Here is a 56,687-nt window from a genome sequence, read left to right as displayed (position 1 = left end):
AGCTCGGCCTCGGCGAGCAGGATCTCGCCGACCTGTTCGCGATCGTCGAGCTCTCGCAGGAACGCGCACCGGCGCGCTTCGAACGCGAAACCGCGGGCGGCGAGGGCGTCTCGCGGGTTGCCTTCGCCCGCTCGCGCGCGTTCGAGGAGCGCCTGGCCGCCGCGCATGGCGCGCGCGGTGCTGCGCTCTCGGCCCAAGTCCTGCTCTTCGCCGCGCGCTCGAATCGCGCGCAGGAGTTCTGGCCGAACTTCACCTTCGTGCAGGAGCACATCACGTATCAGCCCGACGCGACGAGCGACCGCCAGCTCGGCGTGCTGCAAGGGCGTCTCGGGCAGCTGAGCGAGGGCGAAGTGGTGCTCGGCTATGTCGTGCTGCCTCCCACCATCGATCTCGATGCGCGCGAGGTCGAGATCTATTGGGACGACCGCCACACGCGCGCGCGGTTCTGAGCGCGTGCCGCTCGCGGAGGCGATCATCGCGCTGTTCGCGTTCGCGCTGTTCCTGGGCGGCGGCGCGCTGCTCGTGCGGGCGCCGGCGATTCAGCAGCAGCGGGCCCGAGCCGTGCAGGGATTCTCCGGCTGGGCGAAGGGCCACGAGCGCGTGTATCGCATCGAGCTGCGGGCGCTGGGGATCGTGTGTGCGGCGACCGGGGCGTTCCTGCTCTGGGTCTTGGTGTAGTCGCGCATCTAGCGGCGGGGCAGGAACAGAGCGTCGAGTCGCGGCTCAGCGCGGGAACGTCACGTAGAGCTGCGTGTAGAAGAGCCGGCCGTCGGGGGCGCGGGCGACGCCGATGCCGGTCGAGTTGAAGGGCCGGGCGAGGAGGTTTTCGCGGTGGGCGGGGCTGTTCTGCCAGCCCGTGAGGACGGCGTTGTTAGGGTCGGCCTCGTCGGTTTGCGCGACGTTCTCGCCGGCGAGCGTGAAGTCGCGCACGCCGGCGCGGTCGAGCCGGTTCCACCACTGATCGCCGTCGGGGTTCTCGTGCGCGAAGAAGCCGCGCTTCACCATGTCTTCGCTGTGGGCGCGCGCGACGGCGTCGAGGTCTGGGCGCCGTTCCAAGCGGATCAGGCGGTGCTCGGCGCGGAAGTCGTTGACCGAGGCGTGCAGCTGCTGCCCCAGGCGTGCGAGCTGCGGGTCTGCGGCGAACGCCCAGCGCGCGCCGATCGGGCCGACGAGCGCGAGCCAGGCGTAGAGGCCGAGCAGCATCCAGAACGCGTGGCGCGGCGTGCGCGGCATCAGCTCGGTCTCCGCTGCGCCATCACCACTCCGTCTGCGAGAGGTCGTCGCCGTCGTCGAGCGCTTCCGTCACGACTTCGCGCCTCACGAGTTTGCCCTTCTCGTAGATGGAGCGCGCGTCGATCTTGCCGTCGCCGTCGCGATCCTCGTCGCGGCGCGCGATGCGCTCCTCGGCATCGTAGGTCGTGACGAGGTCGAAGCGCCCGTCGCCGTCTCGGTCGTCGCGCTGCTTCGCGAGCTTGCCCTCGCGATAGAGCGTCTCGCGGTTGCGGTAGCCGTCGCCGTCGAGGTCCTGCTCCTGGCGCGCGAGCTTGCCCGTGCGGTCGTAATAACTCCACTGGTCCGCGCTGCCGTCGTGATTCGTGTCGCGCCGTTGGCGCGCGGGCGCGCCGTCCACGTACTCGACCCAGGTGTCGACGCGGCCGTCGAGGTTCGCGTCTTCCTCGACGCGCGTCTCGCGGCCCGTCACGGCGTCGAGCCACGCCGTGCGATCCTGCCGTGCGTCGCCGTTCTCGTCGTACTGCTCGCGCTCGGGCCGACCCTGCGCATCGCGATAGATCCAGTGATCCGGCGCGCCGTCCCCATCGCGATCGGCGACGCGGTCCGCGATCGGCGGCGCCGAGACCGCAGCGGCGCTCCTCAGGGGCTCGGCCGGCGCACCGTCGCGCGCTGGAGTCGTTACGGATGCGCGCGCCCCGCGCAGCGCCGCGAGCTCGTCCGCGATGCTCGCACCGCCCGCGCGCGGCGCTCGCGCCGCGACCTGCTGCGGCGCAGGGTTCGGGGCGGGTCCAGCGGCGTGAGCAGGCGGCGCCTGGCCGCGGCCCATGCGCTCGCGCTCGAGGATCTCGCGACGCATCCGCTCGACTTGATCCTGCGTGCTCTGCGCCGGATCGATGCCGCCCGAGCGGCTCGAGCTGGACTGCGAGGCGCCGCGCGCAGACTTCGCAGCCGCAGCCCCGGCGGCGACGGGCGCACCGAGCACGGCGGCGGGCACGCGCGCCACGCGCTTCAGCGCGCGCTTGCCCGAGCCCGGTTGCTGGTAGTCCTTCTCGTCGTAGACCGTGGCGCCGCCGAGCGAGGAGTAGCCATTCGGGCAGTTCGGCTCGCTGCCGAGCGGCGCCTGCTCGCCGGGCATGATCACCGTCGCGCACGCGCCGCGTTCGATCACGGGCGTCTCGCGGTAGTCCTTCCAGGGTGTGCTCTGCGCACAGCCGAATCCGACCAGCGCGACGGAGATCAGCACGCTCGTAGTTCGCATGAATGCCCCCGCATCCGGCGTGCGAGACGCACGCCCCCGGGCACGTTCGTGCAAGAAGCGTGCGCCCGGAGGCGGCGCGCCGCCGGAGCTTTGGCCGCGCGTGGAGATCGCGCGGGGTCCTGCACGCGCGTTGCCGCGCGCAGCCGACACGCAATTGTGTCGCGCGCTTCCGTCGCCGCGGAACGCACGTTACGCTTCCGCGTGACTCCGCTCGCTGCTCGCTTCGCGAGCGGCCTACCGTGGGCGCATGTGCGGACGCTTCACGCTCACGCGCTCGGCGGCCGAGGTCGCGGAGCACTTCGGCCTCGAGGCCGCGCCGGTACTCGTGCCGCGCTTCAACGTCGCGCCCACGCAGCCCGTGCTCGCGATCCGCGCGCCTCTCGGCACGCGCGAGGCGGTGCAGCTGCACTGGGGCCTCGTCCCGTTCTGGGCGAAGCACGCGGGCGACGCCGCCAAGCACATCAACGCGCGCGTCGAGACGCTGACGGAGCGCCCCGCGTTCCGCGAAGCCGCCGAGCGCCGCCGCTGCCTCGTTCCCGCCGACGGCTTTTACGAATGGCGCGGCGCCCGCGGCGAGCGCCAGCCCTACCACATCGCACTGCCGCAAGGCGAGCTGTTCGCCTTCGCTGGCCTCTGGGAGCGCTGGCGCACCCCCGCAGGCGGCGCGCTCGAGTCCCTAACAATCGTGACCACTGCCGCGACGCCGAACATTCGGGCGCTCCACGAGCGCATGCCGATCCTCGTCGATCCTCCGGGCTACGAGGCGTGGCTCGATCCGAGCGCGCGCGACGTCAACGCCGTGCTCGCGAAGCTCGCGGCGACGCGCGGCGCGCAGCTGACCCACCGCCGCGTCTCGACCCGCGTCAACGACGTCCACAACGACGACGCCCGCTGCCTCGACGAAGCCGAGCAGGGCGCGCTGTTCTGAGTGCCGCGGAGCAACGCGTACCTCTCCACGCCAGCTCCACCGCGAAGTCGAACCGACAACCCGCGTAGGTCGGCCGAGGCCGCAAGCGGAGCGCGCAGCAAACGGCGGAGTCTGCGGAGCCGTTTGCGGAGTCGACAAGGAAGATCGGCGAAGGCGGTCACGAGATAGCCGGAGACGTTTGTCCGGCTCGCTGTCGCTTGACGCAGTTACCCTGGGCAGATGAACGCCTTCGCCGAACGCCTCAGCGCGCGCGATCGCCTGTTCCTCGATCTCGAGGGAGCGAACGCGCCGCAGCACGTCGCCGTGTTGTGTTGGCTGGATGCGAAGCCGCTGCGAGGTGCGGACGGCGCGCTCGATCTCGCGCTGATTCGACGGCGCATCGAGGCGCGCCTGCACGCGGTGCCGCGCACGCGTCAACGCCTCGCGTTCGCGCCGGTCGATCGTCACCCCGTGTGGGTCGACGACGCGAGCTTCGATCTTGCGCTGCACGTGCTTCACACGGCGCTGCCGAAGCCGGGCGGCGAGCGCGAGCTCGCGAAGCTCGTGGGGCGGCTCGTCGCCGAGCCGGTCGATCGCGAACGGCCGCTCTGGGAGCTGTGGTTCATCGAGGGCGTGACGCGCACGCGCTGCGCGCTGCTCGCGAAGGTGCACCACTGCATGGTCGACGGCGTCGGCGGCTTCGACTGGTTCGGGCGGCTGCTCGTCAGCGCGAAGGGCGAGCAGATCGCGGAGCCTCCCCCGTGGACGCCGCGACCGGCGCCGGATCGCGACGAGTTGTTACGGCGCGAGATCGGGCACCGCGCGGAACGCTGGCTGGGCGCACTGCGCAAGCTGCCGCGCTGGCTCGAGAGCCGGGAGGAGCTGGAGTCCATCGCATCGCGCGCGGTCGAGCGCGCGACCACGCTCGGCGAGACGTTGTCTGCCGCGCTCGAGCCCGCGCCGACGACTCCGTTCAACGCGCCGCTCGGCCCGCTGCGTGGCTTCGCTTGGCGCTCGCTCGCCATGTCGCGTGTAGATGCGCTGCGCGCCGGGCTCGGGGGCACGGTCAACGAGGTCGCACTCGCGTGCGTCGCGGGCGCGCTCCGCTCACTTCTGATCGCCGAGGGGGCCGAGGTCGAGGGAGTCACGCTGCGCGCGAGCGTGCCGGTGAACCGGCGGCGCGCAGGCGACCCGGACGACGGCGGCAATCGCGTCGCGATCTGCGTGATCGAGCTCGCGGTCGGCATCTCCGACGTGCGCGAGCGCTATGCCGCGATTCGCGAGGCGAGCGCGCGCGCGAAGGCCTCACACCAAGTCGAGGGCCTCGAGCTGCTGGACGAGGTCGCCGAGCTCACCACGAGCGCGCTGGTCGGCGCCGCCGCGCGGGTCGCGCTGCAGAACCGCCCGTTCAATCTCGTCGTGACGAACATCCCGGGGCCGAGCGAGCCGCTCCGCTTGTTAGGCGCGAAGCTCCACGCGCTCGCCCCGGTCGTGAACCTGACCGAGGGAGTCGGCCTCGGCGTCGCGCTCGCGAGCTACGCGGGCCAGCTGAGCTTCGGCTGCATCGCCGATCCGCACCTCGTGCCCGGCCTCGCCGCGTTCGCCGACGCGATTCTCTCGAGCTTCGAGGAGCTGGAAAAGAGCGTCGCGTGAGTGAGCGCGGAGCGACCGAGCGCGTCGGCGCCCATTGGGCTCGCTTCCTCGGCGTCGCTCCCGACGATCTCTCGCGGCCCGGCATCGTCGTCACGCCACATGCCGCGCTCGGCAGCTGGCTCGGGGTCTGGTGCTTCACGCGGGGCGAGAGCTGCGTGATCTCTGCTGCTCCCGCCTGGATCGCGCGGCTCCGGGACCGTGCTGCGAACACAGGCGCGCGAGACGCCGCGCGCTGCGTGGAGCTGGCGCTTGGAGCCGCTACCGAACGGAGCGTCGGTCCTTCCTACCAGGGCTGGCTCGCGCCAGAAGGCTTCACTCCCGTGCGCTCGGACGACGTTCGCCAGCTGGCGCCGGAGGAAGGCGGCGCCCTCGAAACCGTGCGTGACGCCGCCGCGCCAGGCGAATGGGATCACTCAGGGATCGTCTCCGATCGCCCGCCCACGTGGGCCGCGTTTGCCGGTGCCAAGGTCTGCGCGCTCGGGCAGCTGCGTTCGCAAGCCGCGGCGGTCTCCGATCCCTGCGTGATCGCGCATCCGCGCTCGCGGGGCGCGGGATGCGGCACGCGCGTCGTGAGCGCCATGTGCGAGCACGCGCTCTCGCAGGGCGCGCTCGTGCTCTACCAGACGCTGCTCACCAACTCGCCCGCGCTCGCGATCGCGAGGCGGCTCGGCTTCGAGCACTACGCAACGCTCGTCGCGTTTCGCCTTCGCTCCGTCTAGAACCGATCTCGGGATTCCGGACCGCGCCCGGCGACGAGAGGAACGCGAGGTGGGTTCTAGTCCGGGATCCTGAACGCGTCGCGCGCGGCGCCGACGCGCGATGCCGCGAGCATCAGATCCACGTCGGCCTCGGTCGCGTCGCCGAGATTCGCGGTGCGCGCGTACCCGCGCAGCGCGGTCTTCGCCATGTGCACGGCGATCTCGGGCTTCGCGGCCATTTGCTGCGCGAGCTTCGCCGTCTCGGCATCGAGCTGCGCAGGCGCAACGTTTCGGTGCACCACGTTCCAGCGCTCGGCCTGCGCGCTGTCGAAGCGATCGCAGGCGAGGATGATCTCGCGAGCGCGCGCGGCGCCGACTTCGTAGATCAGCTTCGGCGTGGCGCCCCATAACAACGGGAGCCCGAGGTCGACCTCGGGAACGTGGAACACCGTGTCGCTCGCCGCGACGCGGAAGTCGCAGCACAGCGCGAGCGCGAGGCCGCCGCCGACCGCGTGGCCGTGGACGCGCGCGATCGTGATCGCCTCGCAGTCCGCGATCGCGGCGCACGCGCGGCGCCCGATCTGTCCCGCCCAGCGCCGCTCGCGCTCCGTCGCGCCCGAGGAGCGCCGCGTGCGCCCCGACGCGGGCGGATCCTTGCGGTCCGCGCCGGCGCAGAACGAGGCGCCGCGCCCGCCGAGCACCACGACGCGCACGTTCCACTCGGTGTTGATGCGCGAGAAGCAATCCGCGATCTCGTCGAGCGCGGTCGTGTTCAGCGCGTTGCGCTTCGCGGGACGACTCAGCCACACGCGCAGGATTCCGTTCGGCTCCTGCGCGAGCTCGAGCGTCTCGTACTTCGGCAGCGTCATTTCGCGCGCAGCTCTTCCAGTGCGGCGCGCCGTGCGTCATCGGACGCGAACGTGAAGGTCGCCATCACGCGATCGACCGAGCCGCCGTAGCGCGTCTTCAGCAGGGGCGGGATCTCGTTCGGAGAGCCCACGACGGCGAACTGCTCGAGAATGTCGTCCGTGATGCGGCGGCCCATCTCGTCCCACTCGCCGCGCTTGCTCATCGTGTTCAGCTCGGTCTGCAGCTCGCCCCAGCCGTGCTTCTCGAGCACGGGGCGATACGCGGGGGTCGAGCCGTAGAACGCGATCTGCTTCGTCACCGCGGTGCGGGACTGCTCCCAGCTCTTCTCGTCGAGGCCGGTCACGACGAAGACGGGGTAGGCGAGCTGGAACTCGCTGCGCTTCTTGCCCGCTTTCGCGAGCCCGCGCTCGATCGCGGGAATCGTCTCTTCCTGCACGTACTTCGCGGTGGTGAAGGCGTGGATGATCATGCCGTCGGCCGCTTCGCCCGCGACCTCGGTCATCATCGGCCCGACCGCGGCGAGGAAGACCTTCGGTGCGCCGTACTTCGTGTCGGTGGGCGTGAACATCGGCGTCATCAGCGTGTGCGCGTAGAAGTCGCCGCGGAAGTTCAGCTTTTCGCCCTCGTGCCAGCACTTCCAGATCGCGCGCATCGCGAGGATCAGCTCGCGCATGCGCGCCGCCGGGTGCGACCACGGCATGCTGAAGCGCTTCGTGATGTGCGGCGCGATCTGCGAGCCGAGGCCGAGGATGAAGCGGCCCTTCGAGTACGCGTTCAAGTCGTGGCCGATGTTCGCCAGCGTCATCGGGCTGCGCGCGAACGCGACCGCGATCGAAGTCATCAGCTCCGCCCGCGTGGTGTGCTCGGCTGCGAGCAGCAACGGAAAGAACGGATCGTGCGAGGTCTCGGCGGTGATGATGCCGTCGTAGCCCTGCGCCTCGAGGCGCCGCGCTTTCTCCGGAACGTGCGCGAGGTCCGAGGCGTTGAGGCCGGCGTCGATCTTCATGGGTTGGGCTCCTGGGAGTAGGGTTCAAGCCTAATCAATCGAGCAGCGCGAGAGGCGGAGGCGCTTCGATGAACGCGCGTTCACGGCATCCCCGCGCCGGGTGCGTCGACACGTACGCGTTCGACGCGCGCGCTGCGCAGGCGGCGGCATTCGTAGGGGTCGATCGTGGCGCTGGTCAGCGCGAACAGCGTGCGGCGATCGGCGCCGCCGAGCATGCAGGCGATCGCCATGCGCTCGCCGCAGGCGATGCGTTGCGAGACGCGGCCGCCTTCGTGCACGCGCACGAACTCGCGGCTCATCGGCGACGCGACCCAGATCGCGCCCTCGGCGTCGAGGCAGATGCCGTCGGGCACCGCGCCGCCGTCGAGCGCAGCCCACACGCGGCGGTTCGAGAGCGCGCCGCTGGAAGGGTCGAGGTCGAACGCGGTGAGCCGGCGCCCGAACGACTCGCCCACGATCAGCGTGGCCCCATCCGGCGTGATCACCGCGCCGTTCGGGAACATCAGATCCGTCGCCGCCACGGAAGCGGCGCCGCCCGGCTGCACGAGAGCGAGCTTCGCGGCGCTCGGCTTCTGGCCGGTGTGGATGTCGAAGCCGAAGTTGCCGACATACGCGCGGCCCGCGGCGTCGACCACCATGTCGTTGCAGTGGTAGGACGCGATCCCTGACAAGTCGGCGTGCGTGACGAGAGCGCCGTCGGCTTCGCGGCGCAGCAGCTTGCGGTCTTCCATCGACACCACGAGCAGGCGCCCGTCCGGCAGCCAGCCGAGGCCGCTCGGGCATTCGGGCACGCGCGCGATCGCTTCCACCGCGCCGTCCTCGCTCGCCGCGTAGACGCGCCGCGCGTGCATGTCGCTGAACCACAGGCGCCCCTCGTGCCAGCGCGGGCCCTCGAGGAACGCAAAGCCGTCGAGCCACGGTTCGAGCTGCGCCACGCGTCGTCTCCCAGCGAGCCGCGCAGCATGCCGCGCCAGGCGCAGGCGGCGCTAGGCGCAGCGGGTTACGACTGCTCCTGTTCGTCTGCGAGCACGGCGTCCATCGCCCGTAACAACACGGGAAACCACTGCGGCTCGTCGTGCGGCTCGGCGCGGCGCTCGATCGGCAGGTTCAGCACGCGACCGTCGCGGCGATACGCCGCCTTCGAGCCTGGCAGCGAGGCTAGCCGGCCCTGCTCGAGCAGCGCGAGCACGGCGTGAATCACGTCGAGCGTGAGCCCTGCCCAGATCACGCGGTTTCCGGGCAGCACCATCTCCGTTTCGTGGCGCTCGTCCCCCGCGAAGTGCTTGTGCAGCGCGGCGAACGTGACCCAGTCGCGCTCGCGCACGAAGGCGAGGATCGCGTCCTCCAGCTCGGGGCCGCTCGGGCGGTCGCTCATGCGAGGCCGTCGAGGTGGTGCACCTCGTTGAAGCGGTGAAGCCGCGGCTCCGGGTGGAGCGTGAGCTCGCTGACGGCGGCGTTGTCCATCACGCGGCGCCACACGCCGGGGTCGCCATCGAGCAGCAGGCCGAACGCGAGCGTGAGCGCGCCGCCGTGTGAGACGACCACGACGCGCTCGCCGGCGTGGCGCGCCGCGATCGTGCGCAGTGCGCCCGCGAGGCGCTCGGCGACGGCGCGCGCCGACTCGCCGCCGCCCGGGCGCCAGTCGGGCTCCTTTGCCATGCGCTCGAACAGCCTCTCCTCGCGCACGAGCTCCGCGTAGCTGCGGCCCTCCCACGCGCCGAGGTCGTACTCGCAGAGCGCCGCCTCGGTCGCGACCGCGAGGCCGACGCGCGCCCCGATCGCCTCTGCCGTGCGCCGCGCTCGCGTGAGCGTGCTCGCGTAGAGCGCGCGCACGTCGCCGCGCGTGCGCGCGACGTGCAGGCCGACGCGCGCGGCCTGCCGCTCGCCGCGCGCAGTCAGCTGCGTGTCGAGCGAGCCGTGCCAGAGCCCGGAGATGTTCGCGGGCGTCTCGCCGTGGCGAACGAGAGTGAGCGTGCAGGGCGCGGCGCGGAGCGACATGGGGCGAGCACGGTAACGGAGCCGCGCGTCGCCGCGGCCGCGTCAGACACCCGCGTTGCGTTGCCCGCCGGGCGCCTCCAGCCACGCCGCGATCAGCTCCCGCAGCCGCTCGGGCGTGTTCGCGCTCGGGTCGGCGACGACGTGCGCGACGAGGTGCTTCAGCGCGGCGCCCACGCGCGGGCCTGGGCCGCAGCCAAGCGCCGCCATCACCTCGTCGCCGCGCAGCGCGAGGTCTGCGGGGCCGAAGGGCGCGCGCTCGGCCGCCGCGAAGCCGGCGCGCAGCGCGGCGAGCTTCGCGTCCCACCACACGTTCTGCTCGATCGCGCACTCGGCGCTGCGCAGCGCCAGCAGCGCCGCGACGGTCTCGGCGTCGCCGCAGCGCTGCCGGATCTTGCGCGCGCTCGCCTCGCTGCCGTCGAAGCCCGCGTCGAGGGGGTGCAGCGAGAGCAGCCGGTCGATGCGGCGCGCGCTCGCGCGGCCGAAGCGCAGGCGGGCGAGCACGCGCCCGCGGACGGCGCCGCGCAGCCACGCCGCGAGCCGCAGCGTCAGGTCGGCGGGCATCGCACCGATCACGGCGGGCGCGTCGTCGCGCGCGCCGGGCACGAGCGCTGCCTCGATGCCGGTCCTCCGTAACAACTCGAACGCCGCGCGCGCGTGCGCGCCCACGAGCGCACGCGTGAGCTCGGAGCGCAGGCGCTCGGGCGCAACGCGCTCGAGCGATGGCACGCTCGCGCGCATCGCCGCCTCGATCTCCGCGTCGGGCGTGAGGCCGAGCTCGGCGAGCAGGCGCGCGGCGCGCAGCGCGCGCAGCGGGTCTTCCTCGAAGCGCGCGGCGGCGGAGCCCACCGCGCGCAGCTGCCGCGCGGCGAGGTGCGCGCGCCCGCCGTGCGGGTCGATCAGCCGCTGCGCGTGCGGGTCGAACGCCATCGCGTTCACGGTGAAGTCGCGGCGCGCGAGATCCGCCGCGAGATCGGTGCCGCGGTAGGTCGTCACGTCGACGGGGCCGGCGGGCGTCGGCACCAGCGCCGTGCCGTGGCGCGCGCTCGCGCCGACGGGAATCGCGCGCGGGAAGAGGGCGAGCAGCGCATCGACGGGAGCCGAAGTCGCGACATCCCAGTCGCGCACTGGCCGCGCGAGCAGCGCGTCGCGCACGCCGCCGCCGACGAGCACGGCCTCGTGCCCGTGCGCGCGCAGCGCGTCGCACAGCGCGAGCACGGCGGGCGGCGCTTCGATCTGCATCGCGCGCAGTGTGTCCGCCGCGCGCGCCTCGCGCGAGCCGAGCGCAGGCGCAATCGTGCCGCGATGCAGCTCCGCTTCCGCTCGCCCGGTACTCGCCTGCGCGTATCCGACGTGCTCGAGCGCGTGCGGCCAGCGCACGGCGTGCAGAAGGTGCTGCGCGACGGCCGCCTCCATTTCGCGCGGCTCGGCGGCGTAGGAAGCGAATGGCAGGTGGGCGCGCCGATCCGCGACCTCCACGCGGAGATTCCACCCGCGAGCGCACTCTGGCTCGACGATCGGAGCGAGGCCGCGCTGCCGCTCGCGACGGGCGAGGCCTTCGACCTCGACGCGCCGGCGTTGCCGTGGCCGTCGGGCGTCGTCCCTGTGCGCGGCGGCTCGCGCTTGTCGTTCGAGGTGCTCGAGGCGCGAGGCGAGCGCTCGCGCGTTCGTTTCGAGTGTGAAGGCGAGGGCGCTACGCGCGCCCTGTCGTGGCTCGCGCAGGCTGGGTCGCCCGCGATCGGCGACCTCGCCCACGGCGGCTCGCTCGCGCGCGAGGGCGAGCCGCTGTTCGCGAACGAGGGGCAGCTGCGCATCTCCGAGGCGGCGCGGCGCGCGCTCGCAAAGGGGCATCCGTGGCTCACGCGCGATCGCGAGAGCGAAGACGACGGCCGCTTCGCGCCGGGAGCCATCGTCGAGCTCGTGAGCGAGGGCGATTCGCTCGGGCTCGCGCGCATCGAGAGTGGCCCGCACCTCGTCGCGCGCATGTGGCATGCGGGAGCTCCGCACGCGGCGCGGTCACGCGCGCCAGCGCCGAAGCCCGCATCGATCGAAGAGCGCGTGGCGCGCGCGCTCGCTCGGCGCGAGAAGCTGCGCGCCGAGCGCAGCAGCGACTCGCTGCGCCTCGTGCACGGCGAGGCGGACGCGCTGCCGGGACTCTTCGCGGATCGCTTCGGTCCGCTCTTGCGCGTGCTCGTGGCGGGGCGCGCAGCGCTGCCGCTCTGGGAGCGGGCGAGCGCGGCGCTTGCCCGCGCGCTCCGCGAAGAGCTCGGCCACGAGCCGAGCACCGTGCTCGTGTTGCAGCTGCGCCCGCAGCCGCCGGGTGAGCTCACGTGCGTGCGGCAGCTGTCCGGGCCGGCGTTGCCCGAGCCGCTCGTGGTGCACGAGGGCGCGCTCGCCGTCCGCATCGAGAGCGGTCTCGCCGAGCCCGCGCGTCCGCATCCGGGCGTGGGCTTCTTCCCCGATCAGCGCGCGAATCGCGCGCGTGTGGCCGCGCTCGTTCACGCCAGCGGGCGCTACCTGAACTTGTTCGCGCACACCGGCGCCTTCAGCGCGGCGCTGCTCGCGGCGGGTGCGGCCGAGGTCGTGAGCGTCGATCTGTCGGCGCCTTACCTCGCACGGATCGAAGAGAACCTGCGGCTCTCGGCGCTTCCGCTCGAGCGACACCGCAGCGTGAAGCGCGACGCGCGCCGGTATCTCGCAGAGCTCGCGGCGGACGAGCGCTTCGACGGCATCGTGCTCGACCCGCCGACGGCGGCCGCAGCGGGCGCCGAGTTCTGGAGCGCGCGGCAGGGCCTCGAAGGCTTCGTTGCGGCGTGCCTCGCGCGAGTGCGGCCAGGCGGGTTCCTGCTCGTGACCACGAACGACCGGCGCTCGGCGGGGCGGCTCGCCGAGCGGGTCGAAGCCGCCGCACGAGCGGCGAGCTGCCGAGTGGCGCTCGCGCACGCAGGTCCCGCGCAGGACTTCCCGGCCCTGAAGCGCTTTCCCGAGGGCGCTGCGTTCGAGGGAGTGCTGGCGACCCGCACCTGAGGACTCGCATTCCGGGGGGAGCGCAAGTCCGCCCGCCACGAATGCAAGCCCGCGGCCACTCATCTCGAAACCGACTGGGGGAACTGCGCCGATGTCGATTCGGAGCCGATTTGCGGGAGCCGCGACCTTCGCCGGGCTGCTCTTCGCCGCTGCGCTGCCGGCGAACGCTGCACCCATCCAAATGTGGCTACAACCGAACGGGGGATTCGGCTTCGACGCGGCGTCGAGCGGGGCGGCCTCGGGCGCAGGCATCGAGTTCTTGGTCGACAGCACGTTCTTCTCGAACCCGTCGCCCGGCTCGCCGCGCGTCACGATCACGACGCCGTCGCCGATTCCCGGCCATAGCGTGCAGGGCGCGACGAAGGCGAACCCGAGCACGGGCGACAGCACCTGGACGGTGCGGGCCGTCGATCGCGCTTATCAGGATCTCTGGATCGTGATTCAGGGCCACGATCCGAACGATTCGAACGCGTCCCACTACAACGACAACAGCCGGATCGGACTCGTGATCGATCCGACGGACCCGAACTGGGCGCTCGTCCACCCGACGGGTTTCCCCAACGTCACGTATCTCGCGTACTACGTCGGTGATCTCGCTCAAGGTGCCAGCTTCGATGTTCCGATCAGCTACGCCGTGGCGATGGCACTGAAAGTCGTGCAGACGAACCCGCTGCTCTGCGTGTTCCCGCAATACCGCGTGAACTTCCTGGAGCTCGCGCAGGTTCCGGAACCCGCTGTGATCTCTCTGCTCGCGTTCTCCGGCACGATGCTCGCGGTGCGAAAACGCCTGAAGAGGTGAAGCGATGATGCGATCCGGTGGGGGGATCGCAGCAGCGCTGCTTGCGACGTGCGTGCTCACGGGTTCCGTGCGCGCGGACGAGCAAGCTGCGCATCTGCTGCGGGCGAGCACTTTGGCGCGTTCGGGGAAGTGCAACGAAGCGCTCGCGCTGCTGGCGCAGACGGGCGCGACGGGCGCGCGCGCGGCGCTGCTGCGCGGCCAGTGCCACATCGATGGCAAGCGCTGGGCGGAGGCCGTCGCAGCGCTCGACGAGGCGCAGCGCGCGCAGCCGGGCATGCCCGACGCGCAGCTGCCGCTGCTGATCGCGCGCTACCAGGTGGGCGACCGCCAGGGCGCGCGTCAGGCGCTCGACGCGATGCCCGCGAGCGCGCAGCAGCGCGCGGAGTATCACCTCTACCGCGGGTTGTTGTTGCTCGATGGCTCGGACAACGCCGGCGCCGGCGCCGCCTTCGACCGCGCGCGCGAGCTCGCGCCCGGCGAGATGGCTCCCGTGGCGGCGTACTACAGCGGCCTCGCGTGGCTCTCCGCGAAAGATCGCGCGCGCGCGAACGCCTCGTTCGACCGCGTGATCGCGCTCGCGCCCGGCAGCGAGTGGGCGAAGCAGGCCGAGGCCGCGCGCAAAGGGGTCGCCGCAGCGCCGCTCGCGCGCTGGGGCTTCCTGCGCGTCGGCGCCGAGTGGGACAGCAACGTCGTCCTGCGCGGCGAGGGCGTCGACCTCGACACCGACATCTCGAACGAGCGCGATGGACGCGCAGTGTGGGTGGCGCATGCGGGCGCGGAGCTGTTCCGGCGCGGCGACTGGTCCGGCGGTCTGAGCGGGACTTATTACGGCTCGGCGCACTTCGATCTCGGCGATTTCGACGAGCACCACCCGACGCTCTCGCCGTGGATCGACTACCGGATCGACGAGACCACGCTCTTCCGCCTCCGCTACGACGTGGGCTACGCCTGGATCGACGGCGACGGGTTTCTGTTCGACCAGCAGCTCACGCCGACGCTCTTCAAGAATTGGGGCGACGCGGGGCGGTCGCAGTTCAGCGCGCGCGTGGCGCGCCTCGACTACGAGTTTCCGGTGCTGACGCCGCCCGTCGGCGCGCCCGGCGCGGGCAACTCCGACTACCGCGATCGCGACGGCTGGGGCTACGGGCTGACCGCGCAGCATGCGTTCCCCGTCAGCAAGGAGAGCGAGCTGTACCTCGGCGCGAGCTATCTCGGCTTCGCCGCCGAAGGCCGCGAGTACGACTACCAGGGAGGCGAGCTGTTCTTCGGCGGCGAGACGATGCTGCCGCTTCGGATCGAGGCGCGCGCGGTTGCCGGCGTCGGCTGGCTGCCGTTCGCACACCGCTCGAGTTATCAGGACCCACCCGGCAGCGGCCTGTATGAGAGCCACCCCCGCGAGGATGTCGCGTGGCGCGCGCGCGTCGAGCTCGAACGCGAGCTCGGCGCCGGCTTCTCCGTGCTGGCGCACTACCGCTACCAGAACCGCTGGTCGAACGTCGACGTGTTCGACTACGACCGCCACGTCGCGGGGCTCTACGTAACCTATTCGCTCGGGCGGTAACTCACTGGCGGGAGAAACCCGCCATGCTGAGCCGAAGCTGCCGAATCCCTGCGCTGTGCCTGCTTCTCGCGGTTGCGCCCTTCGCGGCCGTTGCCGACGGAGCGGGTCCGATCAAGCGCGCGCACACGAGCGAGGCGCCGCAGCCTCGCGCTGCGGAGCGCACGGAGTGCGTGCCGAGCGGCCCGGTCGGCTCGGTCGCGAGTGTGGCTGGCGACGCGCGCGCCGTGAGCCCCGACGGCTCGTCCCGCGCGCTCGCGTGTGACGACGTCGTGAGCGCCTGCGACATGATCGTGACGGGGGCCGACGGCAGCGTCGGCATGCTCGTCGACGACGCGATCGTGCAGGTCGGCGCGAACAGTGCGGTGCAGCTCTCCGCGCGCCCTGCGCCCGAGGTCGCCGTCGACCGCGGCGCGGTGCGCGTCGTGGACGTGCGCGACACCGCCGCGCAGCGCGTGCAGCTCTACACGCCGCAGCTCGCGGCGGGCACCGGCCGCGGCGATGCGGAGATCACGCGCGACGGCGATGCGGTGCGCGTCTGCGCGCACGACGAGCCAATCGTCGTGATGGCGCGCGACGGCGCGAAGACCGTGCCGGCCGGCAGCTGCTTCGCAGCGGACGGCAGCAGCGCGGTGCTCGGCGGGCTGGCCGGCGCACCGAGCGTCGCGCTCGGCGACGGCGCGACCTGTCCGTTCTACGTCGCGGGCGTGCCGAGCGTGGTGCCGCCCGTGAGCTCGCCGCCGCCCGGTGGTCCCGGCATCGACCCGTTCGACCCGCCGGGCCGCGACAGCTGCGACGACCCGGGCTCGGGCTGCACGGCCGTTTGCGAGATCTGCGACGACCCCGATCCGGGCGCGGGCTGCGGCTTCCCCGGCTCGCCCTGCGACGACTGAGCTGCCGGTGTTCTGCGCGCGAAGGATGTGACCGCCGCCGCACCCTAATCACTCGCGCTCGCGTAGGCTGACGCCGCGAGGGGGAAGTGATGGCGTTCGCAGGCAGCGAGATCGAGTTCGCGAGCAACGGGGAGCGCGCGCGCGGCTACCTGAGCGTGCCCGCCCGCGGCCATGGTCCCGGCGTGATCGTGCTGCAGGAGTGGTGGGGGCTCGTCGACCACATTCGCGAGGTGTGCGATCGGCTCGCGCGCGAGGGTTTCGTGGCGCTCGCGCCGGACCTGTATCGCGGCGAGTCGACCGCGGACCCCGACGTCGCCGGGCGCCTGATGATGGACCTCGAGCTGCCGCGTGCGGCGCGCGACCTCGAGGGCGCGATCACGGCGCTCGTGAACCATCACGCCGTGAACGGCGGCAAGGTCGCCGCGATCGGCTTCTGCATGGGCGGCCAGCTCGCGCTCTACGCGGCGGCGCTCAGCCCGCGCATCTCGGCGGTCGTCGATTGTTATGGCGTGCATCCGAACGTGCGCATCGACTTCACGAAGATTCGCGCCGCGGTCATGGGTGTCTTCGCCGAGCGCGACGCGTTCGTTCCGCCGGAGACCGCGCATCAACTCGAGGCCGATCTGCGCGCCGCGGGCGTGCGCACGGACTTCACGGTGTTCGCCGGCGTCGACCACGCCTTCCTCAACGACACGCGGCCCGCCGAGTACGACGCCGCCACCGCGCAGCGCGCTTGGGGTCGCATTCTCTCGTTCCTGCGTGCCGGGCTCTCCTGAGGCGCGCGAGGGGGTTCGCATGAAGAACGTGCTGTTCGCGCTGACTCTCGTCGTGGGCGGCTTCGCGGCGTTCGTCGCGACGCGGCCGAGCGAGTTTCGCATCGAGCGCTCCACCACGATCGCGGCGCCGAGCGAGATCGTGTTCGAGGAGATCGACGACTTCCGGCGCTGGGCCGCCTGGTCGCCGTGGGAGAAGATGGACCCCGCGATGAAGCGCGAGTACTCGGGGCCTGCTTCCGGCGTCGGTGCGACTTATCACTGGATCGGCAACGAGCAGGTCGGCGAGGGGCGCATGACGATCGTCGAAAGCGCGCCCGCGCGCGTCGCGATTCGCCTCGAGTTCGTGACCCCGATGAAGGCGACCAACGACGTGACGCTCGAGCTCGGGCCGGCGGCTGGCGGCACCGACGTCACCTGGGCGATGACCGGCAAGAACGACTTCATGGCCAAGGCAGCCGGCCTGTTCATGGACGTCGACGCGATGGTCGGCGCGGACTTCGAGCGCGGCCTCGCGGATCTCACGAAGGTCGTCGAAGCGCGCTGGGCCGCGGAGCGCGCCGCGCGCGAAGCCGCCGAGGCAGCGGCCGCAGCGGCGGTCACGGAGGCGGCGGCGGACGCGGCTGCGCCGGAAGCGCCGCCCGAGAGCTAGCTCGTCGCGGGGAACACCTGCGTCGTCTCGAACACTTCCCAGCTCGCGAACACGCCCTCGCGCGCGTACGGGTCGCTCGCCGCGATCGCGCGCGCCTCGGCGATGTTCGCCGCTTCGAGCACGATCACGCTCCCGCGCGGCGTGGCGTGCTCGTCGCGCAGCGGGCCCGCGAAGCGAATCTTGGCAGCGTGCGCGCCGAGGCTCTCGAGGTGAACGGGGCGCACCTTCGCGCGCTGCTCCGCGGAGCCTTCGCGGTCACGACCGATCCACACGAACAGCGGCATCGCGCTCCCTCCCACCGACTGGCAGGCGCGATCTTCGCTCGGCTTCGGACGCTTCGCCCCGCTCGTTACGCCTCGAGCAGTGCGATCTCCGAGGCGTCGGTGAGCGGGCGCAGCAGCTCGAGGCGCAGCGCGAGCCCGCCGGGCGCGCGCTCGACGTGCATCTCGACGAGCGCCTTGCCCGGAATCTCCCAAAGCGGGAAGAGCTCGATCGCCGAGTCGCCAGCTTCTGCCGCGCGTCGCGTCGGCACTTTGGAGGCGGCGAGCACGATCTCCGCGACCGCGTGCGTGTCGTCGCAGGTGAGCTGGCGGAAGTTCAGTGCGCGATCGGGCCCGAGGCCGCTCACGAGGGGGCGGGCGCCGGGCCGCAGCGTGATCACGTCCATCGCCGTCGCGAGCGCGTAGCGGACCATGCGCGTGAGGGTGGGCTCGTCGATCGGGCGCAGTGCGGCGGGCATCTCGGCTTCCTCCAGCGCGCAGCGGCAGTGCGGCGCGTGGAGGACTTGTCGGAAGCAGGCGCGCGGGCTTGAGAGGTTTTTTGCGTGTGGCTTGCACGCGCGTGAGAGTCAGCCGAGCCAGCGGCCGAACGGCGCCTCGAGCAGCCCGCGAGCAGCGAGCCGAGGAGCGAGACCCGCGCCGGCTCAGCGCTTGCGCATGTTCGCCGCGAGCACGCGCTTGCGCAGGCGCAGCGACTGCGGCGTCACCTCGAGCAGCTCGTCTTCCTCGATCCACTCGAGCGCGGACTCGATCGTGAGCTGGCGCGGCGGCGTCACGATCGTGTTCTCGTCTTTCCCCGCGGCGCGAATGTTCGTGAGCTTCTTCGCGCGCACGATGTTCACGTTGAGGTCGCCCGCGCGCGCGTTCTCGCCGACGATCTGGCCCTCGTACACCGGCGTGCCCGAATGCACGAACAGCGTCGAGCGCTCCTGGATGTGGAACATCGCGTACGGCGTCGTCTTGCCCGCCTCGCTCGCGATGATCGCGCCGACGCCCCGGCCGGCGAGCGGCCCCGCGTAGGGCTCGTAGCCGCGGATCGTGCGATGCAGCACGCCTTCACCGCGCGTCGCAGTGAGGAATTGTCCGCGGTAGCCGAACAGCCCGCGGCTCGGCACCGCGAAGTGCAGCCAGGTGCGGTTGCCCTGGGGCTCCATGTCGAGCATGCGGCCCTTGCGCACCGCGAGGCCTTCCATCACCGCGCCCGCGTACTGCTCGGGCACCTCGGCGATCACGTCCTCGACCGGCTCGCACAGCGCGCCTTCGACTTCGCGCGGGATGATCTCCGGGCGCGAGACGGAAAACTCGTAGCCCTCGCGGCGCAAGTTCTCGATCAGGATCGCGATCTGCAGCTCGCCGCGGCCGGCGACCTGGAACGTCTCGGTCGATTCGGTGGGCTCGAGCTTGATCGAGACGTTGGTGAGCGCCTCGCGCTCGAGCCGCTCGCCGATCTGCCGGCTCGTCAGGAACTTGCCCTCGCGTCCCGAGAACGGCGACGTGTTCACCGAGAACTTCACGCGGATCGTGGGCGGGTCGATCGCGATGCGCGGCAGCGGCGTCGGATCGCTCGGGTCCGCGACCGTGTCGCCGATCTGCACGTCGTCGATGCCCGCCACGATCGCGATGTCGCCCGCTTCGGCGCTGTCGAGCTCGACGCGATCGAGGCCCTTCGTGCCGAACAGCTTCGTGATGCGGAACGGCTCGGGCGCGCCCTTCTCGGGGATGCGCACGACCGGCACGCCGCGCGCGAGCCGGCCGCGGATCACGCGGCCGATCACGAGACGCCCCAAGAACTCGTCGTAGCCGAGCGTCACGGCCTGGAACTGCAGCGGTCCCTTGCGGTCGACCATCGGCGCCGGCGCGTGCGCGAGGATCGTCTCGAGCAGCGGCCGCAGATCCTTCATCGGCTCGTCGAGACTCAGGCCGGCGATCATCTGCTTCGCGCTGCAGAACACGACGGGGAACTCGAGCTGCACGTCGTTCGCGCCGAGCTCGACGAGCAGGTCGAACACCTCGTCGACGATCGCGTCGCCGCGCGACTCGGGGCGATCGATCTTGTTCACGACCACGATCGGGCGCAGGCCGTGCTCGAGCGCCTTGCGCAGCACGAAGCGAGTCTGCGGCATCACGCCGTCGACCGCGTCGACCAGCAGCAGCACGCTGTCGACCATGCCGAGCACGCGCTCCACCTCACCGCCGAAATCCGAGTGGCCCGGCGTGTCCACGATGTGGATGTGCACGCCCTCGTAGTCGATCGAGGTGGTCTTCGCGAGGATCGTGATGCCGCGCTCGCGCTCGATGTCGTTCGAGTCCATCGCGCGCTCTTGCATCGCCTGATTCGCACGCAGCGCACCGGTGAAACGGAACAGGCCGTCGACGAGCGTGGTCTTGCCGTGATCGACGTGCGCGATGATCGCGACGTTGCGCAGGTCGGTGCGCGGAGCGCGCGCGCCAATCGAGTCGGTGACCGCCATGAGGCGCGGCACCTTAGGGATTCGAGCGAGCGTCGCTACCGCCTTGACCTCGCTCGCCCGCGGCTCGCTGCGCGGTTCGCTGGCGGCTGCGCGCGCGCGTGGGCTGTCAGCGGCGGATGCGCTTCCCGCGGCACACGCCGGCGACGCACCGGTCGCCCGTGGTGTTGCGGCGGCCGTCGTTGCAGAGCGTGCCGTCCGGGCGCGCGATCTCGATGCAGCCGCGCGCGGGATCGCAGCTCGGAATCGAGCACTGCTTCGGCGCGCCGCAGCTGAGTGGCGTGCCGGCGCTGCACGATCCCGTCACGCTGCACGACTCGGCGCCGTTGCACGCGTTGCCGTCGTCGCAGTGCGAGGCCTGCGTGCACTGCGCAGGCTGGCAGCGGCCAGCCGAGCACATGCCTGCCGAGCTCGGGCCGGCGCTGCAGTGAGTGCCGTCGGGAACCGGAGTGTGGGTGCAGCCGTTCGGACCGCAGTCGTCGGCGGTGCACGACTCGTTGTCACTGCACTGCGTGGGATCGCACATCGACTTCGCGACGCGGATCTCGTTCGACTTCGGCGAGTCGCCGGCGCTGTTGTACGCGACCAGCGCCACGTAGTAGTCGAACGACGAGTCGAGCGTGAGCGTGGCGCGGCCGAGTCCGTCGGGATCGATCGGCACGACGCCGAGGTCGAGCACCTGGTCGTAGAGCGATGGCTGCGGGCCGACGTGCACGCGATAGCCACCGACGGTGCCGCCCGGCGGCATCCACACGATCACGTGATCGCGCGGCGCGGCGCCGAGGTTCACCGGCGTGAGCAGGAGGAGCGCGCTCAGCAGGCCGATGCCTGCGGCGCGAGCGGCGGAGAGGAGGGGGGTGCGCGTTTCCATCGCTGCATCGATTCGGGCGCCATCGCCGCGGCGATCGTGAGGACACGCACGAGCGCGCGAGAAAGCGAGCGCGCTGCGGTGACGGCGGGCACGCGATGCGCAAGCGATGTGTTGCCGTCAGGCGATGCCGAGTCGCCGCAGCTTCTTGTGCAGCCCTTCGCGCGTGATGCCGAGCGCGCGCGCGGTCTCCGCGCGGCGGCCGCTGTGCCGCGCGAGGCTGCGCTGGAGTACGAGCGTCTCCACGCGCGCGAGAGTGACGCGCAGCGGCTCGCCGCCGGCGGGCAGCGCCTCCGCGAGATCGACGTGCTCGCCGAGGCGCTGCGACAGCCGCGCCGCGGGAATCTCCTCGCCTGGCTCCGAGAGCGCGAGCGCGCGCAGCATCTCGTTCTCGAGCTCGCGCACGTTGCCGGGCCAGGTGTGCGCGGCGAGCAGCGCGAGCGCGTCCGTTGCGAGCGCGCAGCCGCGTTTGCCTTCGCGCTCGCCGTGCGAGGCGAGGAAGTGCGTGGCGAGCGGCGCGATGTCGGCGCGGCGCTCGCGCAGCGGCGGCAGGCGCAGCGGGAACACGGCGAGGCGGTAGTACAGGTCTGCGCGAAACGCGCCGCGATCGATGTCGCGCCGCAGCTCGCGGTTCGTCGCCGCGATCACGCGCACGTCGACGCGCTGCGTGCGCGTTCCGCCCACCGGCCGAACCTCGCGCTCCTGCAGCGCCCGTAACAACTTCACTTGGAAGGGCAGGGAGGTCTCGCCCACTTCGTCGAGGAAGAGCGTCCCGCCGTCCGCCGCGACGAACAGCCCTTCCTTGGCGCGGTCGGCCCCCGTGAACGCGCCTCGCGCATGGCCGAACAGCTCGCTCTCGAGCAGCCCTTCCGGAAACGCTGCGCAGTTGAGCGCCACGAACGGGGCGCGCGAACGCGCGCTGCCGGCGTGAATCGCGCGCGCCATCACCTCCTTGCCGGTGCCGGTCTCGCCGGTGAGCAGGACCGTGGCGTGCGTGGCTTGTGCGCGTCCGACGAGCGCGAGCACGCGCTGCATCGCCTCGCTGGCGGCGACGACGCCGCGCAGCGCTGGCTTCGCAGGGCGGCGCGCGAGGTCCGCGAGGCGCGGGTAGCGCGCGGGATCGTGCGTGAGCAGCACGTCGGCCGCGCCGAGGCTGCGCAGCCGTTCCGCGAGCGCGTCGCTGCCCACGTCCGCATCCATCACGACGCACGCGAAGCTCGTGAGGGGCAGCGCGAGCGCGTCGCTGGCGTCGCGCGCCCAGACGAGGTCGAGCTCGGGGCACTGGGCTGCAGGGTTGGCCTGCAAGCCCGCGGGATCTCCGATCCACAAAATCGACTGCGGTCGCACGGCGGGACTCCTTCGCCGGATGCGAGGAGCAAGGCGTGTGCCGCCCAGCAAGCCGCGAGCGGTCGCGAGAACGGCCGCTCGCGTGCGCCGCGGCCGCTCGCGCGCGGTCGCGCTTTGACGCAATTCGGCGCGGTTCGTCAGCGACGGCGGTTCACGCGCGAGGACGCCGCGCGTTCACGGCAGGCTCAGCGTCTGCCCCTCGTGCAGCTGCGCGGGATCGCGAATCTGGTCGCGGTTGGCTTCGTAGATGGCGTTCGCGTGCGTCTCGTCGCCGTAATGACGGAGCGAGATCGTGGCGAGCGTCTCGCCCGCAGCGACGACGTGCTGACGGGCGGGCGGCGCGCCCGTGGCCGGTTCGTAGACGGCCTCGGGGCTCGGTGACGCAATCTCCGCGGCGCGCGTCGGGGGCGCAGCGACATCGGGCAGCTCGCCCGAGGACTGCGACGTCGCGAGGTCGGGTCGTCGCTCAGACCCGAGAGATCCGCGCAGATTCGCCCAGGCGACGAACACGAGAAGCACGACGGCTGTGGTCAGGAGCGCAGCGCGCATCAACGGAACCCTGGTGGGGAGGCTGGTCGATCGTACGCCTCGCCCAAATCCAGCGCGTGATCGAAATCACCAGGATCCGCGCGAAATTCCGAGGTGCGCCTGCACGCGGGATGCGCGTGCCTGCCGCGGGCTCGCTAGCGGCGCCAGAACGCGTCGAAGCCGCCGCAGTTGAGCGAGCCGAGTGCGCGGCTCAGGTCCTTCACGCCGGAGACCGGCACGACCTTCTGGCCCTCGAAGCACTGGTCGACCGAGCCGTCGAACTGCGCGTCCTCGCACTGGCGAATCACGTTCTGCCCTGAGAAGTACTGCACGACGTCGGCGCGCCCGTCGCCGTTCGTGTCGACCTCGACGTGGGCGATGGCGCCGCCGCTCCAGATCTGGCGCGCGTTCGCTTTGCCGTCGCGGTTCGTGTCGACGAGGCCCTCGGCGACCGCGCCGCCGGCGATGCGGTAGCGCACGTCGAGCGTGCGGTTGCCGTCGCTGTCGAGGCACTGCGCGTCGACCGCGCCGTTCACGAGGAAGATCTTCGTGTCGGGCGCGCGCTTGCCCTCGCTCACGAGCTCTTGCACGGTGGGCGCGCCGCTCGCGTCGAAGCGTGTGAGCACGGTCGCGAACCCGCCGCCGCGCTGATCCTGCGCCTGCCACACCGGCGCGCCGTTCTCGAAGTGCGACCACAGGTCGAGCTTGCAGTCGCCGTTCTCGTCGATCGCCTGCTCCTCCACCGTCTTGCCGTCGCTCGCGAGACGCTGCTCCACGTCGAAGCAGCCGCGGCCCTTCGAGTCCTCGCGCACGAGGCGCAGCACGCCGCCCGAGAACTCGGAGACGACGTCGGGCTTCCCGTCGAAGTTGCGGTCCTCTTCCTGCCTGAGAATCGTGCCCTTGGCGTCGAACACGACGCGCAGATCGGGCTGTCCGTCGCCGTTGCGGTCCTCGCTCTGCTCTTGCTCGCCCTTTATCGACGACGCGACGCGCTTCTCGAAGCTGCCGTTGTAGTCGTCGTCCTGCTCGGTGAGGCTCGGCTTCCCGCCCTGATAAGCGACGCGCACGTCGGGCTTCCCGTCGCCGTTGCGGTCCTTCTCGGTGCGCGCGAGCTCGCCGGCGACGAAGTAGCTCGTGGTCTCGAGCCGGCCGTCCGCGTCCGTGTCTTCGGCGATCTGCGCGGGCTTGTCGTCGGCGCCGAACGTCGTCACCGCATCGATCGTGCCGTCGCCGCTCGTGTCCTCGCGCTGCTCCGCGCGCTTGCCGCCCGCATACGTGACGAAGATGTCGGGCTTGCCGTCGCCGTTCGCGTCGGCCTCGGAGCGCTGCGGCGCGCCGCTCGCGAGGAACGTGGTGAGCTCGAAGCTGCCGTTCTTGTCCGCGTCTTGCTCTTCGCGCGCGATCGCGCCGGCCTCGTAGAAGCGCCGCACGTCGACCTTGCCGTCCGCGTTCGTGTCGAGCTCTTCGCGCAGCGGCTGTTCGTTCGCGTCGTAGTACGTCGTCGCGTCGAGCTGGTCGTCGCCATTCGTGTCGCGCTCTTGGCGCACGCGCTTCCCGCCTTCGAACGCGAGGCGCGTGTCGATCACGCCGTCGGCGTCTTCATCTTGCTCCTGCAGCGCGAGCGCGCCGTTCTTGAACGTGGAGATCACGTCGGGCTTGCCGTCCGCGTTCTTGTCCTGCTCCTCGCGGGCCTTCTGTCCGCCCTCGAACGAGACTTTGACCGCGCCGGCATCCGTCACGCGCCGCTCTTCGAGCACCTTGCCATCGGCAGCGAGCCTCCCCGCGACATCGGGCTTGCCGTCGAACGTCGTGTCCTCCTCGAACGAGTCCGCCACGCCGTTCGCGAACTTCACCACGCGATCGGGCTTGCCGTCCGCGTTCTTGTCCTCTTCGAGCTGCGTCGTCGCGCCGGACTCGTCCTGCGTGCGCCACGTCTCGGGCTTGCCGTCGAAGTCGCGATCCTGGAGCACGCGCGCGATCGCGCCGTTCGGGAACAGCTCGACCCAGGTATCCGGTCGACCGTCTCCGTTCGTGTCTTGCTCCTGCTTCGCGAGCTTGCCCTCGAGCCCGTAGTGACTCCACGCCTCGGTGCGCCCGTCGTCGTTCTCGTCGAGCTCGAGCCGCACGAGCTGCCCGGCGATGTAGTGCTCGCTTCGCTCGGGCTTGCCGTCGTCGTCTTGGTCGACGGTCTTCGTGAGCAGCGTGCCCGCCTGATACTTCGCGACGGTGTCGAAGCTGCCGTCGTGATCGCTGTCGCGGCGGTCGAGCGTGAGCGACTCGCCGTCGATCTCGTAGTCGAAGATCGCGTCGATCTTGCCGTCGTGATTCTGGTCCTCGCGCTGCTGCTTGCGGGCGTCTTCCGCGAAGTCCACGAACACGTCGGGTTTTCCGTCGTGGTTCGTATCCGCTTCCGTGGCGAGCTTCTTGCCCGCCGCGAAGCGCGTCGTCAGATCGAACTTGCCGTCCGCATTCGTGTCGGCGAGCTCCGCGTACTTCGCGCCGTCCTTCGACTCGCGGCGCAGGTCGACGCGGCCGTCGTCGTCGGGATCGAAGTCCTCGCGCGTGGGCCGCCCCTCGCCGTCGAACTCGCTGAGCGAGTCGAACACGCCGTCCTGGTCGGTGTCGCGCGTCTGCTTGCGCTCGACCCCCGCCTGATAAGTCGAGACCACGTCGAACGAGCCGTCGTCGTCCGAGTCCGCGCGCCGCGACGTGATCTTCCCGTCCGCGCCGTACTCGGTGATCACGTCGAAGCCGGGCTTCCCGCCGTTGTCCTCGCTGATGCGCGTTTGCTTGCCAGCGGCGTACTCGATCAGCACGTCGAAACGGCCGTCGCCGTTCGTGTCCTGCTCCTCGCGTTTCTTGTCGCCGTTCGGCTCGTACTCGGCGCGAATCTCGGGCCGGCCATCCTCGTTCTCGTCGTCGAGCACGAGGCTCGGTACGCCGCTCGTGAACTCCGTGCGCGAGTCGTTCTTGCCGTCGAAGTCGCGATCCTGCTCGAGCAGGGTGGGCTCGCCGTTCACGAACGTCTTCACCGAGTCGGGCTTGCCGTCGCCGTTGCTGTCGTCCTTCTGCAGCGCGGGCTTGTTATTGGTGAACTCGACCCACTGGTCGAGCTTGCCGTCGTAGTCCGCGTCGCGCTCCTGGCGGAGCACGACTCCACCGGGCGCGTAGTCGATAAACGTGTCGAACTTCCCGTCGTGGTTCTGGTCTTTCTCGGCGCGCTTCGGCTCGTTCTTCTCGTACGAGATCACCTCGTCGAACTTGCCGTCGCAATTCGTGTCGGACTCGTTGCGGAGGATCTCCTCCGTTTCGGGGTCGAACGACTGGTTCTGAAAGACCTGGCACGGTGCAGCGGCCGGCGCCTGCGCGTACGCCGCAGCGGCGTGCAGCGCGAACGCAAGTGCGAACCAGGGCGAGCGCACGAGCGGCTCAGCGTTCGCGGGCCAGCGTGAACGTTGCGTAGAGCGTGTCGCCGGCGAGGCAGCCGCTCACTGCGCTCGTCATCGGCTCGAATGGCGACGCAACGCGCATCGCCTCGGCAATGCCTTCGCCCAGCGTGGGGTCCGGAGCGTTCACGAACTTGATCCCCGTCGCCGTGCCGGCGGCATCGATCGCGAACTCCAGCTCGACTTCGCCGACGCCGGCGCCCTTCCAGCGCGCGAGCACGCGCTGTTTCACGCGCGCGAGGTAGCTCTGGACTTCCGGGCGCTGAGAGCACTTCTGCTGGGCGCCGCCGCCCGAGCCCGTGCCGTCGCCGCCGAAGCCGCGTCCGCCGCCGCTGCCGTAGACGGTGCTCATCGAAGCTCGCTCGCCCGTCTTGTGGCCCACGACGTCGCGCCCAGAGGCGATGCCTTCCCGCACCGAGGAGCCCGTGCCGAGCGCGGTGGGCCCCCCGATGCCGACCGTGGCGCCCGTAGTGGTGACTTGCCGCGGACCCACGACCACGCCCTGCGGCGCGTTGATCGAGACGTTGCCGGAGATCTGCGCGGTCGCGGCGCTGGTGTCGACCTGCGCAGCGGTGACGGTCGCGATCGACTGATAGGTGCGCGCGGCTTCCACCGTGGGCGCGGTGGTGTGGACGATCTGCTTCGGCGCCGCCACGGCCGTGATCGCCTCGACCTGGATCGCCTGCGCCGCCGCGATGTTCGCAGCGCGCGCCTGAATCAGGGTGGGGTTGATCACGTGCGCCTGCAGCGCCATCGGCGCGGGCGCGAACTGGCCCGTGCTCTCCGCGATCGCGCGCGGCTTCGGGGAGACGGAGGAGTCGTTGCTCGGGAGATCCTCGATGCGCGTGATCTCGATGATCGATTCCTTGATCTCGTCGGGCGCGAGATAGGCGGTCAGCGCAATCAGGGCGACGCCGAGGCCGTGCATCAGGATCGAGAGCCCGCTGGAGACGAGGCGCTCGCGCGCGCCCGCGGGCTCGGGCATCGCGGTGCCGGGGAATGCGCCCGCCGGCGCGGCGACGGCGGCCAGCGCGGAGTTGTTACGGACGTGGCGCTTGGCGTGCTTCCCCGCGTGGCGCCTGCGCACCACGAAGCCGCTCTGCATCGCCAGTTCGCTCATTTCGTCCGCGCGCCTCGGAATGGCCCGTCTCGGGCTTCGGGTTACGTCGCAACTATTCGCGTTTGCAGGGGTTTTCGTCGCGGTCGGGCCAACCTAAGAGAGCCCTCCAGGGGTGTCAACGAAACGCCTCATCGGTTACCCACTGCGCGCCTTCAACGTTCTTGGAAGCAAGGAGTTACGTCCCGCATGAGCGCATCCGAGCTCTTGCATCTGCTCCAGCTGGGCTGGTACGTGACGTACCCGCTCGGAATCCTGTCAGTGATCGTGTTCTCGATCAGCTTCGAGCGGCTCTGGAAGTTTCGCGGGATGGAGCAGGCGACGCGCGACGTCACGCGCAAAGTCGTCGATCACCTCCTGAAACGAGACCTGCCCGCCGCCCGCGCGCTGTGTGAAGCCTCGACGACGCCGATGTCAACGGTATTCGCCGAGGGCCTGCGCTGGGGCAACTTCGCCGTCGAGGACATCCAAACCGTGCTCGCGACGGCGCGCCAGGAGTTCCTGACCGACCTCAAGCGCGGCATCTGGTTCGTCGGCACGATCGGCTCGCTCGCGCCGTACATCGGCCTGCTCGGCACGGTGATCGGCATCATCGGCGCCTTCGGTGCGATCGCGGAGAGCGGCGACGCCGGCTTCGCGGTGGTGTCGGAAGGCATCTCGGAGGCGCTGATCGCTACGGCGGTCGGCCTGTTGATCGCGATCATCGCGCTGCTTCTCTACAACTACTTGAACACGCGCATCGCGGCGATCACGGGCACGAGCGCGCGGGCGACCGAGCGCTTCGTGCAGGCGCTGCTCACGCTCGAAGCGGGGGAGGCGCCGCATGGCGGTTCAGCTTCCGGGCGATGACGAGAGCGGCGGCGGAATCGTCGCCGAGATCAACATCACGCCGCTGACCGACGTGTTCCTCGTGCTGCTGATCATCTTCATGGTCACGTCGTCGGTGATCGCGAACACGGGCAAGAAGGTCGATCTGCCTTCGGCCCAGGAGGCAGGCAAGACGCCGCCGAAGGCCGTGAACGTCACGATCTCGACCGACGGCACGATTCAAGTCGACGGCGACGTAGTCGCCCGCGACGCGCTGCAAGACAAGATCAAGGCCGCGCTCGAAGTGGCGACGGACAAGATCGTGATCCTGCGCGGCGACAAGGAGATCGTCTACGGCGAGGCCGTGTTCGTGCTCGACCAAGCCCAGATCGCCGGCGCCGAAGGCTTCGCGCTCGCGACCATCAAGGTGAAGGGCGGGGGCGAGTAGCGCCGCAATGTGCGCACCAGAGGAACGGGGACGTTCCGCAAGAAAGTAAAGCAGAGCGTTTCTTTACTTGCTTTCGGAATGTCCCCGGTTCTGTGCCCAGGCGGCGCGCAGGCTGAGCAGAGGGCAATCACTCACGCCCAGCTCGCGAGCGCCTCAAAAAACCCCGGCCACGTCTTGCTCACGCAGCCGGGGTCGCGGATCGCGACGCCGGGGATGCGCAGGCCGGCGAGCGCGAACGACATCGCCATGCGGTGGTCGTCGTAGGTGTCGATCTCGGCGCTGCGCGCTGGACCCGGCTCGATGCGCAGCCAGTCCGCGCCCGTGCTCGTGCGCGCGCCCAGCTTCGCGAGCTCGCGCTCGAGCGCGGCGAGGCGGTCGGTCTCTTTGATGCGCAGGTTCGGCACGTTGACGATCTCGGTCGGGCCGTCGGCGAAGAGCGCGACGACCGCGAGCGCGAGCGCCGAGTCGGACCACGCGTTGGCGTCGACGCGAATGCCGCGCAGCTTCGGCGCACTGCGCACCGTGATCGCGTGGTCGCTGCGCTCGACCGCGCAGCCCATCGCTTCGAGCGCGCCGAGGAAGGCGAGCTCGCCCTGCGTCGAGTCGCGCGCAATGTGCTCCACCGTCACGTGCCCGCCCACGATCGCCGCGGCCGCGAAGCCGTAGACGGCGCCCTGCGCATCGGGCTCGACGAAGTACTCGCGCGCGCGGTAGCCGCGGCCCGCGCGCACGAACAATGTGCCCGGGCCGCGCCATTCGACGTCGGCGCCGAAGTCGCGCATCACGGCGAGGGTCATGTCCACGAACGGGCGCGAGGTGACTTCGTCCCCGGCGAGGCGCAGCGTGACATCGCGCTCCGCGTACGGCGCCGCAAGCAAGATCCCCGACACGTACTGGCTCGAGCTGCGCCGCACGTCGAGCAACGCCTCGCCGCCGACGAGGCGCGAGCCGCCTGCGCGCACAGGGGGACAGCCGCGCTCGCCGAGCACCTCGACGCGCGCCCCGAGTGCGCCGAGCGCGGCGGCGAGATCCGCGATCGGGCGCTCGCGCATGCGCTTCGTGCCGTCGAGCATGACCGGAGCACTCGCGAGCGTGGCCGCCGCAGTGAGGAAGCGCGCGGTGGTGCCGGACGCGCGCACGTCGATGGCGCTCGCGATCGGCGCGAAGCGCCCGTCGACACCGTGGATGCGCCAGTCGTCCGCACCCCCGATGCGCTCCATGCGCACGCCGAGCGCCTCGAGCCCGAGCCGCATCGCATCCACGTCGTCGCTCGGCGTGAGGTTGCGCACGACGCTCGTGCCGCGCGCGAGGGCCGCCGCGAGCTGCGCGCGATTCGCGAGGCTGCGCGAGCCAGGCGGGCGCACCGTCGCCGCGAGCGGGCCGCGCGGGCGGATCGGCAGCGGGTCGGGCAGGGCGGCGGACATGGGCGAGGCAACGTAAGGGAAGCGCGCAGCGAGGGTCAGACCCGCGCCCGCGGAGAATCGCCAATCCGGCGTCAGACCCACGCCCCTCGATTCTTCGCGCGCCTTGCACCGCCCCCCCGTCGCGGCAATCCTGCGCCGTTCTTCGAGCCGGGCGCGGCACGCGTCCCCAGGCTGGCCGGGTTCCCGGCCCCTGAGCCTCGGTTTTGCGGGCGGCTTGCGACGGAAGGAGACCCGCGTGCCGAAAGTGGTGGTGAGCGACGCACTCGCGGAGCAGGGGCTCACGATCCTGCAGCGCGCCTCGGGCCTCGAGGTCGTGAACGTGCCGGGCATCTCGCCCGGTGAGCTCGCGGGCGTTCTCGCCGACGCGGACGGCCTCGTGGTGCGGAGCGGTACGAAGGTCACGGCGGACGTGATCGCCGCGGCGCCGCAGCTGAAGGTGATCGGGCGCGCGGGCATCGGCGTCGACAACGTCGACGTCTCCGCCGCGACCCAGCGCGGCATCGTCGTGGTCAACACGCCGGAAGGGAACAACGTCACTACGGCGGAGCACGCGATCGCGCTGCTCGTTTCGCTCGCGCGGCACGTGCCGCAGGCGACCGCCTCGATGAAGGCGGGCAAGTGGGAGAAGACGAAGTTCCAGGGCATGGAGCTCTACAACCGCACGCTCGGCGTGGTGGGGCTCGGCAACATCGGCCGCATCGTGGCCGAGCGCGCGCGCGGGCTCGGCATGCGCGTGATCGCGTACGACCCGTTCATCTCGCCGGAAGTGGCGCAGCAGATGGACGTCGAGCTGGTGTCGCTCGACGACCTCTTCACGCGCAGCGACGCGATCACGGTTCACGTCCCGAAGACGAAGGACACGACGAAGCTGATCAACGCCGAACGGCTCGCGAAGGCGAAGCCCGGCGTGCTCATCATCAACGCGGCGCGCGGCGGCATCGTCGACGAGGCGGCGCTGCTCGCGGCGCTGAGCTCCGGCCACGTGGCGGGCGCTGCGCTCGACGTGTTCGAGCAGGAGCCGACCCCGAAAGATCATCCGCTCGTGGTGCACCCGAACGTGATCTGCACGCCGCACCTCGGCGCGAGCACGGAGCAGGCGCAGATCAACGTCTCGATCGCGGTGGCGGAGCAGGTGCGCGACTTCCTGCTGAACGGCGAAGTGCGCAACGCCGTGAACATGCCCTCGATCTCGCCGGAGCTGCTCGCCCAGGTGCGCCCGTACCTCGTGCTCGGCGAGAAGCTCGGGCGCTTCCAGGGCCAGCTGCGCCCAGGTGCGATCGAAGAGATCGAGATCGAGTACGCGGGCGATGTCTCGAATCTGCGCGTGTCCGCCATAACAATCGCGGTGCTGAAGGGCGTGCTCGAGTCGGTGACCGATCGCGTGAACATGGTGAACGCGCCGGTGATCGCGCGCGAGCGCGGCATCCGCGTAGTCGAGACGAAGTCGTCGCGCCCGATCGATTTCGCGAGCGCGATCACGACGCGCGTGAAGGGCCGCACGCAGCGGCTCATCACCGGCGCGCTCTTTCACGGCAATCAGCCGCGCATCGTGCGCATCGACGACTTCATGCTCGAGGCGATTCCCGAGGGCCCGACGATCCTCATCCAGAATCACGACCGCCCCGGTGTGGTCGGCGCGGTGGGCCTCTTGTTGGGTGAGTGCGCCATCAACATCTCGCGCATGCAGCTCGCGCTGATCCGCGAGAGGGGCGAGGCCGCGATGATCGTGAACGTGGATCAGGCGCCCGACGAGCGCGTGATGGAGCGGCTGCGCTCGCTGCCGAACATGATCAGCGCGCAGCTCGTGGACCTCGGGCGATGACCACTCTCGTCGCGGTTGGCGCTCAGTGGGGCGACGAAGGCAAGGGCAAGATCGTCGACTGGCTCGCGGTCGCGGCCGACTACGTCGTGCGCTTTCACGGCGGAAACAACGCGGGCCACACGCTGATCGTCGGCGGCGTGAAGACCGTCCTGCATCTCGTGCCGTCGGGCATTCTGCAGAAGGGCACGGTCAACCTCGTCGGGCCGGGCGTCGTGGTGGACCCGAAGGTGCTCATCGACGAGATCTCGAAGATCCGAAAGCAAGGCGCGCTCGACGATCCCGCGCGGCTGCGCGTCTCCGGCCGCGCGCACGTGATCACGCCCTGGCACGTCGCGCTCGACAAGGCGCGCGAAGAGGCGCGGCGCGAAGGCGCGATCGGAACGACGGGCCGCGGCATCGGACCGACCTACGAAGACAAGGTTGCGCGCCGCGGCATCCGCGTCGCGGACTTGCTCGATCCGCCCTCGCTGCGCGCGGCCGTCGATCGCATGGCGCGCGAGAAGAATTTCGAGCTGAAGGAGCTGCACCGCTGGCAGGAGATCGCGGCGGACGACGTGTACGACGAGCTGCTCGCGCTCGGCAAGGAGCTCGCGATCTACGTCGACCACACCGGCAAGCTGCTCGAGCGGGCGATTCGTGAAGACAAGAAGGTTCTCTTCGAAGGCGCGCAGGGCACCTTCCTCGACATCGACCACGGCACGTATCCGTTCGTCACGTCCTCGAACTGCGTGGCGGGTGCGGCGTGCACAGGCGCCGGCGTCGGACCGACGCGCATCGACAACGTTTTGGGGATCACGAAGGCCTACACGACGCGCGTCGGTGGCGGGCCGTTCCCGACCGAGGATTTCGGCGCAGGCGGCGCGTGGCTCGGCGAGAAGGGGCAGGAGTTCGGCGCGACCACGGGGCGGAAGCGCCGTTGCGGCTGGCTCGACACCGTCGTGCTGAAGGAGGCCGCGATCGTGAACGGCTTCGGTTCGCTCGCCGTGAACAAGCTCGACATTCTGTCCGGGCTCGCCGAGATCCCCCTCGCCACCGCGTGGCGCATCGACGGCAAGCTCACCCCCGACTTCCCGATGACGCTCGGCGAAGTGAGCCGCGCCGAGGCGGTGTACGAGGTGTTCCCCGGCTGGAACGAGCCGCTCTCGGGTGTGCGCCGCTACGAGGATCTGCCCGGCAACGCGCGGCGCTATCTCGAGCGCATCGAGTCGCTCGTGGAGGTGCCGATCGACCTCATCTCGATCGGCCCCGGCCGCGACGAGACGATCGCGCGCCGCGACCCGTTCTCCCGCGCGCGCGCCTGAGCTGCGAAAGATTCGTCCCTTCGGCGGTACACGCGGGAAGGGGCGCGCTACTTCGCGGGCACCTTCACCACGCGCTTCTGCAGCGGAAGCGCTCCGATCGAGGCTCTCGTCTGCGGAGCCCGGGCAGGAGCCGGCTTCTCGGTCGCAGCCGGCGCCGGCGCCATCGCCTTCTGCTTCGACTCGCGGATCAGGCGCCCATACGCGTCGGCGAGCTGCGTCGAGAGGACACTGAACGCCGCGAATGCCGACGCCGCGAGCGCGCCTTCGCGTGGCTGCGCGACGAGCAGGTTCACGACGCGGTCGCCGATGCGCACGGGGAACACGCAGATCTCGGTCGCTTCGCCCGAGCGCAGCGCCTTCGCGAGCAGCTTGTCGAGCGCGGCGGCCGGCTTCGTGCGGAGCGGTTCGCGCGAGCCGTAACAACTCGCCAGCGCGTGCTCGCCCGCGAGCGGAATCAGCGTCGCGTCGAGCTCGAGCGGCGTCCCTGCGCGGGCACCCTCGAGCCCTGCGGCGACGCCGTCCCGGACCACGAAGAGGGCCACGACCTCCGCGAAGCGGGCGCCGAGCGCGAGCGCAGCCTCGATGACCGCCGCGCGATCACCCGATTCCTTCACCGTGGCCTCGAGCTGCTCGAGAGTGGGCGGCGGCGCGCGCCGATCGGCGACGTGTGGCTTCGCGTCGATCTCGATCGCGGGCTCCGGTGCGCGCGCCGCTGCGGCCGCCGGAGCAGCGGGCGGCTGCGCGGCGAACGGCGCGGTCGCCTCGACCGGAGGCGCCGGCGCGGACGTCTTTGCCGTAGCGGCGAGTGGCGTCGGGTTCGCGACTACGAACGCGGATTCGTCCGCGGGCGCAGACAGGTCCGCGGCGAGCGGCCCGAACGCGAGGTTCTCCTCCACCTCGGCTTTTCGCCTGGCGCGCCCCACGGCGCGCTGCTCCTCGCGCGCCCGCATCGCGCGCGCGCGCTTCCCCTCGTCGAGCAAATTCTTGAAGCGATTCGACGGCGCGATTCCGTAGACGCGCTGCATCAGTTGCACGAAGCGGAACTCGGCGAGCGCGTAGGGGACGATCAGGCAGCCGCTCGCGAAAGCGAGGTCGTCGAGCACCGCCTCGTTCTGCGGGTCCACCATGCCGACGTGCAGCGAGCGCTTCTCGAAGTTGAGCGGGAACGCGCGGTGGCGCTTGATGAGATCGAGGTGCAGCGCCGCGCGCGCGCCCGCGTCGGGACGCTCCAGCCACTCGCGGGGGATTTCGGGCAGGCCGTGGTGATTCGCGAGCGCAGAGTCGAGTTGCTCGGGCGTGAGCAGGCCCAACTCGATCAGTGCGGTGCCGACCCGGCCGCCATAGAGGACCGTGGCCTGCGAGGCCTCCTCGAGCTCTTGCATCGACGCAAGGTCGTTCTGCAGCAGGAACTGCGTGAAGGTTTTGTTCAAAGCCACACCTCGCCCGAGACGCCGAAGCGTTGCCGTCTTGTCGGCATGCGCGGCAGGCGGCTTGCGTGCGGTTTTGCGGCGCCTGGTTGCACGCTGCGCCGCGCCTGCGCGCCAATTGCCGGTCGACACTCCGGGGCCCCGGTGGTACTTCCCGCGCCTTCGGGCCGTTAGCTCAATCGGTAGAGCAGCGGGCTTTTAACCCGTTGGTTCTGGGTTCGAGTCCCAGGCGGCCCACCAATGGAATCAGGGACTTAGGAAGCTGCGCGTCCTCGTCGTCGAACGGCTGGAGCCGTCTGGAGCCGTCGAGAGCCGGATTTCGCGGCTCCGGGGCTCGGATTTCGTCGAGGAAGCCGAGATCGGTCTCTTCGCTCCGCATCGCGTGCGCGTAGACGCGCAGCGTGAACGCGGGATCGGCGTGACCGAGTTGTGACGCGACCCAGCGAACGCTCTTGCCCGCGCGAAGCGCCCAGGTTGCCCAGCTGTGGCGCGTCGCGTGGAAGCGCAGCGGTCGCACGCCCTCGGCCTGCGCGCGCCGCCTGACGCGTTCCCAGGCTCGCGAGAGCGCTGTCTCGTCCCACCACGTCGAGCCGCTGACCGAGGGGAACAGCCACGCCGGGATTTCACGCCAACCGCGCGCGAGGCATTCGCGGTGCCGCTCGGCGCGGAGATCGAAGAGCGCCGAAGCGAGCGCGTCGCTCATCACGACTTCGCGCGCTTTGCCGCTCTTCGGCGTCGTCAGCCCGCGCATCGTGACCGAGCGCCGGACCGCGATGCGGCGGTTGTCGAAGTCCACACCGCTCCACTGGAGCCCGAGCACTTCGCCGCGTCGGCAGCCGGTCGAGAAAGCGACGAGCAGGGCAGGCGCGAAGCGCGGCTCCGTCTCGCTGGCGATGCGCAAAAGCAGAGCGGCCTCGCGCTCCGTCCAATACTCGACGCGCTCGACCTCGGTTGACTCGCGGCGCGCGATCTTTCGCATGAGCCGACCCGCGCGGCGCACAGGGTTCCGATCGAGGCGGCGTTGATCGATCAGCGCGTTGCAGCAGTTGCGGAGCACCCCCAGCGCGTTCGCGATGCTCTTCGTCGCGAGTCCCTCGGCGAGCTTCGCGCGCGCGAACACCAAGAGATCGTCCTCGCGCATGTCGCGGAGGTCGCGCGCCTTGAAGTGCGGCGCGAGGTGCGACTCGATCAGCCACGCGAAGCTCTTCTCCGTCGTGCGCGCCATCGTCGGCGAGTAGGTCGCGAGCCACTCCCGAAGCGTCGCGTCGCAGGGCAGGGCACCGCTCGGCGCGCTTCGGTCGAGCGTCTCGTATCCGCCGAGTTCGATCGCAGCGTTGACCTTCCGCGCGATGTCCTCGGCCTCGCGCTTGGCTGCGGCCGTGTCGCCGACGCGCTTGTCGCGGCGCTTGCCCCCGTGGTGAACGCGCACCCACCACGCATCCTTGTACCACTGGACCTTCGCTCCCACGTTCAGCCCCTCCGGCGCGCGCGCTTCGCGGCGCTCGCCACCATGCTGCGGATCAGGCTAGAAACGGATGCTCCGCGGGACTCTGCCACCTTGCGCAGCGCTTCGATGTCCGCGCGCTCGTAGTCGATTGTCAGGCGGAACGGCTCCCCGACCTCGCGTGGCCGACCTGCGCCCGGTCGTCTCCCGCCCCGCGCCGGTTTCTTTGCCATCGCGCTCATCGTATCCCAGGTAGAATAATTCGGCATTGTTTATTCGATACTGCCCAGAATCTCGCGCACCGCGGCGTCGGTCTTCGACTGCGCCTCCTCAGCGCGCCGCCGCAGCCACTCGCGAAGCGAATCAACCGGCAGGACGAGTTTTCCGCCCAGCTGTGCGACGGGAAGCTCACGCCGCAAGTTTCGGAGGTGTCGTTCGGAGACGCCCAGCGCCGCGTCGGCCTCAGCGAACGAGAGCCCCAACCTGGTCGAGAGGTCGATGCACTTGCGGGCCTCCCTTTTGCCGTGGGGGCCCGTGAGGGGCGGCTGAACACTCGACCCCTTCACGCCAAATCCCCCCTCGTCAACCCGAAGAGGTCGTCGTGCTCATCGCTTTGCGCGGACTCCAACCCCCCCTCGTTGAGGCATTCGAGGGGGTGCTTCCCCGCGGGGGATGCCAAGGACGTCCAGCTCCTCGGAAGTGAGGTTCTTCCGTGGTGACAGTGTGTAGACGCCGCGCGACGTGAGCACCAAGAAGCGGACGTTCGAGCCGCCAGGGGGGCCGAAGAACTTCTCGGGCTGGAGAACGGGCCGCTGTTCGAAGCACGCGCGATCCGAAGCACCGCAGGGCTGCATGTCGCGCGTCGCTCGCTCGACCATCCGGCGCGCAGCCGCGTTGATCGCGGGCACGCTCTTGCCGCCGATCACGCCGCCCCCGGTGCTGAAGTAGATGCTGCCCGAGCCGTCTGCGAGCGCGACGAGCGTGTAGTAGTGGCCACCCTCGAGGCCTTCCTCCATCAGGACGCCCCAAACCGGCAGCTTCGGATCGATGCCGTGGCTGGCCGCGGTTCCCTTGAGCAGGCGGTTGCGGATCAGGGCGATGCCGTCCGGGGTTTGCGACGCGGAGCGAACGCGTCCGTTCGCGGAGGCGCCGTGCGTGTCGACCGCGCTGGCGTCGCTCGCGGCTGCCGCCGGCGGCGCCGCCGGTTGCGACTTCTTCACGCGCGCGGCGGCGCTCGCCTGCGCGGCTGCGCGCTGCGCGGGCGGCACTTCGTCGAGTTTCGTCGTGAAGCGCACGCTGCCCTTCGCGTCCGTGTACTTGTAGATCTCGCCTTCCGCGAACGCGGGCGCCGCGAGATGGAGCGCGATCAAGGCGGCGAACGTGGCGATGCGCATGCGTCTCCCGTCGCGGACGAATCGTCCGCTGGCGGGGCGCACTTGAGCGCGCGACGTGCACGCGGCGGTAGCGTGTCCGCAACGGAGGCGCGCATGTCTCAGCTTCGATTCGACGGACGCGTGGCGATCGTGACGGGCGGCGGGCGCGGGCTCGGCCGCGAGTACGCAAAGCTGCTCGCCGCGCGCGGCGCGAGCGTGCTCGTGAACGACAACGGCGGCGAGCTCGACGGCTCGGGCGGCAGCGCGGAGCCCGCAAAGAGCGTGGTGGAGGAGATCAGCGCGGCGCGCGGCATCGCGGTCGCGGACACCACCAGCGTCGCGAGCGCGGAGGGCGGTGAAGCGATCGTCGCGCACGCGCTCGAAGCGTTCGGGCGCGTCGACATCGTGATCAACAACGCCGGCGTCCTGCGCGACAAGGCGTTTCACAACATGACCCACGAGATGTGGGACACCGTGCACGGCACGCACCTGCGCGGCGCCTTCAACGTGACGCGGCCCGCCTACGCGAAGATGCGTGCGCAGGGCCACGGCCGCATCGTGATGACGTCCTCGCCGTCGGGCACGTACGGGAACTTCGGCCAGGCGAACTACTCGGCCGCGAAGATGGGCCTGGTCGGCTTCGCGCGGACGCTCTCGATCGAAGGCGCGAAGTTCGACATCAAGGCGAACGTGGTGAGCCCGAACGCCGCGACGCGCATGACCGCGGGCCTGACGGGTGAGCTCGGTCCGCACATGGGCCCCGAGAAAGTCGCGCCGCTCGTCGCGTACCTGTGCCACGAGTCGTGCGCACTCGCGGGCGAAGTGATGACGGCCGGCGCAGGGCGCTACGCGCGCGTGTTCGTGGGCGAGACCGAGGGCTTCTTCAACCCCGCCGCGACGATCGAAGATGTCGCCGCGTACGTCGCGCGCATGGCGGACGACCGCGGCTACACGGTGCCGCGCGGGGTGCCGGACGCGAGCGCGCTGATCGCGAAGGCGCTGAAGAGCTGAGCGCGCGAGACGCAATTCCGCAGGGAGAAGTGGCATGAGCGGACGACTCGATGGGCGCGTGGCGATCGTGACGGGCGGCGCGAGCGGAATGGGGCTCGCGAGCGTCGAGCGCTTCCTCGACGAGGGCGCGTGCGTGATCGCGGCGGACCTGAACGCCGCGAAGGGCGAAGCCCTCGCGAGCGCGCGCGCGGAGCGCGGCGACGCGAAGCGTCTCCGCTTCGTGCGCGCGGACGTCGCGGAAGAGCGCGATGTGGCGGGGCTCGTCGATCTCGCGCTCGCGGATTTCGGGCGCCTCGACGTGATGTTCAACAACGCGGGCGTCGGCGGCGCGTTCGGGCCGATCACCGAGACGGAAGTCGACGCGTGGGACGAGACCTTCGCGATCGACACGCGCTCGGTGTTCCTCGGCATCAAGCACGCCGCGCGCGCGATGATCGCCGCGGGCCGCGGCGGCTCGATCATCAACACCGCCTCGGTCGCAGCGCTCACCGGCGGCGGCGGCGCGCAGGCGTACTCGGCGGCGAAGGCGGCGGTCGCGAGCATCACGCAGTCGACCTCGCTCGAGCTCGCGGAGCACCGCATTCGCGTGAACGCGATCTGCCCCGGCGTGATTTACACGCCGCTGATGCACGGCGGGAAGGAGGAGGCCGCGGACGAGTGGCGCGCAGAGATCCAGCCGTGGCCCGATCGCGGCCAGCCGGAGCACATCGCCGGCGCTGCGCTCTTCCTCGCGAGCGACGACAGCGTGTTCGTGAGCGGCCACCTGCTCGTGGTCGACGGCGGCCTAACCGCTGCCGGCCCGCGCCTCGTCGATCACAGCGCGGGCTTCCGGAAGCTGCGCAAGCTCTCGGGCATCGCGTACGGAACGACCGGGAAGAAGCCGCGCTATCGGAAGCTCGACGCCTGATCACCTCGCCAGCGGGTCGGGCCTGAGCTGCACCTTGCCCACGTAGCTCTGCGCGATCTCGCTGTGCAGCAGCGGGTCGAGGCCGTTCGTGAACCAGAGGCCGCGGCCCTTCCAGCCCGCGCTCGCGTCGTCGATGCGGCCGTCGAGGCCGCGCGTGAAGGTGTTGAGCGGGTAGGGCACGCGGATCACGGTCCACGTCTCGCGCTTGGAATCGAAGGCGAGCAGCGAGTCGCTGCCGGTGCCGTTGAGGATCACGGTGTCCTTGCCGAGCCCGAGCGTGTCGAACTGGTCGACGAACAGGTAGTAGTGGAAGTCCGCGCCGAGCTCGGTCGGCTTGTCAGGCGCGCTGCGCATCACCGGGCCCGGGCTGCGGTAGAGCGTCCAGCCCTCGGGGCATTGGTCTCCACGGCCCCAGGTCTGCTTGCACTTCGCGCGCTCGAACTTCGCGAGGTGGCCCGTGCCGCCGAGCGCGGCCCAGATCACGCCCTGCGTGTCCACGTCGACGCCGCGCGGGCCCGCACCCGGCGCGGGCGGCGTGAACGCTTCGTGGCGATCCGCCCTCGGGTCGTAGCGGATGAGCCTCCCGCGATCGGCGAAGCCCTCGCCGGGGTTCGGGCCGGGTTGTGCGGTCCACACGCTGCCGTCCGTGGGGTTCGGGATCACGCCGTAGTTGAAGCCGACGAGCGGCGTGTCGGGCTTCGCGTCGCCGTCGCTGTCGATCACGACCTCGCTCCAGCCCTGCGCCGCTTCGAGCGTCTCGGGCTTCGCGGGATCCCACTTCGCGAGGTCGAACCAGCCGATCACGTACGAGTCGCCGCTGGTCCACAGCACGCCCTTCGCGTCGAACTGGAGATGGTGCGTTCCATAACAAGTGTCGATCAGCGTGGTCTCGCGCGTCGTCGGGTCGAACACGCCGAGCTGGCGGTGGTGGTAGTTGTTCGCGATCACCGGCGACTTCTTGCAGAACGCGGGCAGGTCGTCGCCGTGCTCGCGCCGCACTTGCGTCGTGAGCCACACGCGGCCCTGGGCGTCGAGCATCGGGTTGTGCGGGTTCGCGGGGTTCGCGTAGCCGTGGGGAATGCTGCTGACGCCGCCTTCCGCCGGGCAGCCGAGCGAGCCGAAGCCCACGGCGACCGGCTCGCTCTTCGCGCCGAGCGGCACGTAGGTCTGATCGCACCAGGGCGTGGAGAAGCCGCCGAGCGTCGGCGTCTTCTCGCGCAGAGCGACGTGCAGCGTGGGATCGAGGATGAGCGTGTGGTCGTTGCCGATGTCGACGCCGTAGATCGGACCATTCGCATTCACCGTGACGTCGCGCTTGTCCGTCGCGATCTCGTCGTGCGCGTAGGTCGTGCCGTCGCCCCACGCCCACTGCGTGATCACGAGGTTGCGCTCGACGCCGCTCGGCCGCGGCGGCGCCTCGGGCACTTCGCCCGCCTGGGTACGCGCGCTCCAGGCCGCGAGCGCATCGAGCAGCTGCGGGCGGTTCAGCGCGTCCGCGGTCGCATGCATCACGCGCGCCTTGCGTAGCCCCGCGTCGTAGAGCTCGCGAGTCTTGTTACGGGTCGGCGCGCTGCCGACTTGGTGGCAGAGCTGGCAGCCGAGCTTGAACTGCGTCGTCCACGCGAGCGGGTCGGCGTGGGGGATGTCGATCAGCGAGAGCCAGTAGCTCGCGGGATAAATCGCCGCGGCGTGCTGCGCGTTGTCGGCGAGCGTCGCATTCAGCTCGAGCTGCGCGCCGCGGGCGGCGGGCGTCCTCGCGGAATCCGCGAGCCCGTAGCCGCGCACCCAAACCTCATACTGCGCTTCCGGAAGCTCGGGCAGCACGAAGCGCCCGTCGTCGCCGGTGACGACGATCTTGCGATAGGGCGTCGGCAGTGAGGCGGTCTCGGCGATCACCCACACGCCCGCTTCGGGCGAGCCGCCCCCGGACGTGACGCGGCCTTCGATGAAGTCGCTCGAGGACCGTGCGGCGGACTCGATCGTGGTGTCATCGCTGGGCGAGCACGCGAGCGCCAGAAACGAGACGGCGAGTGCGAGGTGCCGTGCGGGCTTTGTCATTAGGCCACGCTAGTTCGCCCGCGCGCTCGTTCAATGGCAGGCGCCGGGCTTCGCGCTGCTCCATCTTGGGCCGCTCGCGCAAACTGGAGTCGAGATGAGTACACGCAGGTTCGAGGGCCGCGTCGCGGTGGTGACCGGCGGCGCCTCAGGCATCGGCCTCGCGATCTCGCGTCGCCTCGTTGCGGAAGGCGCGCGCGCCGTGCTCGGCGACGTGAACGGAGCTGCGCTCGCGCGCGTGTGCGCCGAGCTCGGCCCGAGCGCGCACGGCGTCGTGTGCGACGTGCGCGTCGAGGCGCAGGTCGAAGCGCTCGCGAACGCGGCCGTGTCGCGCTTCGGCGCGCTCGACCTCGGCTTCAACTGCGCGGGCCTCGGCGTGTTCGGCGAGATCGTGGATCTCAGCGAGGCCGACTGGGACACCGTGCTCGACATTTGCCTCAAGGGCGTGTTCTTCTCGGTGAAGCACGAGGCGCGGCGCATGATCGCGAGCGGACGCGGCGGCGCGATCGTGAACATCGCCTCGCTCAACTCGCACGTGCCCGCGGTGGGCATGGCCTCCTACACGAGCGCCAAGGCCGGCGTCGAGATGCTCGGACGCAACGCCGCGCTCGAGCTCGCACGCCACGGGATCCGCGTGAACACCGTGTCGCCTGGGCTCACCGACACTCCGGCGACGGCGGGCTTCCGCGATGTCGCGGGGCTCGAGGGCGCGTTCATGGAGCGCATCCCGATGCGGCGCTGGGGCACGCCGGACGAGATCGCGCGCGCCGCGCTCTTCCTCGCGAGCGACGACGCGGGCTACATCTCGGGCTCGAACTTGTTCGTCGACGGCGCGTGGGAGACGACGACGTATCCCGACCTCGCGCGCTACCGAGCGGAGCTGGCGAGCGGAGCCGAGAGCGGGGAGCCGCAGTCGTGACGATCGAGCGCGAAGCCGCGAGCGCCGCCTTCGACGAGGGCGCGCTGCTCGCGGAAGCGGAGCGCGCCACGGGGCTGAGTGATTACGGCAGCGCCGCGTTCCGTGAGCCGCTGCGCGTGCTGCTGCGCTCGCTGCGCGAGGAGGCGCCGCTCAACGCGACGGGCATCGCGATGCTGCGCGGCCGCGTGCTCGAGTCCCTCATGACACGGCTGCGCACCGAGGACTGGATTCGCCGCAATCCCGAGGTCGAGCGCGAAGTGATCTCTGCGCCGATCGTCGTCGTGGGGCAGACGCGCACGGGTACGACCATGCTGCAGCGCCTGCTCGCGAGCGATCCGCGGCATCACGGCTCGCTCTGGTGGGAGGTGCGCTTCCCGGCACCGCTGCCGGGCACGCGCTGGGATGCCCCCGATCCGCGCATCGCAATCGCGGAAGCCGAGGTCGCGGGCATTCTCGCCGCCGATCCCGAGCAGGCCTCGATCCATCCGTGGGACGCGCAGGCGCCCGACGAAGAGATCATGCTGCTCGAGCACTCGTTCCTGTCGCACGTGCCCGAGGCGTTCACGAACGTGCCGACGTATCGCGCGTGGCTCGACGGGCAGGACTGGACGCCCGCATACGAGAGCCTGCGCCGCTTCCTGCAATTCCTTCAGTGGCAGAAGCGCCAGCGCGGCGCGCTGCGCGAGCGCTGGGTGCTGAAGACGCCGGGGCACCTCGGCTATCTCGACACGCTGCTGCGCGTCTTCCCCGGCGCGCTGATCGTGCAGACCCACCGCGATCCGGTGCAGACGATCCCGAGCGCCGCCTCGCTCAACCGCTCGCTCTGGCGCATGTCGAGCGACGACTTCGACGAGCGCGAGATCGGCCGCCAGTGGCAAGCGCGCATGGCCTGGGCGGTCGATCGTTGCCTCGCGTCGCGCGAGAAGATTCCTCCCCAACAAGTCGCCGATGTCTGGTTCCAAGACGCCCTGCGCGAGCCGCTCGCGGTGGTCGAGCGCATCTATGCACAGTTCGGCATCCCGATGACACCCGCCGCCCGCGAATCCCTGACAACCTGGCTCCAAGACAACCGCCGCGACAAGCGCCCTCCGCACGACTACACGCTCGAAGAGTTCGGCCTCAGCGAAGCAAAGATCCGAAGCGACTTCGCCGCCTACCGCAAACGCTTCATCGAACCCCGGCTCACCGCATAGCGCGCCGAGGACGCTCCGACCTCGCGAAGTGAGGGAGCGCCCGTGGAAGCTCGATGGGTGACGCGCCCCAGCCGACGCCAGAACGCGCTCGACGACGAGCTCTCCACCCGAGCAGGTCGGCCGAGGCCGCAAGCGAAGCACGCAGCGAGCCGAAGGCGAGCGAAGTAAACGGGGAAGATTCGCCGACGCGCTCCCAAGTCTGAGCCGACCTCGATGAATCGATGCGCGTCGGCGAACCGAGACCCTCGGTACCAGAACCGAGGATCACGATGCACTCCTCAGTGCACGCGTTCGTCCGGGTGCCAGGTCTCAGGATCGTCTTCGTCCGTGACGGTTTCGACGAGCGGCAGGGTGGGCTCGGGCCGCGAGCGCCCCTCGACCGCCGCGGGAAGAACGGGATCGAGCAGCTCCAGCTCGAGCTCTGGCCGCGCCTCGTCGCGCGTGCGGCGCTCCGGTGGTGCGATCCACGCGAACGCCCAGCGCCAAAGCTCGCTCGGCGAGCGCGTGATGCGGAAGCGCAGCGCGGCGACGCGGCGCACGTCGTCGCCTTCCGCGCGCAGCGAGAGCAGCTCGAGCAGCTCGAGCGCCGCGTGCTTCTGGTCGGTCTGTGCGTAGAGCCGCGCGAGGTCGAGGCCGATCTCGATGTCCCACGGCTCGAGCTGGCGCGCGCGCTCGAGCAGCGCGATCGCCTGCGGACGGAACGGCGCGCTGCGAAACGCGCGGCGGCCTTCGAGCAGCGTGGCGAACGCGGCGTCTTCGCGGCCGAGCTTCAGCTCGAGCTCACTGCACAGCCGCCACGCTTCGAACTCGTGCGGCACGCAGCGGCAGGCTTCCTTCAGCGCGGCGAGACACTCCTCGCGCCGGCGCGCGCGCATCAGCTCCTGCGAAGCCATGCGGAACAGCTGCCACGCCTCGAACCCGGTCGCGGTACGCGCGAGCAGCGGCGCCGCCTTCAGCGCGACCGCGACGTTGCGCGGCTCCTCGAGCAGCACGCGCCGATAGAGCACGATCGCCGCGCGCTCGTCGCCCTCCTGCAGCTCGCGGTTCGCTTCCGCGAGCAGCCTCTTGCGGTCGTTCCGCATGGCGTCGATCCGCGACTGCACGTTCCCCGCACCCCTCTCCGTGGCGTCCTTATGAATCGGAGAGGCGGGGCCGCACTTGAGGTGATGGGGGTCACGGGATGCGGGATCACACCCGCGCCGGATGCACCCTCGCGCCCGCGACCGGCGCGCGCGTGCGCAGCAGCGCGCCTTTGCCCGCGGGCTCGAGCGTGTTGTCTGCGGTCACCACGATCAGGTCGCGCAGATCGCTTCCCGCGAAGCAGAGGCTGGTGACCATGCGCGCGGGCACCGCGAGCGAGCCGAGCTTCTCGCCCGTGAGCGCGAAGCGGTCGATGCGGCCCGCACCGGCGAGGGCGACCCAGAACGCGCCGGTCTCGTCGAAGGCGAGGCCGTCGGCGTGGCCCGACACCGGAATGTGTCGGCGCTCTGCCACCGAGCCGTCCTCGCGCAGCGCGTGCACGATCACGCGCGCGCCGCGCGTGTCGGAGTGCGCGAGCCAGCGTTCGTCGGGCGATACCGCGATGCCGTTGGCGTGGATGACGTCGTCGTAGATCTGGCTCGCCTTGCCCGCGGCGTCTATGCGCCAGCACTCGCCGGGCACGACCTTCACGTCGCGATCGAAGACGCGGAAGCGCACCGCGCCGGCGTACACGCGCCCGCGCGCATCGGTGCAGAGGTCGTTCCAGCCGGGCAGGCCGTCGATCGCGAACAGCGTGCGCGTGACGCCGTCCTTCACGTGGATGAGGTCGCGCCCGCTGCACACGATGCCGCCGTCCGCGTGCGCCGCGATGCCGCCGACGCCGCGCCGCTTCGGCACCACGGTCGTTACGGCGCCGCCCGCCGCGAGGTGGAAGATGCCGCCGCCGAGCACGTCGCTGAAGTACAGCCCGCCTTCGGGCGCGACGGTGGGCCCTTCGATCAGGCCGTAGCCGGAGGCGAGCAGCTCGAATCGCGCGGTGTCGCTCATGCGCGTGACGCTACCGCGTCGACTTCGCTTGCCTTTGGCCCCGTGCTCAGTCGGCGGCCGGAGGACTCGGCGGAAGCTCGGGCGGAGCGAGGGCGAGCGCGTCCCTCAGCACGGGGAGCATCTCGGCGGCGAGGAGCGCGTTGCCCACTTCGGAGGGGTGACCGTCTTCGAGGTAGAGCGCTTCGAGGTCTTCGGCGCGCGCGAAGGCGGAGGTCGCATCGAAGGACGCGAGCCAAGCCTTCGCCGCTTCGCGCTGCGTCCAGTCGCGAATCACGTGCTCGCCCCTGCGCAGCTCGTCGCGCGTGGGGATGAAGGCGAGCACTACGGGCACGCCGTCGCGCGCCGACTGAGCGGCGAGCTCTGCGAACATCGCGCGCGCGAGGGGCGGGAAGGCTGCGTCGTCGGTGTCGATGCTCGGCGCCGCGTCGGGACGCTCGGGCGCGAGCGCTCTCGCCGCGCGCCCGAACAGCTTGCCGAGATCGAGCCACGTGAAGAACTCGCGCAGGGCGAAGCGGGCGTCTTCCTTCGCGCTGCGCTCGGGCACGGGCGCGTTCTCGATTTCCAGCGCGCCGTCCTTCAGCGCGAGGCGCGGCTTCGGCGCCATGTAGAAGTCGAGCTCCATGCGCCGGAAGTCGTGCGCGATGAAGGCGAGCACGATCAGGTGCTTGTCGATCCGTGCGGGCTCGCTGCGCAAGCTCAGCCAAGCCTGGTCGACGCCGTACGCGCCCATTCCCAGGTTCGCGCTCTGGATGCGCGGCTCGAGGCGCTCGATCTGCGCGGGGTAGGTGTCGTCGTCGCCGACGCCGAAGCCCATCGTGAACGAGTCGACCGCGAACAGCACGCGCTTGCGGCCGGCTGGCACCTCGCGCGTGTAGTCGTCGCGCGCGCGAAAGCCCTGCGCGTTCACGGTGAAGTGTTTGCCGGGGCCGTAGGCATCGCGCACGAATGCGCCCGGCGTGTTCACCCAGCCGAGCGTCGCGTCGTACTGCGCGTGGCGATGCTCGGGACGCTTGCCCGCGGCGAGCTGCTCGCGCGTCTTCGCGATCGCGTACGTCCAGCTCGCGGCGCCTTCGAGCAGCGCGAGGAAGAGGGCGACGGCGAGCGCGGAAAGCAAGAGGCGGCGGGGAAGGGAATCCACGCCGCCTCTTCGGTTTTCTGCCGAGTCGCCCAAAGCGCGACGTGCTGGACTACACGCCGACGATCGAGACGAAGCTCACGCAGCGGCCCGGCTGGCCGCCGAGGTTGTGCGTGAGGCCGTACTTCGGGCTCTTGATCTGGCGCGGGCCCGCCTCGCCGCGCAGCTGGAGCCACATCTCGTACATCATGCGCAATCCGCTCGCGCCGATCGGGTGGCCGAAGCTCTTGAGCCCGCCGTCGGGGTTCACCGGCTGCGCGCCGTTGCCGTCGAAGCGGCCCGCCATCACGTCCTTCCACGCGGTGCCGCGCGGCGAGAAGCCCATGTCTTCCATCAGCACGAGCTCGGTCGCGGTGAAGCAGTCGTGCACCTCCGCCATCGAGATCTGCTCGCGCGGGTTGGTGATGCCCGCCTGCTTGTACGCCTCGTTGGCGCTCGCGACGACCTCTTGGAAGGTGGTGAAGTCGTAGTCCTGCGAGAAGTTGCCCTCCGCCGGGCCCGCGGCGAACGAGAGCGCCTTGATGAAGATCGGCTTGTCCGTGTACTTGTGCGCGTCTTCCGCGCGGCAGAGGATCGCGGCGGCGGAGCCGTCGCTCACGCCCGAGCAGTCGAACACGCCGAACATGCCCGCGACTTTCGGGCTCGCCTTGATCGTCTCGATCGGCACTTCCTTCTTGAACTGCGCCTTCGGGTTCTTCGCGCCGTTCACGTGGTTCTTCCACGCGATGCGCGAGATCACGTCCTTGAGCGTGCCCTCGTCGACGCCGTACTTCTTGGCGTACGCCGGCGCGAGCAGCGAGAACATCGCCGGCGCCGTGAGGCTCGGGCGCGTGCCGTCGTCCGGCACGGTGCCCGTAACGAGTCCGGAGAAGCCCGAGTCCTTCAGCTTCTCGACGCCCACCGCCATCACGAGGTCGTAGGCGCCGCTCGCGACCGCGTAGGCCGCGTTGCGGATCGCTTCGCTGCCGGTCGCGCACATGTTCTCGAGGCGGGTGACGGGCTTGTAGTCGATCTTGATCGCCTCACTCAGCACGAGGCCGGAGACGCCGCTGCCCATCGTGCCGAGCCAGTACGCGTCGACCTGGTCCTTCGAGACGTTCGCGCTCTTGAACGACTCCTGCGTCGACTCGACCAGCATGTCGTCGGCGCCCTTGTCCCAGTGCTCGCCGAACGACGTGCAGCCCATGCCGACGATTGCGACGCGATCGCAGATGCCACGAGATGCCATGGAGTTCTCCTCGGAGTGAAGTTGTTACGGCGCGCTAGCGGCGCGGGCGTGCCTTCCAGAAGTAGTTGTGGACGCCCTGGCCGGTGTAGAGCCGGCGGAAGGTCATCTCGAGCTCGTCGCCGATCTTCACCGCCGCGGGCTCGACATCGGTGACCTCGCAGGTGACGCGTCCGCCGCCCTCGAAGTCGATCACCCCGGCCACGGTCGGCGGATTCAGCGAGTACGCGAGGTAGTCGAGCGTGTAGGTCGCGATCTTGCAGCGCTTCTCGGCGAAGTCTTCGTCGCGCATGTGGTCGACGGCACCGCACTTGAGGCAGACGCGCTGCGGCGGCAGCTGACCCATGCCGCAGTCGGCGCAGCGCGAGCCGACGAAGCCGAGCTTCCAGCCGAGGCTGCGCGCCATCGGCGGCGCCGCGGGCCGCTCGGGATCGGGGCGACGCGGCGGCTCGAAGGGCAGGATGCCGCGCCACTTGAGATAGGTGTTGTACGCGAGGTCGTTTCGCTTCGAGGCGATCCACGCGTCGACCGTGTGCTTCGGGCGCGCCTGCGCGATGCGGCTCGTCACCTCGAACACCGCGGCGTCGCAGCCGTCGGCGAGCGAGAGCACGAGGATGCGGTCGCCGGGCTTCGCCGCGTCGAGCGCGCGCGCGAGCGTCAGCAGCGAGTGCGCGACGCCGGTGCGGCCGACGTTCTCGCCGAGCAGGTCCGCGCTCTGCTCGGGCTTCAGCTTGAGGCCCTTCGGGAGGTTCGCGATCGCGCGTGGGTTCGCGGCGTCCGCGATCACCGTGGTCAGGTCCGCGGGCGCGATCTTCGCGTCGGCGAGGGCGCGCGCGCAGGTGTCCGCCACGAGCGGCGCGAGCATGTCGGCGCTGAAGCGCTCTTCCCAGCTCTTCGCGAAGCGGTCCTCGGGGAGGCGCCACACGTCGAGGATCTCGGTCGTCGCGGAGGCGCTGCCGATCAGCACCGCGCCGCTCTCGGAGTCGGGGCCGGTCACGAACGCCGCGGCCGCATCGCCGCTCGCGCTCTCGCGCCCGCCGCCGGGCGCGCCGACCACCACGTCGCTGGCGCACACGAGCGCGCGCTTGCCCGCGGCCGCGAGGTCGAGGCCCGTGAGCAGCGCGCCGAGGCCCATGCGCGACGACGTGCCGAGATCGATCGAGCGCACCTTGCTCGGGAGCTGAAGTGCGGCGTGAATCGTCGTGCCGTTCAGCTTCTCCGCATAGGGCGGGCTCGTCGTCGCGAACAGCAGCGAGTCCACCGCCGGCGCCGCGCGCATCGCTTCGCGCGCGGCCTCGACCGCCATCGAGACGGCATCCTCGTCGAAGCTCGCGACGGCGCGCTCTCCCTTGCCCGCGCCGATCGCCTTGCGCTGCAGGCGGAAGAAGGGGACGTAGCTGCCGTAACGCACGATGCCGGCCATGCTGGTGGACTCCGCTCGGCTCCGAAGACTTCGCCTCGCTGCGCGCTTCGCTTGCCGGGTTCGAGATCGAGGACGGAAAAGACGCTAGCCCGCGCTCACGCGCCGGCACCCAGCTTTGCGTAGAGCGCCTCGCGATCGCGCACGAAGCGGCGGCCGGCGTACCAGAACAGCGGCAGCGCGAGCAGCGAGAGCGCGGTGAACGCGACCAGAGTCTGCGTGTACGGATCGGCGGCGCCCTCCGCGCGCAGCGCGTCGATCATCACGCCGGAGCCGGTGATGCCGATGCCGAGGCCGACGACGTTGAGCAGCATGATGTAGAGGCCGACCACGGTGGCGCGCACGTTCGGCGGCACGAGCTCCTGCACGCTCGCGAAGGTGGGGCCGTAGAACATCCCGAGCTGCACGCTGCCGAGGATCATCCCCAGCCAGAACCACGGGCCGGCGGGGTCTGCGAGGCGGTACGCGAACGCGAGCGGCGCGAACAGCACGATCAGCAGCGCGAGGAACGTGGGGCGCCCGAGACCGGTGCGGCGCAGGAACCAGTCGCTGCCCATGCCGCCGAGGATGTTGCCGGTGATCCCGCCCGCGACGGCGATCCAGCCCGAGATTTGCGCGATGTAGGCGCGATCGAAGCCGCGTTCGTTCGCGAGCCACAGCTGATCGACGACCGCGGCGCCCAGAATGAAATGGAACGCGATGCCGCCGCCCATCGTGCAGAGCAGCGCGGGCGACGAGCGCAGCGCGCTGCCGACGATCGCGGAGATCTCAGCGAGGCTGTGCTGCGGCGCGGCCGCTGCGGCGCCCGCGGGTTTCTTCCGCGGCGTCTCGCGCACGAACAGCATCACCGCGGCGAACACGAGGCCGATCACGCCGAGCAGCTTGAAGCAGCCGCGCCAGCCCATCTCGGGCGCGAGGTAGCCGGCGACCAGCAAGCTCACGCCGCTGCCGATCGGCACGCCCATGTAGTAGAGGCCCGAGGCGAGGCCGAGGCGCGAGGCGGGGAAGCGGTCCGAGAGGATCGACATCGCGGTGGGCGTGAGCACCGACTCGCCGACCCCGATCAGCGCGCGCGCCGCTGCGAGCGACCAGAAGCCCGTGGCGAATCCAGTCGCCGCCGTCAGCAGGCTCCACAACGTGAGCCCGATCGTGATCAGGCGCGGCCGATGGAACATGTCGGCGAGCGCGCCGGTGAAGAGGCCCATCGTCGCGTAGAACACGATGAACGCGATGCCGGTGAGCAGGCCCCACTGCGTGTCCGAGAGCGCGAGCTCGGGCTTGATGAAGTTCGCGAAGCTCGGCAGCGCTTGGCGGTCGACGAAGTTCACCACGTTGAGCAGCGTCAACAGTGCGAGGAACGCGTAGTGACGAAGCTCGATGCGATCTTGGGGCTCAGCCGGCGCGCTCATCGGGCCTCCTCGCCGCGCGAGGAGGCGGCGAGCCGAGTGTATGCCGCATCGCTCACGCGCCGCGCGTTGTTAGGCAGCGCGCTCGCATCGTCCGTCCTCGGCTGGGCGCGTGCGGGGCGGGCCGAAGACGCGGACGCGCACGTCGCGCGCATGGACCGCATCGCCGAGGTCATCGCCGAGTACGACCAGCAGGGCGAGCACCGCACCGCCACGCGAGTCGACGAGAAGAGCGCGGGCTGGCTCGTGCGCGCGCTCGCGGACTGCGGGCTCGCAGCGCGCCTCGAACGCTTCGAGGTCGCGCGCTTCGATCCATACAAGGCCGATGTCGCGTTCGGTGGCCAGCGCCGCCACGGGCTCCCCGCGTTCGACGGCGGCGTCACGCCGCCCGAAGGCGTGCGCGGCCGGCTCGGCGCGCTCGGGTCGAGCGCGGAGATCGCCTACGCGCGCCTCGCACCGAGTCCGCGCGGCGACTTGCTCGCGCGATTCGAGCGCGCGCGCATCGCAGGCGTGCACCGCGCGATCCTCGTGCTGCCGGAGCGCGGCGCTGCGCACGGAGATCTCGCGCTCATCAACGCCGAGCGCTTTGCGAACCCCGACGCGACGCCGGTCGTGCAGCTCGCGGGCTCACACACGTTCGCGGTGGAGGAGGGCGCGCGCGCCGGAGCGCAGGCGCACGTGGTGGTGCTCGCGGAGCGCGTGCCGGCGTACGCACTCAACGTGACGGCGCGCATCCGCGGCGCGGATGCCGAGGCAGCGCCGCTCGTGGTGATGACGCCGCGCAGCGGCTGGTGGGCGTGCGCGAGCGAGCGCGGCGGCGGGCTCGCGGCGTTCCTCGAGATCGCGCGCGCCCTCTACGACGCGCCGCCGCGGCGCGACGTCGTGTTCGTCGCGTCGAGCGGGCACGAGCTCGGGCACCTCGGGCTGCACGCGTGGCTCGCCGCGCATCCCGTCCTCGCGAGTGCGCAGGCGTGGCTTCACCTCGGCGCCAACTTCGCCGCGGCGCGGGGCGAGATGATGGTGCAGGCCTCGAGCGACGAGATGGCCGCGCTCGCGCGCGAGGCGTTCGCCGGCGTGGAGCAGCCGCTCGGCAGCATCGTTGGCCCCGAGACACCGCCGCTCGGCGAGGTACGCGAGGTCGCGAGCCGCCCCTACCTCTCTGTGCTCGGCACGAACCCGTTCTTCCACGCGCCCGACGATCGATGGCCGTACGCCGTCGACCTCGAGAAGACCGCGCGATCGTGCGCGGCACTCGTCGAGGTGGCCCGCCGGCTCGCTGGCTGAGCCGCGACAGCCCGTTTCTCGCGATACGCGGGCGACTCGGCGTCTCGCAACCCGGTCCCCAACACCGCGACTCTTCCGCGGAAAACGTGTTCAAATCGTACCGGCTCGGTGGTAGTGTCGGCGACAGCCCAGTCGGGGTGAGCCGCGTCGGCGGCAAAGTCCTGGATGCGCGAGCGGTCCGCGGAGGGTCGCTCGGGCTGGGCCTAACAATTGGGGGACCTCGTGGTACGACGACAGTTCCGATGCCTCGGCGCATGCATTGCGATGAGCCTCACTCTCCCGGCAGCGGCTCAGGAAACAGCGCCGCCGGCAGCACCCGAGCAGGCGGCGCCGGCGCCTCAGCAAGAGGGAGTCGAAGAGATCGTCGTGACCTCGCGCCTGCGCGAGGAGTCGATCCAGGAAGTGCCGATCTCGGTCAGCGCGTTCGGCAGCGAAGCGATCAAGGCGATCGCGCCGTCGACGCTGCGCGACTTCGACCAGCTCGCCCCGAACGTGTTCATCGGAAACAACATCGCGGGCCCCTCCGCGGGCGCGATCTACATCCGCGGCCTCGGCTACGCCGACATCGAGAAGACGCAAACCTCGAACGTGGGCGTTGTGGTCGATGGCGTCTTCCTTCCGTCGAACACCGGTCAGCTCGTCGACACGTTCGACATCGAGCAGATCACCGTGAATCGCGGCCCCCAGGCCGTGCTCTTCGGCCGCAACACCTCCGCCGGCACGATCGTGATCCGGCGCGGCCAGCCGAAGCTCGGCGAGTACGAGGCTCGCTTCGCCGCGAACTACGGCAACTACGACGGTGAGGGCGACGGGAATCAGTACGGCGTCCAGGGCGTGGTCAACGTGCCGCTCAACGAAGAGACGCTCGCTCTACGCGGAGGCGTCACCTACAAGAAGTCGGACGGCTTCTGGAGGAACAGCTTTACGGGCGAGGATCGCGGTGGTCTCGACTACACCGCAGTCGCGCTCAAGCTGCTGTTCCAGCCGACGGAGGACTTCTCCGCAACGCTGTCCTACGACTGGATTCGCGACCGCGGGGACATTCCGCCGCAGGACGCACTTTCCGACGGCGACAATCCGTGGATCAATCGGTCGGACCGCAGCCCGAAGGAAGCGCAGTTCTATGACCTCTCGCTCCCGGCGCTCGAGATCAACTGGGAGACCGACTTCGGCACGTTTACCTCGATTTCGGCGTACTGGAACAGCCGAGACCTCGTGCTTCAGGACTTCGATGGCGGCTTCTTCAACGCCGCGAATCCGCTCCTGAGCGACCCGAACGAGCCTTTCGCGCGCCTGCACACCCGGCGTCATCAGTTCTTCGACGTGTTCTCGCAAGAGCTGCGCTTCGCGGGCGACTTGATGGATGGCCGCCTCCAGTACGCGGCCGGCTTCTACTTCACCGACGAAGACATCGACTTCCAGCAGAAGAGCGAGATCATCTTGCAGGTCGGCGTCGGCCTTCCGTTCCTCGGTGCGGCGGGCCTCTGCCCCGCGATCGTGCCGACCTGGCGGAACGGCCCGGAAAGCCTCGCCGTGCCGGGCACCCAGATCTGCGTGTTCCCTCCCACTTACACGGTGCAGACCTCGGGCCAGGACACGAAGTCCTACGGAGTGTTCGGCTCGCTCGGCTTCGACGTGTTCGAGTGGTGGAACGTCAGCGCGGGTCTGCGCTGGATCAAGGAGAAGAAGGACTTCCGCTCGCGCTTCGCGCCGCTCGCCCCGGACATCACCGGGACCGAAGGCTCGCCGTTCATCACCGTGCCGGACGTGTCCGACAGCTGGGACGACGTGGTGTTCGAAGCCAGCACCCGCGTCGACGTCGGTGAGCTGTTGTCCTCCGACACGCCGATGCAGGTCTACTACCGCTACGCCGAGGGCTTCCGCAGCGGTGGTTTCAGCATGCGAGCGACGGATCCCTTGCGCGCGCCGTTCGACCCCGAGGACACGACGGCGCACGAGCTCGGCTTCAAGTCGGAGCTGTTCGACGGGCGCTTCACGTTCAACGTGGCCGGCTTCTTCACCAAGCTGGAAGGAGCGCAGTTCAGCTCGATCATCACGATCCCGACTCCGCCGGGCACCAACACGTTGATCCTCAACCACGGCACCACCGAGCTGTACGGCGCAGAGCTGGAGACCTCGTTCAACATCACGGAGGACCTGCGCACCTACTTCACGTTCGGTTATCAGGCGGGCGAGCTGCTCGACTCGCTCCAGAACCCGCAGGATCTTCCCGACCCGACCAACCAGAACTTCCCGCGGCCGCCCGGACCGCCCATCGACGTGGCGTGCTTCCCGGCGGGACCGCAGCCGTGCAGCCGGTCGGGCTTCGAGCTGTTCCGGCAACCGAAGTTCGCGTGGACGCTCGGCTTGTCGTACGGGCTGGACCTCGGCCCGGGCCGCGCATCGGCGGACGTGCGCTGGAAGCGGACCGACGAGTACGTGCTCGGAGCGTTCGGAGGGACGCCGCTCTTCCAGTCGAAGTACGACATGTTCGAGACCAACCTCGCCTACACGTGGAATTGGGGTGAGCGAGAGGTCCGAGCCGCGTTCGTCGGGAAGAACCTGGCAAACGAGAAGTACATCGACCTGATCCTCTTCCTCGGGGCCGGCGGCTTCCAGAACTGGGGCGCGCCGCGATACCTCGGAGTCGAGTTCGGGATCGAGATCTAGTCCGATCGCGACCCGACAGAGGCGGGGGCCCTCACGGGCTCCCGCCTCTCGTCTTTTCGGCCGCCGCGCGCGAGCGGCGTAAGCTCCGCGCATGCAGGCCCTCGTGTTCGAGAACGCGCTGCCGCGCATCCTCGCGACGAAGCTGCTCGCGGCGCTCACGCCTCGCGCCTTCACCGGGCCGCTCGCTCCGCTTCGCTTGCGCGAGATCGCGGAGCCGCAGCCGCTGGCGGACGACTGGGTGGTGCTGCGCACGCGGCTCACGGGCATCTGCGGCAGCGATGCGAAGCAGGTGTTCCTGAACGGGGCTTTCGACAACCCGATGACGGGCATGATCTCGTTCCCCCAGGTGTTAGGGCACGAGGTCGTCGCCACGGTCGAGCGCGCCGGACCTCGCGCGGAGATCGCGCCCGGCACGCGCGTGGTGCTGAACCCGTGGCTCTCCTGCGCGACGCGCGGGCTCCCGCTCTGCGCGTGGTGCGAGCGCGGTGAGCTCGCGCAGTGCACGTCGTTTCGCCAGGGTGCGCTGCCGCCGGGCATTCATCACGGCAACTCGCGCGCGGCCACGGGTGGCTTTGCCCCGCTCGTGCCCGCGCACGCCTCTCAGTGCATCGCCGTGCCGGACTCGGTGAGTGACGAGCAGGCCGTGCTCGCGGATCCGTTCTCCGTCTCGCTGCACTCGATTCTGCACAGCCCACCGCCGGTCGGCGGCACTGCGCTCGTCTACGGCTGCGGGACGCTCGGGCTGTGCGCGATCGCGGCGCTGCGCGCGCTGCATCCCAGCGTGCGCGTGCTCGCGGTCGCGCGCTTCGCGCATCAGCGCGCGCTCGCGGAGAAGCTCGGCGCCGTGCGCGTGCTCGCGCACGATCCGGCACACGAGATCGTCGCGGCGATCGCGGCGGAGACGGCCGCCGAGGAAGTGGCGCCGTGGCGCGGCCTGCCCATGTTGTTAGGGGGCGTGGACGTCGTGTACGACACGGTCGGCTTGCCGGCCACGCTCGAGGTGGGCGTGCGCGTCACGCGCAGCCGCGGGCGCATCTCGGTCACGGGCGTCGAGACGCCGCGTCGCTTCGAGTGGACGCCGCTCTACTTCAAGGAGCTCGCGCTGGTCGGCTCGAACGCGTTCGGCTTCGAGACGATCGGCGGACGCCGCCAGCACGCGATGCGGTGGTACTTCGAGCTCGTGCAGCGCGGCCTCGACGTGACGCCGCTCCTCACGCACCGCTTCCGCCTCGCGCAGTACCGCGAGGCTTTCGCCGCGGCGCACGCGCAAGGCGAGAGCGGCGCGGTGAAAATCCTCTTCGACTTCCGGAGCAAAGCCTGACGCGCGGCGCGTCAGAGGGTCCGTGCCGGGCCCCAAACGTCGGCGTCAGAGCTTTCGCGCGCTCGACAGCGTCGCGACGCACGCGATCACGACCGCCATGCACGCCGCACAGATGCGCAGTGCGGTGAGCGGATCGAACGCGTCGACGAGAAAGCCGGTGAGCGCCATGCCGAGCGGGCCGCTGCCGACGAATCCGAGCTGGTAGACGGCGAGCACCCGTCCTCGCTGGTCGGGCTGCGCGGTCTGCTGCACGAGCGCGCGGCTCGAATTGATGAAGACGGCGCCGCCGGTGCCCCAGGCGAGCGCGCACAGCAGGAATCCCCAGTACGGCAGCCCGACCGAGAGCAGCGCGAGGTTGAGCGCGCCGTTCGTCATCGCGAGCAGCATCGCGCGGCCCTTGCGCGCGATGCCGCCGCGCAGGCGAATCGCCAGCGAGCCGAGGATCGTGCCGAGCGGGAAGGTCGCGAGGATCCAGCCGAGCTCGGCGGCACCGCCTTGGTAGAAGTCGCGCACGATGATCGGGAAGCCCACGATGAACGGTCCCATGAAGAACACGCCGATCGCGGTGGTCAGGCCCACAGGCACGCGCAGCGCCGGCGTGCGCGCGACGGTCTGCGCGCCTGCCAGCCAGGCGCCGGGCTGAGCAGCCGCCTCCGCGCGCTCGACGCGCGGGAGCCCGCGCGCGGCGAACGC

Annotated in this window: 50 protein-coding genes, 1 tRNA gene and 1 pseudogene (1 of these 52 running past the window's edge); 23 read left to right on the top strand and 29 right to left on the bottom strand. The window is 70.7% G+C overall.

The annotated features are described in order from the left end of the window. Both FJ091_14730 and FJ091_14725 read left to right on the top strand, forming a co-directional pair. Positions 1-449 carry the 3' portion of a hypothetical protein gene (locus FJ091_14730; GenBank protein ID MBM4384606.1) on the top strand. The gene continues 409 nt to the left of window position 1, outside the view, so 449 of the gene's 858 nt are visible here — the last part of the coding sequence; its start codon lies beyond the left edge, outside the window; its stop codon occupies positions 447-449. 4 nt (positions 450-453) lie between these two features. Next, positions 454-678, top strand: coding sequence for a hypothetical protein (locus FJ091_14725; GenBank protein ID MBM4384605.1), 225 nt, complete (start codon positions 454-456; stop codon positions 676-678). A 45-nt stretch (positions 679-723) separates the two neighbouring features. On the opposite strand, the gene FJ091_14720 is transcribed toward FJ091_14725, so the two are convergent. Then, a complete protein-coding gene (locus tag FJ091_14720) occupies positions 724-1,233 on the bottom strand; it encodes a CAP domain-containing protein (protein ID MBM4384604.1) in 510 nt (169 codons plus the stop codon). A gap of 22 nt (positions 1,234-1,255) precedes the next feature. Then, on the bottom strand, positions 1,256-2,491 hold the full coding sequence (locus tag FJ091_14715; GenBank protein MBM4384603.1) for a hypothetical protein: 1,236 nt from the start codon (positions 2,489-2,491) through the stop codon (positions 1,256-1,258). A gap of 247 nt (positions 2,492-2,738) precedes the next feature. On the opposite strand from FJ091_14715, the gene FJ091_14710 reads away from it, so the two are divergent. From FJ091_14710 to FJ091_14700, 3 genes are all read left to right on the top strand, one after another. Beyond that, positions 2,739-3,419, top strand: a complete 681-nt coding sequence (locus FJ091_14710; protein MBM4384602.1) for an SOS response-associated peptidase — start codon at positions 2,739-2,741, stop codon at positions 3,417-3,419. A 219-nt stretch (positions 3,420-3,638) separates the two neighbouring features. Further along, positions 3,639-5,051 (top strand): wax ester/triacylglycerol synthase family O-acyltransferase, encoded by a 1,413-nt coding sequence (locus tag FJ091_14705; GenBank protein MBM4384601.1) that lies wholly within the window; start codon positions 3,639-3,641, stop codon positions 5,049-5,051. Next, positions 5,048-5,770, top strand: coding sequence for a hypothetical protein (locus tag FJ091_14700; GenBank protein MBM4384600.1), 723 nt, complete (start codon positions 5,048-5,050; stop codon positions 5,768-5,770). Before FJ091_14705 ends, FJ091_14700 begins: the two co-directional genes overlap by 4 nt. Before the next feature lie 56 nt (positions 5,771-5,826). Here FJ091_14700 and FJ091_14695 read toward each other — a convergent pair whose 3' ends face one another. From FJ091_14695 to FJ091_14670, 6 genes are all read right to left on the bottom strand, one after another. Continuing rightward, the gene (locus tag FJ091_14695; GenBank protein MBM4384599.1) at positions 5,827-6,618 is read right to left on the bottom strand and encodes an enoyl-CoA hydratase/isomerase family protein; all 792 of its coding nucleotides are present in this window, start codon (positions 6,616-6,618) and stop codon (positions 5,827-5,829) included. Next, complete coding sequence (locus FJ091_14690) at positions 6,615-7,625, bottom strand: LLM class F420-dependent oxidoreductase (GenBank protein ID MBM4384598.1); 1,011 nt, start codon at positions 7,623-7,625, stop codon at positions 6,615-6,617. The genes FJ091_14695 and FJ091_14690 overlap by 4 nt, the downstream gene beginning before the upstream one ends. An 80-nt stretch (positions 7,626-7,705) precedes the next feature. Then, positions 7,706-8,476, bottom strand: coding sequence for an SMP-30/gluconolactonase/LRE family protein (locus FJ091_14685; protein ID MBM4384597.1), 771 nt, complete (start codon positions 8,474-8,476; stop codon positions 7,706-7,708). A gap of 149 nt (positions 8,477-8,625) precedes the next feature. Further along, positions 8,626-9,000, bottom strand: coding sequence for a hypothetical protein (locus FJ091_14680; protein ID MBM4384596.1), 375 nt, complete (start codon positions 8,998-9,000; stop codon positions 8,626-8,628). Beyond that, positions 8,997-9,623 (bottom strand): histidine phosphatase family protein, encoded by a 627-nt coding sequence (locus FJ091_14675; GenBank protein ID MBM4384595.1) that lies wholly within the window; start codon positions 9,621-9,623, stop codon positions 8,997-8,999. Before FJ091_14675 ends, FJ091_14680 begins: the two co-directional genes overlap by 4 nt. Before the next feature lie 42 nt (positions 9,624-9,665). Continuing rightward, positions 9,666-10,862, bottom strand: a complete 1,197-nt coding sequence (locus tag FJ091_14670) for a CCA tRNA nucleotidyltransferase (protein ID MBM4384594.1) — start codon at positions 10,860-10,862, stop codon at positions 9,666-9,668. Positions 10,863-10,925: 63 nt separating this feature from the next. On the opposite strand from FJ091_14670, the gene FJ091_14665 reads away from it, so the two are divergent. The 6 genes from FJ091_14665 to FJ091_14640 all read left to right on the top strand — a co-directional run bounded on the left by FJ091_14665 (position 10,926) and on the right by FJ091_14640 (position 17,322). Then, positions 10,926-12,647, top strand: a complete 1,722-nt coding sequence (locus FJ091_14665) for a class I SAM-dependent methyltransferase (GenBank protein MBM4384593.1) — start codon at positions 10,926-10,928, stop codon at positions 12,645-12,647. A 91-nt stretch (positions 12,648-12,738) separates the two neighbouring features. Beyond that, complete coding sequence (locus tag FJ091_14660; protein ID MBM4384592.1) at positions 12,739-13,446, top strand: PEP-CTERM sorting domain-containing protein; 708 nt, start codon at positions 12,739-12,741, stop codon at positions 13,444-13,446. 4 nt (positions 13,447-13,450) lie between these two features. After that, positions 13,451-15,007: a tetratricopeptide repeat protein gene (locus FJ091_14655; GenBank protein ID MBM4384591.1), complete on the top strand. Its 1,557-nt coding sequence runs from the start codon at positions 13,451-13,453 to the stop codon at positions 15,005-15,007. A 23-nt stretch (positions 15,008-15,030) separates the two neighbouring features. Beyond that, positions 15,031-15,897: a hypothetical protein gene (locus FJ091_14650; GenBank protein ID MBM4384590.1), complete on the top strand. Its 867-nt coding sequence runs from the start codon at positions 15,031-15,033 to the stop codon at positions 15,895-15,897. Positions 15,898-15,986: 89 nt separating this feature from the next. Beyond that, a complete protein-coding gene (locus FJ091_14645) occupies positions 15,987-16,673 on the top strand; it encodes a dienelactone hydrolase family protein (protein ID MBM4384589.1) in 687 nt (228 codons plus the stop codon). 19 nt (positions 16,674-16,692) lie between these two features. Beyond that, a complete protein-coding gene (locus tag FJ091_14640) occupies positions 16,693-17,322 on the top strand; it encodes an SRPBCC family protein (protein ID MBM4384588.1) in 630 nt (209 codons plus the stop codon). Here FJ091_14640 and FJ091_14635 read toward each other — a convergent pair. The 8 genes from FJ091_14635 to FJ091_14600 all read right to left on the bottom strand — a co-directional run bounded on the left by FJ091_14635 (position 17,319) and on the right by FJ091_14600 (position 27,377). Then, complete coding sequence (locus tag FJ091_14635; protein MBM4384587.1) at positions 17,319-17,606, bottom strand: hypothetical protein; 288 nt, start codon at positions 17,604-17,606, stop codon at positions 17,319-17,321. The genes FJ091_14640 and FJ091_14635 overlap by 4 nt on opposite strands. 65 nt (positions 17,607-17,671) lie before the next feature. Then, on the bottom strand, positions 17,672-18,061 hold the full coding sequence (locus FJ091_14630; protein ID MBM4384586.1) for a hypothetical protein: 390 nt from the start codon (positions 18,059-18,061) through the stop codon (positions 17,672-17,674). A 183-nt stretch (positions 18,062-18,244) separates the two neighbouring features. Further along, the gene (gene typA, locus FJ091_14625) at positions 18,245-20,071 is read right to left on the bottom strand and encodes a translational GTPase TypA (protein MBM4384585.1); all 1,827 of its coding nucleotides are present in this window, start codon (positions 20,069-20,071) and stop codon (positions 18,245-18,247) included. Between the two features lie 106 nt (positions 20,072-20,177). Further along, entirely contained in the window at positions 20,178-20,939 is a 762-nt protein-coding gene (locus tag FJ091_14620) for a fibronectin type III domain-containing protein (GenBank protein ID MBM4384584.1), read from the bottom strand. A gap of 117 nt (positions 20,940-21,056) precedes the next feature. Next, positions 21,057-22,283: a sigma 54-interacting transcriptional regulator gene (locus FJ091_14615; protein MBM4384583.1), complete on the bottom strand. Its 1,227-nt coding sequence runs from the start codon at positions 22,281-22,283 to the stop codon at positions 21,057-21,059. A gap of 174 nt (positions 22,284-22,457) precedes the next feature. After that, a complete protein-coding gene (locus FJ091_14610; GenBank protein MBM4384582.1) occupies positions 22,458-22,832 on the bottom strand; it encodes a LysM peptidoglycan-binding domain-containing protein in 375 nt (124 codons plus the stop codon). A 134-nt stretch (positions 22,833-22,966) separates the two neighbouring features. Beyond that, positions 22,967-26,233 (bottom strand): hypothetical protein, encoded by a 3,267-nt coding sequence (locus FJ091_14605; protein MBM4384581.1) that lies wholly within the window; start codon positions 26,231-26,233, stop codon positions 22,967-22,969. A gap of 7 nt (positions 26,234-26,240) precedes the next feature. Then, complete coding sequence (locus tag FJ091_14600) at positions 26,241-27,377, bottom strand: hypothetical protein (GenBank protein MBM4384580.1); 1,137 nt, start codon at positions 27,375-27,377, stop codon at positions 26,241-26,243. 186 nt (positions 27,378-27,563) lie between these two features. Between FJ091_14600 and FJ091_14595 the strand changes: the two genes are divergently transcribed. Both FJ091_14595 and FJ091_14590 read left to right on the top strand, forming a co-directional pair. After that, positions 27,564-28,223 (top strand): MotA/TolQ/ExbB proton channel family protein, encoded by a 660-nt coding sequence (locus FJ091_14595; protein MBM4384579.1) that lies wholly within the window; start codon positions 27,564-27,566, stop codon positions 28,221-28,223. Beyond that, entirely contained in the window at positions 28,198-28,629 is a 432-nt protein-coding gene (locus FJ091_14590; protein ID MBM4384578.1) for a biopolymer transporter ExbD, read from the top strand. The genes FJ091_14595 and FJ091_14590 overlap by 26 nt, the downstream gene beginning before the upstream one ends. A 131-nt stretch (positions 28,630-28,760) precedes the next feature. Here the strand turns inward: FJ091_14590 and aroA are convergent, their stop codons facing one another. Next, entirely contained in the window at positions 28,761-30,053 is a 1,293-nt protein-coding gene (aroA, locus tag FJ091_14585) for a 3-phosphoshikimate 1-carboxyvinyltransferase (GenBank protein ID MBM4384577.1), read from the bottom strand. 235 nt (positions 30,054-30,288) lie between these two features. On the opposite strand from aroA, the gene FJ091_14580 reads away from it, so the two are divergent. Beyond that, a complete protein-coding gene (locus FJ091_14580; protein ID MBM4384576.1) occupies positions 30,289-31,875 on the top strand; it encodes a phosphoglycerate dehydrogenase in 1,587 nt (528 codons plus the stop codon). Continuing rightward, positions 31,872-33,176: an adenylosuccinate synthase gene (locus FJ091_14575; protein MBM4384575.1), complete on the top strand. Its 1,305-nt coding sequence runs from the start codon at positions 31,872-31,874 to the stop codon at positions 33,174-33,176. The genes FJ091_14580 and FJ091_14575 overlap by 4 nt, the downstream gene beginning before the upstream one ends. A 47-nt stretch (positions 33,177-33,223) precedes the next feature. On the opposite strand, the gene FJ091_14570 is transcribed toward FJ091_14575, so the two are convergent. Next, positions 33,224-34,558 (bottom strand): hypothetical protein, encoded by a 1,335-nt coding sequence (locus FJ091_14570; protein ID MBM4384574.1) that lies wholly within the window; start codon positions 34,556-34,558, stop codon positions 33,224-33,226. Between the two features lie 209 nt (positions 34,559-34,767). Between FJ091_14570 and FJ091_14565 the strand changes: the two genes are divergently transcribed. Next, positions 34,768-34,843, top strand: a tRNA-Lys gene (locus tag FJ091_14565). Positions 34,844-34,982: 139 nt separating this feature from the next. Here FJ091_14565 and FJ091_14560 read toward each other — a convergent pair. The 3 genes and pseudogenes from FJ091_14560 to FJ091_14550 form a co-directional block, all read right to left on the bottom strand. Further along, a pseudogene (locus FJ091_14560) lies at positions 34,983-35,828 on the bottom strand (site-specific integrase). A 491-nt stretch (positions 35,829-36,319) separates the two neighbouring features. Further along, complete coding sequence (locus FJ091_14555; GenBank protein ID MBM4384573.1) at positions 36,320-36,613, bottom strand: helix-turn-helix domain-containing protein; 294 nt, start codon at positions 36,611-36,613, stop codon at positions 36,320-36,322. Positions 36,614-36,652: 39 nt separating this feature from the next. Beyond that, positions 36,653-37,441: a DUF4124 domain-containing protein gene (locus tag FJ091_14550; protein MBM4384572.1), complete on the bottom strand. Its 789-nt coding sequence runs from the start codon at positions 37,439-37,441 to the stop codon at positions 36,653-36,655. 93 nt (positions 37,442-37,534) lie between these two features. Here FJ091_14550 and FJ091_14545 point away from each other — a divergent pair, with 93 nt between their 5' ends. Then, positions 37,535-38,431: an SDR family NAD(P)-dependent oxidoreductase gene (locus FJ091_14545; GenBank protein MBM4384571.1), complete on the top strand. Its 897-nt coding sequence runs from the start codon at positions 37,535-37,537 to the stop codon at positions 38,429-38,431. 34 nt (positions 38,432-38,465) lie between these two features. Further along, positions 38,466-39,338, top strand: a complete 873-nt coding sequence (locus FJ091_14540; protein MBM4384570.1) for a glucose 1-dehydrogenase — start codon at positions 38,466-38,468, stop codon at positions 39,336-39,338. On the opposite strand, the gene FJ091_14535 is transcribed toward FJ091_14540, so the two are convergent. Further along, entirely contained in the window at positions 39,339-41,396 is a 2,058-nt protein-coding gene (locus FJ091_14535; protein MBM4384569.1) for a hypothetical protein, read from the bottom strand. It lies immediately after the preceding gene. Positions 41,397-41,490: 94 nt separating this feature from the next. Here FJ091_14535 and FJ091_14530 point away from each other — a divergent pair, with 94 nt between their 5' ends. Together FJ091_14530 and FJ091_14525 are read left to right on the top strand one after the other, a co-directional pair. Next, complete coding sequence (locus tag FJ091_14530; GenBank protein MBM4384568.1) at positions 41,491-42,312, top strand: SDR family oxidoreductase; 822 nt, start codon at positions 41,491-41,493, stop codon at positions 42,310-42,312. A gap of 44 nt (positions 42,313-42,356) precedes the next feature. After that, complete coding sequence (locus tag FJ091_14525; protein MBM4384567.1) at positions 42,357-43,505, top strand: sulfotransferase; 1,149 nt, start codon at positions 42,357-42,359, stop codon at positions 43,503-43,505. 278 nt (positions 43,506-43,783) lie between these two features. Here FJ091_14525 and FJ091_14520 read toward each other — a convergent pair whose 3' ends face one another. The 6 genes from FJ091_14520 to FJ091_14495 form a co-directional block, all read right to left on the bottom strand. Next, entirely contained in the window at positions 43,784-44,587 is an 804-nt protein-coding gene (locus FJ091_14520) for a tetratricopeptide repeat protein (protein ID MBM4384566.1), read from the bottom strand. A gap of 106 nt (positions 44,588-44,693) precedes the next feature. After that, on the bottom strand, positions 44,694-45,533 hold the full coding sequence (locus FJ091_14515; GenBank protein ID MBM4384565.1) for an SMP-30/gluconolactonase/LRE family protein: 840 nt from the start codon (positions 45,531-45,533) through the stop codon (positions 44,694-44,696). A gap of 46 nt (positions 45,534-45,579) precedes the next feature. After that, positions 45,580-46,671, bottom strand: a complete 1,092-nt coding sequence (locus tag FJ091_14510) for a hypothetical protein (protein MBM4384564.1) — start codon at positions 46,669-46,671, stop codon at positions 45,580-45,582. Positions 46,672-46,720: 49 nt separating this feature from the next. After that, a complete protein-coding gene (locus tag FJ091_14505; protein MBM4384563.1) occupies positions 46,721-47,896 on the bottom strand; it encodes an acetyl-CoA acetyltransferase in 1,176 nt (391 codons plus the stop codon). A gap of 34 nt (positions 47,897-47,930) precedes the next feature. Continuing rightward, positions 47,931-49,316: a hydroxymethylglutaryl-CoA synthase family protein gene (locus tag FJ091_14500; GenBank protein ID MBM4384562.1), complete on the bottom strand. Its 1,386-nt coding sequence runs from the start codon at positions 49,314-49,316 to the stop codon at positions 47,931-47,933. Between the two features lie 95 nt (positions 49,317-49,411). Next, a complete protein-coding gene (locus FJ091_14495) occupies positions 49,412-50,722 on the bottom strand; it encodes an MFS transporter (protein MBM4384561.1) in 1,311 nt (436 codons plus the stop codon). 36 nt (positions 50,723-50,758) lie between these two features. Here FJ091_14495 and FJ091_14490 point away from each other — a divergent pair, with 36 nt between their 5' ends. From FJ091_14490 to FJ091_14480, 3 genes are all read left to right on the top strand, one after another. Next, positions 50,759-52,003 (top strand): M28 family peptidase, encoded by a 1,245-nt coding sequence (locus FJ091_14490; protein MBM4384560.1) that lies wholly within the window; start codon positions 50,759-50,761, stop codon positions 52,001-52,003. 264 nt (positions 52,004-52,267) lie between these two features. Beyond that, positions 52,268-54,673, top strand: a complete 2,406-nt coding sequence (locus FJ091_14485) for a TonB-dependent receptor (protein MBM4384559.1) — start codon at positions 52,268-52,270, stop codon at positions 54,671-54,673. Between the two features lie 91 nt (positions 54,674-54,764). After that, positions 54,765-55,994 (top strand): zinc-binding dehydrogenase, encoded by a 1,230-nt coding sequence (locus tag FJ091_14480; protein ID MBM4384558.1) that lies wholly within the window; start codon positions 54,765-54,767, stop codon positions 55,992-55,994. 45 nt (positions 55,995-56,039) lie between these two features. Here FJ091_14480 and FJ091_14475 read toward each other — a convergent pair. Next, positions 56,040-56,687: MFS transporter (locus FJ091_14475; protein ID MBM4384557.1), on the bottom strand; the 648-nt coding region annotated here is incomplete at its 5' end.

The sequence above is a fragment of the Deltaproteobacteria bacterium genome, assembly GCA_016875395.1.
Taxonomy (GTDB): domain Bacteria; phylum Myxococcota_A; class UBA9160; order UBA9160; family UBA6930; genus VGRF01.
Note: the sequence above shows the minus strand (reverse complement) of the source record. Positions and strands in the feature narration are given on the sequence as shown.

Excerpts from the sequence above, each read along its gene's own strand:
- FJ091_14720 (MBM4384604.1), bottom strand. The coding sequence starts at position 1,233 with ATGCCGCGCACGCCGCGCCACGCGTTCTGGATGCTGCTCGGCCTCTAC.
- FJ091_14715 (MBM4384603.1), bottom strand. The coding sequence starts at position 2,491 with ATGCGAACTACGAGCGTGCTGATCTCCGTCGCGCTGGTCGGATTCGGC.
- FJ091_14710 (MBM4384602.1), top strand. The coding sequence starts at position 2,739 with ATGTGCGGACGCTTCACGCTCACGCGCTCGGCGGCCGAGGTCGCGGAG.
- FJ091_14705 (MBM4384601.1), top strand. The coding sequence starts at position 3,639 with ATGAACGCCTTCGCCGAACGCCTCAGCGCGCGCGATCGCCTGTTCCTC.
- FJ091_14695 (MBM4384599.1), bottom strand. The coding sequence starts at position 6,618 with ATGACGCTGCCGAAGTACGAGACGCTCGAGCTCGCGCAGGAGCCGAAC.
- FJ091_14690 (MBM4384598.1), bottom strand. The coding sequence starts at position 7,625 with ATGAAGATCGACGCCGGCCTCAACGCCTCGGACCTCGCGCACGTTCCG.
- FJ091_14685 (MBM4384597.1), bottom strand. The coding sequence starts at position 8,476 with ATGCACGCGCGGCGCGTCTACGCGGCGAGCGAGGACGGCGCGGTGGAA.
- FJ091_14680 (MBM4384596.1), bottom strand. The coding sequence starts at position 9,000 with ATGAGCGACCGCCCGAGCGGCCCCGAGCTGGAGGACGCGATCCTCGCC.
- FJ091_14675 (MBM4384595.1), bottom strand. The coding sequence starts at position 9,623 with ATGTCGCTCCGCGCCGCGCCCTGCACGCTCACTCTCGTTCGCCACGGC.
- FJ091_14670 (MBM4384594.1), bottom strand. The coding sequence starts at position 10,862 with ATGCAGATCGAAGCGCCGCCCGCCGTGCTCGCGCTGTGCGACGCGCTG.
- FJ091_14665 (MBM4384593.1), top strand. The coding sequence starts at position 10,926 with ATGCAGCTCCGCTTCCGCTCGCCCGGTACTCGCCTGCGCGTATCCGAC.
- FJ091_14660 (MBM4384592.1), top strand. The coding sequence starts at position 12,739 with ATGTCGATTCGGAGCCGATTTGCGGGAGCCGCGACCTTCGCCGGGCTG.
- FJ091_14655 (MBM4384591.1), top strand. The coding sequence starts at position 13,451 with ATGATGCGATCCGGTGGGGGGATCGCAGCAGCGCTGCTTGCGACGTGC.
- FJ091_14650 (MBM4384590.1), top strand. The coding sequence starts at position 15,031 with ATGCTGAGCCGAAGCTGCCGAATCCCTGCGCTGTGCCTGCTTCTCGCG.
- FJ091_14645 (MBM4384589.1), top strand. The coding sequence starts at position 15,987 with ATGGCGTTCGCAGGCAGCGAGATCGAGTTCGCGAGCAACGGGGAGCGC.
- FJ091_14640 (MBM4384588.1), top strand. The coding sequence starts at position 16,693 with ATGAAGAACGTGCTGTTCGCGCTGACTCTCGTCGTGGGCGGCTTCGCG.
- FJ091_14635 (MBM4384587.1), bottom strand. The coding sequence starts at position 17,606 with ATGCCGCTGTTCGTGTGGATCGGTCGTGACCGCGAAGGCTCCGCGGAG.
- FJ091_14630 (MBM4384586.1), bottom strand. The coding sequence starts at position 18,061 with ATGCCCGCCGCACTGCGCCCGATCGACGAGCCCACCCTCACGCGCATG.
- typA (MBM4384585.1), bottom strand. The coding sequence starts at position 20,071 with ATGGCGGTCACCGACTCGATTGGCGCGCGCGCTCCGCGCACCGACCTG.
- FJ091_14620 (MBM4384584.1), bottom strand. The coding sequence starts at position 20,939 with ATGGAAACGCGCACCCCCCTCCTCTCCGCCGCTCGCGCCGCAGGCATC.
- FJ091_14610 (MBM4384582.1), bottom strand. The coding sequence starts at position 22,832 with ATGCGCGCTGCGCTCCTGACCACAGCCGTCGTGCTTCTCGTGTTCGTC.
- FJ091_14600 (MBM4384580.1), bottom strand. The coding sequence starts at position 27,377 with ATGAGCGAACTGGCGATGCAGAGCGGCTTCGTGGTGCGCAGGCGCCAC.
- FJ091_14595 (MBM4384579.1), top strand. The coding sequence starts at position 27,564 with ATGAGCGCATCCGAGCTCTTGCATCTGCTCCAGCTGGGCTGGTACGTG.
- FJ091_14590 (MBM4384578.1), top strand. The coding sequence starts at position 28,198 with ATGGCGGTTCAGCTTCCGGGCGATGACGAGAGCGGCGGCGGAATCGTC.
- aroA (MBM4384577.1), bottom strand. The coding sequence starts at position 30,053 with ATGTCCGCCGCCCTGCCCGACCCGCTGCCGATCCGCCCGCGCGGCCCG.
- FJ091_14575 (MBM4384575.1), top strand. The coding sequence starts at position 31,872 with ATGACCACTCTCGTCGCGGTTGGCGCTCAGTGGGGCGACGAAGGCAAG.
- FJ091_14570 (MBM4384574.1), bottom strand. The coding sequence starts at position 34,558 with ATGCAAGAGCTCGAGGAGGCCTCGCAGGCCACGGTCCTCTATGGCGGC.
- FJ091_14550 (MBM4384572.1), bottom strand. The coding sequence starts at position 37,441 with ATGCGCATCGCCACGTTCGCCGCCTTGATCGCGCTCCATCTCGCGGCG.
- FJ091_14545 (MBM4384571.1), top strand. The coding sequence starts at position 37,535 with ATGTCTCAGCTTCGATTCGACGGACGCGTGGCGATCGTGACGGGCGGC.
- FJ091_14540 (MBM4384570.1), top strand. The coding sequence starts at position 38,466 with ATGAGCGGACGACTCGATGGGCGCGTGGCGATCGTGACGGGCGGCGCG.
- FJ091_14535 (MBM4384569.1), bottom strand. The coding sequence starts at position 41,396 with ATGACAAAGCCCGCACGGCACCTCGCACTCGCCGTCTCGTTTCTGGCG.
- FJ091_14530 (MBM4384568.1), top strand. The coding sequence starts at position 41,491 with ATGAGTACACGCAGGTTCGAGGGCCGCGTCGCGGTGGTGACCGGCGGC.
- FJ091_14520 (MBM4384566.1), bottom strand. The coding sequence starts at position 44,587 with ATGCGGAACGACCGCAAGAGGCTGCTCGCGGAAGCGAACCGCGAGCTG.
- FJ091_14515 (MBM4384565.1), bottom strand. The coding sequence starts at position 45,533 with ATGAGCGACACCGCGCGATTCGAGCTGCTCGCCTCCGGCTACGGCCTG.
- FJ091_14505 (MBM4384563.1), bottom strand. The coding sequence starts at position 47,896 with ATGGCATCTCGTGGCATCTGCGATCGCGTCGCAATCGTCGGCATGGGC.
- FJ091_14500 (MBM4384562.1), bottom strand. The coding sequence starts at position 49,316 with ATGGCCGGCATCGTGCGTTACGGCAGCTACGTCCCCTTCTTCCGCCTG.
- FJ091_14495 (MBM4384561.1), bottom strand. The coding sequence starts at position 50,722 with ATGAGCGCGCCGGCTGAGCCCCAAGATCGCATCGAGCTTCGTCACTAC.
- FJ091_14485 (MBM4384559.1), top strand. The coding sequence starts at position 52,268 with ATGAGCCTCACTCTCCCGGCAGCGGCTCAGGAAACAGCGCCGCCGGCA.
- FJ091_14480 (MBM4384558.1), top strand. The coding sequence starts at position 54,765 with ATGCAGGCCCTCGTGTTCGAGAACGCGCTGCCGCGCATCCTCGCGACG.